55 protein-coding genes, 1 tRNA gene and 1 pseudogene (1 of these 57 running past the window's edge) are annotated in these 57,671 nt (G+C 44.7%); 24 read left to right on the top strand and 33 right to left on the bottom strand.

Translation table 11 applies throughout. The features are described 5' to 3' along the window. Nucleotides 1–381, top strand: partial view of a cysteine synthase CysM gene (gene cysM / locus KJ365_RS10355; RefSeq protein ID WP_214451582.1) — the final stretch only. It extends 513 nt beyond the left edge of the window; 381 of the gene's 894 nt are visible here — the last part of the coding sequence; its start codon lies off the left edge, out of view; the stop codon is at nt 379–381. A gap of 17 nt (nt 382–398) precedes the next feature. Here the strand turns inward: cysM and KJ365_RS10350 are convergent, their stop codons facing one another. Further along, the gene (locus tag KJ365_RS10350) at nt 399–1,235 is read right to left on the bottom strand and encodes a transporter substrate-binding domain-containing protein (RefSeq protein WP_214451581.1); all 837 of its coding nucleotides are present in this window, start codon (nt 1,233–1,235) and stop codon (nt 399–401) included. Nucleotides 1,236–1,412: 177 nt separating this feature from the next. Between KJ365_RS10350 and KJ365_RS10345 the strand changes: the two genes are divergently transcribed. The 3 genes from KJ365_RS10345 to KJ365_RS10335 all read left to right on the top strand — a co-directional run bounded on the left by KJ365_RS10345 (nt 1,413) and on the right by KJ365_RS10335 (nt 4,647). Continuing rightward, nucleotides 1,413–2,555 (top strand): DNA alkylation repair protein, encoded by a 1,143-nt coding sequence (locus KJ365_RS10345; protein ID WP_214451580.1) that lies wholly within the window; start codon nt 1,413–1,415, stop codon nt 2,553–2,555. 559 nt (nt 2,556–3,114) lie between these two features. Next, on the top strand, nt 3,115–3,900 hold the full coding sequence (locus KJ365_RS10340) for a hypothetical protein (RefSeq protein ID WP_214451579.1): 786 nt from the start codon (nt 3,115–3,117) through the stop codon (nt 3,898–3,900). Nucleotides 3,901–4,383: 483 nt separating this feature from the next. Continuing rightward, nucleotides 4,384–4,647: a phage tail protein gene (locus KJ365_RS10335; protein WP_214451578.1), complete on the top strand. Its 264-nt coding sequence runs from the start codon at nt 4,384–4,386 to the stop codon at nt 4,645–4,647. Between the two features lie 49 nt (nt 4,648–4,696). On the opposite strand, the gene ggt is transcribed toward KJ365_RS10335, so the two are convergent. From ggt to KJ365_RS10310, 5 genes are all read right to left on the bottom strand, one after another. Beyond that, nucleotides 4,697–6,412 (bottom strand): gamma-glutamyltransferase, encoded by a 1,716-nt coding sequence (gene ggt / locus KJ365_RS10330; protein ID WP_214451577.1) that lies wholly within the window; start codon nt 6,410–6,412, stop codon nt 4,697–4,699. A gap of 174 nt (nt 6,413–6,586) precedes the next feature. Next, entirely contained in the window at nt 6,587–9,691 is a 3,105-nt protein-coding gene (locus tag KJ365_RS10325; RefSeq protein WP_502793487.1) for an efflux RND transporter permease subunit, read from the bottom strand. A 50-nt stretch (nt 9,692–9,741) separates the two neighbouring features. After that, nucleotides 9,742–10,824 (bottom strand): efflux RND transporter periplasmic adaptor subunit, encoded by a 1,083-nt coding sequence (locus KJ365_RS10320; protein WP_214451575.1) that lies wholly within the window; start codon nt 10,822–10,824, stop codon nt 9,742–9,744. Between the two features lie 136 nt (nt 10,825–10,960). Beyond that, the gene (locus KJ365_RS10315) at nt 10,961–11,782 is read right to left on the bottom strand and encodes a glycine-rich domain-containing protein (RefSeq protein WP_214451574.1); all 822 of its coding nucleotides are present in this window, start codon (nt 11,780–11,782) and stop codon (nt 10,961–10,963) included. Further along, nucleotides 11,779–12,243: a CreA family protein gene (locus KJ365_RS10310; protein WP_214451573.1), complete on the bottom strand. Its 465-nt coding sequence runs from the start codon at nt 12,241–12,243 to the stop codon at nt 11,779–11,781. The genes KJ365_RS10315 and KJ365_RS10310 overlap by 4 nt, the downstream gene beginning before the upstream one ends. 178 nt (nt 12,244–12,421) lie before the next feature. On the opposite strand from KJ365_RS10310, the gene KJ365_RS10305 reads away from it, so the two are divergent. After that, nucleotides 12,422–13,081 (top strand): DsbA family oxidoreductase, encoded by a 660-nt coding sequence (locus tag KJ365_RS10305; protein ID WP_214451572.1) that lies wholly within the window; start codon nt 12,422–12,424, stop codon nt 13,079–13,081. Nucleotides 13,082–13,121: 40 nt separating this feature from the next. On the opposite strand, the gene KJ365_RS10300 is transcribed toward KJ365_RS10305, so the two are convergent. The 4 genes from KJ365_RS10300 to KJ365_RS10285 form a co-directional block, all read right to left on the bottom strand. Then, nucleotides 13,122–14,162: a metal-dependent hydrolase gene (locus KJ365_RS10300; protein WP_214451571.1), complete on the bottom strand. Its 1,041-nt coding sequence runs from the start codon at nt 14,160–14,162 to the stop codon at nt 13,122–13,124. Nucleotides 14,163–14,225: 63 nt separating this feature from the next. Further along, complete coding sequence (locus KJ365_RS10295; protein WP_214451570.1) at nt 14,226–15,497, bottom strand: NADH:flavin oxidoreductase/NADH oxidase family protein; 1,272 nt, start codon at nt 15,495–15,497, stop codon at nt 14,226–14,228. A 24-nt stretch (nt 15,498–15,521) separates the two neighbouring features. Continuing rightward, complete coding sequence (locus KJ365_RS10290) at nt 15,522–16,724, bottom strand: serine hydrolase domain-containing protein (RefSeq protein WP_214451569.1); 1,203 nt, start codon at nt 16,722–16,724, stop codon at nt 15,522–15,524. 130 nt (nt 16,725–16,854) lie between these two features. Further along, nucleotides 16,855–17,496 carry a DNA-J related domain-containing protein gene (locus tag KJ365_RS10285; RefSeq protein ID WP_250884157.1) on the bottom strand — a complete coding sequence of 214 codons (642 nt, stop codon included), beginning with the start codon at nt 17,494–17,496 and terminating at the stop codon, nt 16,855–16,857. Between the two features lie 241 nt (nt 17,497–17,737). Between KJ365_RS10285 and KJ365_RS10280 the strand changes: the two genes are divergently transcribed. Then, nucleotides 17,738–17,989: an HP1242/YdcH family protein gene (locus KJ365_RS10280; protein WP_214451568.1), complete on the top strand. Its 252-nt coding sequence runs from the start codon at nt 17,738–17,740 to the stop codon at nt 17,987–17,989. Nucleotides 17,990–18,059: 70 nt separating this feature from the next. Here KJ365_RS10280 and KJ365_RS10275 read toward each other — a convergent pair whose 3' ends face one another. From KJ365_RS10275 to hppD, 4 genes are all read right to left on the bottom strand, one after another. Further along, complete coding sequence (locus KJ365_RS10275) at nt 18,060–19,346, bottom strand: M24 family metallopeptidase (protein ID WP_214451567.1); 1,287 nt, start codon at nt 19,344–19,346, stop codon at nt 18,060–18,062. A gap of 123 nt (nt 19,347–19,469) precedes the next feature. Further along, nucleotides 19,470–20,480 carry a fumarylacetoacetate hydrolase family protein gene (locus KJ365_RS10270; protein ID WP_214451566.1) on the bottom strand — a complete coding sequence of 337 codons (1,011 nt, stop codon included), beginning with the start codon at nt 20,478–20,480 and terminating at the stop codon, nt 19,470–19,472. Further along, a complete protein-coding gene (locus KJ365_RS10265; RefSeq protein WP_214451565.1) occupies nt 20,477–21,028 on the bottom strand; it encodes a VOC family protein in 552 nt (183 codons plus the stop codon). Before KJ365_RS10265 ends, KJ365_RS10270 begins: the two co-directional genes overlap by 4 nt. Further along, nucleotides 21,028–22,122: a 4-hydroxyphenylpyruvate dioxygenase gene (hppD, locus tag KJ365_RS10260; RefSeq protein ID WP_214451564.1), complete on the bottom strand. Its 1,095-nt coding sequence runs from the start codon at nt 22,120–22,122 to the stop codon at nt 21,028–21,030. The genes KJ365_RS10265 and hppD overlap by 1 nt, the downstream gene beginning before the upstream one ends. A gap of 184 nt (nt 22,123–22,306) precedes the next feature. Here hppD and KJ365_RS10255 point away from each other — a divergent pair, with 184 nt between their 5' ends. Beyond that, the gene (locus tag KJ365_RS10255; protein WP_214451563.1) at nt 22,307–22,771 is read left to right on the top strand and encodes a MarR family winged helix-turn-helix transcriptional regulator; all 465 of its coding nucleotides are present in this window, start codon (nt 22,307–22,309) and stop codon (nt 22,769–22,771) included. A 25-nt stretch (nt 22,772–22,796) separates the two neighbouring features. On the opposite strand, the gene KJ365_RS10250 is transcribed toward KJ365_RS10255, so the two are convergent. Both KJ365_RS10250 and KJ365_RS10245 read right to left on the bottom strand, forming a co-directional pair. After that, nucleotides 22,797–23,660 carry an SDR family NAD(P)-dependent oxidoreductase gene (locus KJ365_RS10250; protein WP_214451562.1) on the bottom strand — a complete coding sequence of 288 codons (864 nt, stop codon included), beginning with the start codon at nt 23,658–23,660 and terminating at the stop codon, nt 22,797–22,799. 22 nt (nt 23,661–23,682) lie between these two features. After that, entirely contained in the window at nt 23,683–25,425 is a 1,743-nt protein-coding gene (locus KJ365_RS10245) for a hypothetical protein (protein WP_214451561.1), read from the bottom strand. A 158-nt stretch (nt 25,426–25,583) separates the two neighbouring features. Here KJ365_RS10245 and KJ365_RS10240 point away from each other — a divergent pair, with 158 nt between their 5' ends. Together KJ365_RS10240 and KJ365_RS10235 are read left to right on the top strand one after the other, a co-directional pair. Continuing rightward, a complete protein-coding gene (locus KJ365_RS10240; protein WP_214451560.1) occupies nt 25,584–26,213 on the top strand; it encodes a hypothetical protein in 630 nt (209 codons plus the stop codon). Then, nucleotides 26,206–28,206 (top strand): alpha/beta hydrolase family protein, encoded by a 2,001-nt coding sequence (locus tag KJ365_RS10235; protein ID WP_214451559.1) that lies wholly within the window; start codon nt 26,206–26,208, stop codon nt 28,204–28,206. The genes KJ365_RS10240 and KJ365_RS10235 overlap by 8 nt, the downstream gene beginning before the upstream one ends. Before the next feature lie 60 nt (nt 28,207–28,266). Here the strand turns inward: KJ365_RS10235 and yjgA are convergent, their stop codons facing one another. Beyond that, nucleotides 28,267–28,800 carry a ribosome biogenesis factor YjgA gene (yjgA, locus tag KJ365_RS10230; RefSeq protein ID WP_214451558.1) on the bottom strand — a complete coding sequence of 178 codons (534 nt, stop codon included), beginning with the start codon at nt 28,798–28,800 and terminating at the stop codon, nt 28,267–28,269. Between the two features lie 175 nt (nt 28,801–28,975). On the opposite strand from yjgA, the gene pmbA reads away from it, so the two are divergent. Beyond that, a complete protein-coding gene (gene pmbA, locus KJ365_RS10225; protein WP_214451557.1) occupies nt 28,976–30,307 on the top strand; it encodes a metalloprotease PmbA in 1,332 nt (443 codons plus the stop codon). Between the two features lie 43 nt (nt 30,308–30,350). On the opposite strand, the gene KJ365_RS10220 is transcribed toward pmbA, so the two are convergent. From KJ365_RS10220 to KJ365_RS10205, 4 genes are all read right to left on the bottom strand, one after another. Further along, complete coding sequence (locus tag KJ365_RS10220; protein ID WP_214451556.1) at nt 30,351–31,031, bottom strand: YceH family protein; 681 nt, start codon at nt 31,029–31,031, stop codon at nt 30,351–30,353. A 33-nt stretch (nt 31,032–31,064) separates the two neighbouring features. Then, a complete protein-coding gene (locus KJ365_RS10215) occupies nt 31,065–32,234 on the bottom strand; it encodes an ABC transporter permease (protein ID WP_214451555.1) in 1,170 nt (389 codons plus the stop codon). Continuing rightward, on the bottom strand, nt 32,227–33,150 hold the full coding sequence (locus KJ365_RS10210; protein WP_214451554.1) for an ABC transporter ATP-binding protein: 924 nt from the start codon (nt 33,148–33,150) through the stop codon (nt 32,227–32,229). The genes KJ365_RS10215 and KJ365_RS10210 overlap by 8 nt, the downstream gene beginning before the upstream one ends. 107 nt (nt 33,151–33,257) lie before the next feature. Then, complete coding sequence (locus KJ365_RS10205; protein ID WP_214451553.1) at nt 33,258–33,926, bottom strand: glutathione S-transferase family protein; 669 nt, start codon at nt 33,924–33,926, stop codon at nt 33,258–33,260. A 305-nt stretch (nt 33,927–34,231) separates the two neighbouring features. On the opposite strand from KJ365_RS10205, the gene KJ365_RS10200 reads away from it, so the two are divergent. Together KJ365_RS10200 and KJ365_RS10195 are read left to right on the top strand one after the other, a co-directional pair. Further along, nucleotides 34,232–34,432: a PLDc N-terminal domain-containing protein gene (locus KJ365_RS10200; RefSeq protein WP_214451552.1), complete on the top strand. Its 201-nt coding sequence runs from the start codon at nt 34,232–34,234 to the stop codon at nt 34,430–34,432. Between the two features lie 18 nt (nt 34,433–34,450). Beyond that, a complete protein-coding gene (locus KJ365_RS10195) occupies nt 34,451–34,681 on the top strand; it encodes a PGPGW domain-containing protein (RefSeq protein ID WP_214451551.1) in 231 nt (76 codons plus the stop codon). Nucleotides 34,682–34,686: 5 nt separating this feature from the next. Here KJ365_RS10195 and KJ365_RS10190 read toward each other — a convergent pair whose 3' ends face one another. The 5 genes from KJ365_RS10190 to trmB form a co-directional block, all read right to left on the bottom strand. Then, nucleotides 34,687–35,931 carry a sterol desaturase family protein gene (locus KJ365_RS10190; protein ID WP_214451550.1) on the bottom strand — a complete coding sequence of 415 codons (1,245 nt, stop codon included), beginning with the start codon at nt 35,929–35,931 and terminating at the stop codon, nt 34,687–34,689. A gap of 72 nt (nt 35,932–36,003) precedes the next feature. Next, on the bottom strand, nt 36,004–36,336 hold the full coding sequence (locus KJ365_RS10185) for a hypothetical protein (RefSeq protein WP_214451549.1): 333 nt from the start codon (nt 36,334–36,336) through the stop codon (nt 36,004–36,006). Between the two features lie 116 nt (nt 36,337–36,452). Next, nucleotides 36,453–37,157, bottom strand: a complete 705-nt coding sequence (gene arcA, locus KJ365_RS10180) for a two-component system response regulator ArcA (RefSeq protein WP_214451548.1) — start codon at nt 37,155–37,157, stop codon at nt 36,453–36,455. A gap of 395 nt (nt 37,158–37,552) precedes the next feature. Further along, the gene (locus KJ365_RS10175; RefSeq protein ID WP_214451547.1) at nt 37,553–38,584 is read right to left on the bottom strand and encodes a methyltransferase; all 1,032 of its coding nucleotides are present in this window, start codon (nt 38,582–38,584) and stop codon (nt 37,553–37,555) included. Beyond that, nucleotides 38,585–39,304 (bottom strand): tRNA (guanosine(46)-N7)-methyltransferase TrmB, encoded by a 720-nt coding sequence (gene trmB / locus KJ365_RS10170; protein ID WP_214451546.1) that lies wholly within the window; start codon nt 39,302–39,304, stop codon nt 38,585–38,587. A gap of 85 nt (nt 39,305–39,389) precedes the next feature. Here trmB and mutY point away from each other — a divergent pair, with 85 nt between their 5' ends. The 4 genes from mutY (at nt 39,390) to KJ365_RS10150 (ending at nt 43,521) form a co-directional block, all read left to right on the top strand. After that, nucleotides 39,390–40,451, top strand: a complete 1,062-nt coding sequence (gene mutY / locus KJ365_RS10165; protein ID WP_214451545.1) for an A/G-specific adenine glycosylase — start codon at nt 39,390–39,392, stop codon at nt 40,449–40,451. 10 nt (nt 40,452–40,461) lie between these two features. Beyond that, a complete protein-coding gene (locus KJ365_RS10160; RefSeq protein WP_214451544.1) occupies nt 40,462–40,734 on the top strand; it encodes an oxidative damage protection protein in 273 nt (90 codons plus the stop codon). A 136-nt stretch (nt 40,735–40,870) separates the two neighbouring features. Beyond that, nucleotides 40,871–40,946 (top strand) — tRNA-Phe (locus tag KJ365_RS10155). Between the two features lie 208 nt (nt 40,947–41,154). Beyond that, nucleotides 41,155–43,521 carry a serine/threonine protein kinase gene (locus KJ365_RS10150; protein WP_214451543.1) on the top strand — a complete coding sequence of 789 codons (2,367 nt, stop codon included), beginning with the start codon at nt 41,155–41,157 and terminating at the stop codon, nt 43,519–43,521. On the opposite strand, the gene KJ365_RS10145 is transcribed toward KJ365_RS10150, so the two are convergent. After that, the gene (locus KJ365_RS10145; RefSeq protein ID WP_214451542.1) at nt 43,518–44,084 is read right to left on the bottom strand and encodes an ECF-type sigma factor; all 567 of its coding nucleotides are present in this window, start codon (nt 44,082–44,084) and stop codon (nt 43,518–43,520) included. The genes KJ365_RS10150 and KJ365_RS10145 overlap by 4 nt on opposite strands. 79 nt (nt 44,085–44,163) lie before the next feature. Between KJ365_RS10145 and KJ365_RS10140 the strand changes: the two genes are divergently transcribed. Then, a complete protein-coding gene (locus KJ365_RS10140) occupies nt 44,164–44,331 on the top strand; it encodes a hypothetical protein (protein ID WP_214451541.1) in 168 nt (55 codons plus the stop codon). 178 nt (nt 44,332–44,509) lie between these two features. Then, nucleotides 44,510–44,788 carry a hypothetical protein gene (locus KJ365_RS10135; protein WP_214451540.1) on the top strand — a complete coding sequence of 93 codons (279 nt, stop codon included), beginning with the start codon at nt 44,510–44,512 and terminating at the stop codon, nt 44,786–44,788. A 35-nt stretch (nt 44,789–44,823) separates the two neighbouring features. Here the strand turns inward: KJ365_RS10135 and KJ365_RS10130 are convergent, their stop codons facing one another. Continuing rightward, a complete protein-coding gene (locus KJ365_RS10130; protein ID WP_214451539.1) occupies nt 44,824–45,963 on the bottom strand; it encodes a PQQ-dependent sugar dehydrogenase in 1,140 nt (379 codons plus the stop codon). A gap of 221 nt (nt 45,964–46,184) precedes the next feature. On the opposite strand from KJ365_RS10130, the gene KJ365_RS10125 reads away from it, so the two are divergent. Continuing rightward, on the top strand, nt 46,185–46,775 hold the full coding sequence (locus KJ365_RS10125; protein WP_250884156.1) for a paraquat-inducible protein A: 591 nt from the start codon (nt 46,185–46,187) through the stop codon (nt 46,773–46,775). 109 nt (nt 46,776–46,884) lie between these two features. Continuing rightward, nucleotides 46,885–47,496 (top strand): CIA30 family protein, encoded by a 612-nt coding sequence (locus tag KJ365_RS10120; RefSeq protein WP_250884155.1) that lies wholly within the window; start codon nt 46,885–46,887, stop codon nt 47,494–47,496. A 39-nt stretch (nt 47,497–47,535) separates the two neighbouring features. On the opposite strand, the gene KJ365_RS10115 is transcribed toward KJ365_RS10120, so the two are convergent. Further along, nucleotides 47,536–47,889, bottom strand: a complete 354-nt coding sequence (locus tag KJ365_RS10115; protein WP_214451538.1) for a DUF4870 family protein — start codon at nt 47,887–47,889, stop codon at nt 47,536–47,538. An 83-nt stretch (nt 47,890–47,972) separates the two neighbouring features. After that, on the bottom strand, nt 47,973–48,929 hold the full coding sequence (locus tag KJ365_RS10110) for a GGDEF domain-containing response regulator (protein WP_214451537.1): 957 nt from the start codon (nt 48,927–48,929) through the stop codon (nt 47,973–47,975). Between the two features lie 221 nt (nt 48,930–49,150). Between KJ365_RS10110 and KJ365_RS10105 the strand changes: the two genes are divergently transcribed. Beyond that, the gene (locus KJ365_RS10105) at nt 49,151–51,451 is read left to right on the top strand and encodes a carbohydrate binding family 9 domain-containing protein (protein ID WP_214451536.1); all 2,301 of its coding nucleotides are present in this window, start codon (nt 49,151–49,153) and stop codon (nt 51,449–51,451) included. A gap of 8 nt (nt 51,452–51,459) precedes the next feature. On the opposite strand, the gene KJ365_RS10100 is transcribed toward KJ365_RS10105, so the two are convergent. Further along, nucleotides 51,460–51,945: a cupin domain-containing protein gene (locus tag KJ365_RS10100; RefSeq protein WP_214451535.1), complete on the bottom strand. Its 486-nt coding sequence runs from the start codon at nt 51,943–51,945 to the stop codon at nt 51,460–51,462. 191 nt (nt 51,946–52,136) lie between these two features. Between KJ365_RS10100 and KJ365_RS10095 the strand changes: the two genes are divergently transcribed. Next, nucleotides 52,137–53,081 carry an SPFH domain-containing protein gene (locus KJ365_RS10095; RefSeq protein ID WP_214451534.1) on the top strand — a complete coding sequence of 315 codons (945 nt, stop codon included), beginning with the start codon at nt 52,137–52,139 and terminating at the stop codon, nt 53,079–53,081. Nucleotide 53,082: 1 nt separating this feature from the next. Continuing rightward, nucleotides 53,083–53,547 carry an NfeD family protein gene (locus tag KJ365_RS10090; RefSeq protein ID WP_214451533.1) on the top strand — a complete coding sequence of 155 codons (465 nt, stop codon included), beginning with the start codon at nt 53,083–53,085 and terminating at the stop codon, nt 53,545–53,547. A gap of 119 nt (nt 53,548–53,666) precedes the next feature. Here KJ365_RS10090 and KJ365_RS10085 read toward each other — a convergent pair whose 3' ends face one another. Next, nucleotides 53,667–55,745: a TonB-dependent receptor family protein gene (locus KJ365_RS10085; RefSeq protein WP_214451532.1), complete on the bottom strand. Its 2,079-nt coding sequence runs from the start codon at nt 55,743–55,745 to the stop codon at nt 53,667–53,669. A gap of 359 nt (nt 55,746–56,104) precedes the next feature. Then, a pseudogene (locus tag KJ365_RS10080) lies at nt 56,105–56,575 on the bottom strand (efflux RND transporter permease subunit); the annotation flags it as partial. Between KJ365_RS10080 and KJ365_RS10075 the strand changes: the two are divergent. Beyond that, on the top strand, nt 56,480–57,671 hold a 1,192-nt coding region (locus KJ365_RS10075), incomplete at its 3' end, for an RHS repeat domain-containing protein (RefSeq protein WP_214451531.1). The pseudogene KJ365_RS10080 and the gene KJ365_RS10075 sit on opposite strands and share 96 nt — an antisense overlap.

Below are 57,671 nucleotides of genomic sequence, written 5' to 3'. Positions count from 1 at the left end.
GTCAGCTCTATGGGTACGACAGGCACCATTATGGGGTGTTCAAAATACTTTAAAGAGCAAAACCCCGATATCCAAATTATCGGTCTTCAACCAAAAGATGGAGCCTCTATCCCCGGCATTCGTCGATGGCCACAAGCGTACTTGCCCACGATTTTTGAACCTAAGCGTGTCGACAGAGTGATAGATATCGGCCAGCAAGAGGCAGAAGATACCATGCGCGCACTCGCTAAAGAGGAGGGCATATTTTGCGGTGTATCCTCAGGTGGCTCCATCGCAGGTGCGCTAAAAATTAGCCAAGAAGTCGAAAATGCAGTGATTGTTGCCATTATTTGCGACAGGGGAGACCGGTATTTATCGTCTGGGGTGTTTAATAAAGGTTAATTACAACGTTTCGTAGGCTATTCAATACGGAAACCATACTTATTTATTGCATCAGCGGCAGTTTGCGTCATGTTATTATTTTCAAGGCGCACGATGGTTCGCTCTGAAATATTGTGACGTAGGATTTTGGGCATATGGTAGCGATTGAAAATTTCATCGAAGCTGCCATTTTCAATCGACCGCTGCATGCCTACAGAAATCCGCTCATGCAACGCGGTGTTTTCTTTACTCACAAAAACAAAATCGGCGAGTGGGTATACGATAAGAAGATGCTTTTCACTCCTTAAACCCTCGGCGTAGTCTTGCGCTAGTTCTGTATCTATCTCTAAAATGCTTCGTGGAAAACAATCAAAGCGCTGCTTTTTGAGCATGTTAAACAAACTACTGTAAATCGGACTTTCAACCACGTTAAATGCATACGCCTTAAAGACGAGTGAATCTGGCCAATGAATGCCAAGACCAAAGGTCAAATCTTGTTCGCGAATATCTTCGATGGTGTTGATATTGATAAAATCGGGGTTATCACTAGGTATCAAGCAAATTCTCACGCCTAACAGCGCCCTACTAATAGGAACATACACCGCGCGGGCAGCTTGCTCTCTTTGTATAGAGACTCCCCCCACAAAGATATCGATGTTTTTGTTATTTGCTAGCTCTGAAAACGCTCGACCTTGCTCTACGGGGCTCGACGGCACTAAGGTAAATGGTCCGTAGTCTTCTTCGGTTAACGCAAGTGCGTTTAGCATCACCTCGCGAAGATGAGGTGTGTCATAGTCCCCGCTCCACATGACAACCTCTTTGGCACCGGCTCCAAAAATCTGAAGGCATAATAATAATGTTACAAGCAATTTCATATTGATTAGTTTACCTCTTGGTTACGCCTAAATCATATTTCGTTACCAACCTGCACTCATGTAAGACGACTAATTTACTATACACCTAATCGACTTATCGCAAACAAATTTTTGTACATTTTTATGCTATGGTTCGAGCATACATGTTATTAACATTGCCTAGAAAAGCTGCTCAAGATGCCAGACGCATTTAAACATAGATTTTCGCATGCCATTATCCAACATATGGCTGATTGTTTTGCCCAAAACGTGCCGAATTTTGATACTCATGGATTTGTGTCAAAGGCAACTCACTCTCTAGAGCAGCTTGAATTAAAGCAGCGCAGCATGCAAATTGTTGCAGCCATGCGAGCGCACCTTCCACAAGACTTTGAGCTAGTGTCTGAGATATTGTTGTTGTGTTTGTGTCCGATGCGCAATAAAAACGAAGTAAGTGACTTAGATGAACATCAGCATTTATTAAAAGGTTGGGTGATCATGCCCCTTGCTGAATATGTTGGTATATACGGGCAAGCCGATTTTAATGTATCGATGTCACTTTTACGCGAAATGACTAAACGTTTTACATCGGAGTTTGCCATCCGTTACTTTATTGAGCGCGACCGGCGTTTGGCGCTCGAAATTATGCGTACCTGGGTCATGGATGAAAGCGAGCACGTTCGTCGTTTGGTTTCAGAAGGCTCGCGGCCTCGCTTGCCGTGGGGAATGCAGTTAAAAACCTTTATAGAAGCCCCTGATGATTTGTTTACTTTACTCGAATTACTAAAAGATGACCCATCAGAATATGTGCGCCGCTCGGTGGCAAATAACCTTAATGATATTGCCAAAGACCACCCAGATAAAGTGATAAAACTGTGCACAACTTGGATGAAAGGCGCTAATCCTAATCGGGTACGCCTAATCAAGCATGCATGCAGAACCTTAATAAAAGAGGGGTGTGCCGATGCCTTGACGTTATTTGGGTTTTTTTCGCCACAGTTGAGCCGTTGCGAACTCTCTTTAAATACTTATAAGGTAAAGCGTGGCGAGAGTATTGAGCTTACCGTAACACTGCAGTCTACAGACTCAGCAAGTTCGTTGAAGTCACAAAACATCATGCTCGACTATATAGTGCATCATCAAAAAGCTAATGGGCGCTTGGCGCCTAAGGTCTTCAAGTGGAAACAATGTTCGATAAGTAATGGTAAGACCATTACTTTAAAGAAAGTGCATAGTTTTAAACCTGTGACGACCCGCAAATATTATGCCGGCGAGCACCACGTTAGCCTGCTGATAAATGGTAAGACCTTTTCTGGTTGCGTGTTTGAACTCTTAGATTAAGTGCTGTTTAAACTTCAAGGAACGAAAGGATAGTTAAGCATAAAATTAATCTACAATAATAATCTGCAATGTTTTTATAATATCGTCCGGTGAATTTGTGCTGACATTTTTGAGTCTAAATCACTTGACGGGCAAACGTTATCAAACGACTGGTACGGTTCATTTTTGCACAATAAACGCTATTGTTATTTGTATGCTTCACCCGATGAACAAAACGCAAATAATTGCCCTACTTAACCTAACTTCAATAAACCAAACTAGCCAAAAAGGCAGCTGTTACAAGGGGTAGTAGTTAGCTGTAATTCTTCTTATATTCCAATGCGCCGTATGGTGACAACAGACTAATATAAGCCTTAAAGCAGGCCTTCGATAGTAAATTTGATTCACCAGTTAGCGCACTGTCAGGTCTTTTTACAACTTCTGCTAATTCTTTTAAAATGTATTATTAAAAATAAAAAAATAATCATAAATTCAGGTGGTTACTGGATTGGCATCTAATTTGCTTTTGGTCGGATTAACACGATTAAAACATGTTACAGTCTTTGAAAACGGAGTTTTTATGAAAAAATTTACCCAACTTATCGCCAGTGCCTTACTGTTAGGCTCAGTAAGTGCAAACGCGACAGTTATCATATTTGATGGAAACAATGGTGGTGTAAACGCTAATATACCCGGTGGTACAGTAGAGACCGGTATGGGAACGTCGGTCAATTCAACGGATGTTGTTGGAGACCCTCTTACATTCAATGACTTTGTTGTCACTGCAGGTTTGGGGAATACGCCGGCTCAAGGTTCGTCTATAAACTTTGCTAACTCAAATTTTTCCGTTTCAACGCATGTCAATATGGATGGTAGAGCTGTTTATCAAGATGTAACGCCGGCGCATGGTGGACTGGGTGCTTGGGATGGACAAAACAATAATTCAGATAATCTTACGCCTAACCAATGTTCGCCCTCACAGTGTGACGAAGTACTATTCTTCGACTTTGGTGTTGACACGGTGCTCAATACGGTTTGGTTTAATGGTAATCACACCGAGCTAACAAGCTTTACGGATAATTCTGGAAATGATGTTGGCGATACTCTGTTTAATATTTATTTCAGTGTCGACGGTGATTCTTTTACCCGTGTTTTTAACTCTCAGCAGTCGCCAACAATGAGAGATTATTTAGACACAAACGCAACAGATGCTTACCGCTATTGGGCAGTTTCTGCGACAGGCTGGAACTATAATTCTGGTGGGTATGTAGAAGCGATTTCGTTTTCAAAGGTGTCTACCCCATCTGCCATCGTATTGATGGGTCTTATGTTTGTAGGCCTAGCGTTTAAACGCTCAAGAAAATAAACACTGCCACAGTTATTTACAAAGCAGCCCATACGGGCTGCTTTTTTGTTTATACGGGATCAGAATTTTGCAGATAAGATCATCAAGTAGCCTCGCCTCCCTTGCTGACAGGCTCAAGAACGTCAACGCTAAATTTTATTTAAAGCATCGATCATAACGATAATGCATTGTTTGGAAAGCGAGGTTAAAGGGCGCCTTTAGTTTTTATATTTAAAAGATTAAAACTAGTACATACCATCAGCCAACCTATCACTCAATATTTAAAAAAGTCAGCTTATTTAATCATTTCAATGACAAATATTTTGGCGTTTTTTCAAGATCATAAATGACTAAATACAAAACTACGCTCAAATGCGGTAGGCACAGAAGCTAGTCTGTGGTGTTCATTTGTCCTATACTCACAATAATAGTACGGCGAGTGAAAACATTTTTTGTTTTAAATCCATTTGCTGCTCGCAAGAATACCAAAAAAGGAAATAAAAAATGCAAGGCACAATAGGTGAAATAAGACTATTCGTTAACGGATACGTGCCAAAAGGATGGGCCTTATGCCATGGTCAGATATTATCAATATCACAACATCAGTCTCTTTTCTCGATATTGGGCACCAAGTATGGCGGCGATGGGAGAGTAAACTTTGCGCTTCCTGCTTTGCATCAGACGGCGTTTGGTGACCATTTTATTACTGTGGATCCCGGCGTCGATTATATCATCTGTATTGAAGGTGATTATCCAGAACGCCATTAAGCTTAACGTAGTCAGTATCAAAGGCCTGCCATCCCTCCGCTACAATACTCTATTCGGCATCTATTACCAGCGCTTGTCCGCGTCCGTTGGTTTCTGATGCTGCTTGTAACTTTCCATCTCGATTAACAATCACATGTAAGTCACCGAATCGGCTGGTGCGGGTGCTATAGCCCATTGCTTCAAGCTCGGCGATAACTTCGGGCGTGAGTCCTTCATGATATCGTATTTCGTCTTTTGGCAGCAGCTGGTGATGAAAACGCGGTGTGTCTACCACCTCTTGTATCGGCAGGTTAAACTCAATGGCGTTTAATATGCTTAAATATACTGACGATAAGATGGTGGTGCCGCCGGGTGAGCCGGTCACCATTTTAAGCTTGTTATCCTTTAGTACAATGGTGGGTGTCATCGAACTTAGCATGCGTTTATTGGGCTGAATTTCGTTGGCCACGCCGCCAATTGCGCCAAAGTAGTTTGGTACACCCGCTTTTGCACTGAAGTCGTCCATTTCATCATTTAATAAAAAGCCTGCGCCTTCTACCACCATACCGCTGCCAAACCCAAGGTTGATGGTAGTGGTGTTTGACACGGCGTTGCCAAATTTATCGACGATAGAAAAGTGAGTGGTTTGTTCACTTTCGGCTAAACCGCCTTTTATGCTCTCGGTGTCTGAAATGCTAGCAAGCTGAATATCGCTGATGCGGGTTATTAGGTAATCTTGGTCGAGCAATTCGGTTTTTGGGACGTCAAAAAAATCAGGATCGCCTAAGTATTCCGCTCTATCAGCAAATACTCGCTTACCCACTTCGGCTAATACGTGGATGTATTGGGCGCTATTGTGGGTAAATTCCACACCCTCTGTGTCCTTTACTAGGTCGTACATACGCAGCCATTGCGACACTGCAATGCCGCCTGAGCTTGGTGGCGCTGAGCTTACCAACTGATACTCTCGCCAGCTTGAAATAATCGGTTCGCGCCATTTAGCTTCATAACCTTTAAGATCGTCTTGCGTAATTAAGCCGCCGTGCTTTTGCATAAAATCTGCAACTAGCTGCGCCGTTTCGCCCTCATAAAATCCTGCAATACCTTGCTGTTGAATACGTATTAAGGTGTCGGCTAGCTCTGGTTGAACGAACAGCTCGCCGGCCTTCACTTCGCCAAAATAGTCAGCAAAATTGACGTCGATGTTCCTTGATTCAAGGCGCTCAATATATCGGGTGACATTGCGAGCCAATTTGTCTGGCACGATAAACCCGTCTTTTGCTAACGCTACCGCCGGTGCAACCAACCTTTCCCAAGGCAAACTTCCATATTTTTGATGCGCTTTGTGCATACCAGATACGGTGCCAGGCACACCCGATGCTAAGGCCCCAAAAATCGAAGCTAAAGGCTTAACGTCGCCATTTTCGTCTAAATACATATCTCTGTACGCTGCTTGCGGTGCAGTTTCGCGATAGTCGATGAAGGTATTTTCATCTCCATAATGAATCACCATAAAGCCGCCGCCGCCAATATTGCCCGCCTCAGGTAGCGTCACCGCCAGGCTGAACTGCGCTGCAATTGCAGCATCAACTGCGTTACCACCGTCATTTAGCACATCCATAGCAACCTTTGCTGCAAAGGTGTCGGGCATGGCAACGGCTTGTTGGGTGGGTACTTCAACGTTTGCACTAACTGGCGCATTTAGCTCATCTGTAGGTGGTTGGGAGCAAGCTGATAGAAAAAGAAGTAGCAGATAACTGCTTGCAAAGATATGGCGTTTTGGCATAGTGAATCCAACATTCATTGAGCGATAATATACCTAGTTTGCATCAAAGAAAGATGACAAGCTAGTGCTTAATCTCAAGTTGATTAAGCACTAGACTCGACAAAGGGTATTAATGTTTTAAACGCGCCCTTTTAGCCAGTACTTAGAAGTTGTTGGTCACGCATTGTTTATACCTCAGGTGGCAGAAGCTTCGCTCGTGTTAATAGAGCCAGTGGTGTCTTGCTTTAATAGGCCCATCAACAATGCTGGCAAAAAAGTTAAGCTCAATAGCGTTGAAGCAAAAATGCCACACAGCACTATAATTCCCACGCCGCGATATAACTCGGTCCCTTCCCCTGGCAATAAAACTAATGGTGCTAGCCCAAACACAGTGGTTGCAGTAGACATTAGGATCGGTTTCAAACGTTTTTCAACCGCATTGCGAACGGCATCTTTTACATTGTCGCCGCGTTCAATAAATTTACGAGTTTGGTCCACAATCAAGATGGGGTTATTGACCACGGTGCCAAGCAATATCAAAAACCCAAGCATGGTAATCATGTCAAAAGGTTGATATGCGCCGCCTATGCCAACAGCAGATAGCGCTGAGTTAAGTCCGTTGAGCATAATTAGGCCCAGCAAACCACCCGCCATGCCAAGGGGCACTGTTGCGAGAATAAACAGTGGATAACGCCAGTGGGTAAAAATGGCCACCAACAATAAATAGCACAACACGATGGCGACCACGAAGTTGCTCGACAGTGACGCTTTGGTCGCTTCAAGTTGGTCGGCAGCGCCACTAATACTCACATTGATGCCTTGCGCAATGCTACCTTGCTGCCAAAGCGCTGGAAGTAACTCATTGCGCACAACGGCTTCGGCAGTCTCTAGCGCTACATCTCGCGGCGGAATAATGTAAACCGTGACAGTACGATTGCCATCGACCCTGCGCACACTGTCGCTATTTTTGCTCTCCACTAAATCTGCAATGGCGTTTAGCGGTAAGATGTCACCTTGGGGTGTCACGATAGGCGCAGATGACAAGTTGCCAATGGTTTGACGGTTTCCTGCATCGGAGAACATAAAGATATCGACTTTGTCGTCGTTTAAAATAAATTCATCTACGTAGGCGCCATCGCTAATGGCGGCCACAGAGTAGGCAAAATCTCGGTTGTTAATTCCAAGCTCTGCCAGACGTTGCCAGCGCGGACGAATTTCGATGAGGGGTTGCTCAAGGGTCAGTGAGCCAGGATCGGAGTTCAGTTGCGGGTTGTCAAAGCGTTGTTCCGCCTCGTCGTATACTGCTTGTGCTGCTTGATATAATTCCGTGAGATTGTTACCGGCTAAATCTACTGCCACTGCACGCGTGCCGCCATCGTTGCTTGAAATAATCGACCCGCGTGATGAAAAGGCGCGCATATTGTCATAGCTTCTAAATTTTTCGGTAATCGCATCCATCATTTCGCCAATATATTTTGGCTCCACCGGTGCACTTAAAAACCAGATGCTGCCAATAGATACCGACATGTTGTAATAGGCAAGTGGCGGCATATTAGTTTGCCCACTTTCAAAGGCGGTGGGGTCGGCATTTAAGTAATCTGCAAAATATACTCTAAGCTCGGCGCCTATTTTTTCCATTTCAGATAAGTTATAGCTTGGCGGCGCAATCATCAGTGAAAAGGCTTTTGGCTCTTCACCTTCCGGTAAGTATTCAGCTGCAGGCATCAGTGCATATGCACTGCCCATGATCACAACAATAAAGGACGCCGCTAAAACCCGAGCGCGGGCTCTGCTCTTACAAAATACGTCTACCAAGCTCAGCCATTTTTTTGAAAGCTCTAAAGACTTGGTATCTCCGGCATCTTGTTTAGACACATTGGCCATTGCCGTAGGCACAACAAAAATAGCCACTAGCATCGAGGCGATAATGGCACCGGAAATAGCAATGGCAATATCGGAGTATAGCTGCCCGGCTTCTTGCTCAATAAACAAAATAGGCGCAAACACTAATACCGTGGTTGCAGTAGATGCTAAGACCGCAGGCCAGACTTCTTTCACCCCCTCAACAGCTGCTGTAAAGCGGTCTTTTCCTTGTTTTTTCGCCTGCATGATGGATTCGAGCACAACAATGGTGTTGTCTACCGTCATACCAATGGCAAAGGCAACACCGGCAAGTGAGATAACATTAATGGTGCGCCCAAAAGCGATGAGTGCTAAAAAGGCCGCGATGGTACAAATAGGAATGCCCATTACCCCAATCAAGGTTGAGCGCCCCGAGCGCAGGAAATAGAACATCACTAAGGTTGCTAGTAAGGCCCCAAGACCTAGATTTAGCCAAACATTTTTCAGAGAGCTTGAGACGTATTGCACATCGTCACTGACCAAGTTTAAGCGAAGCCCGTTTTGAGACAATAAGCTTTGATTGAGCTCTTCTACCACCGGCACTAACTGCTCTTTGATACTAATGACATTTGACCCACTTTCACGGCGTACCGACATAGTGAGGGTTCGCTTACCATCTGAAAACGACATGCCGCGGGTTTCAAAATGGTCCAAGCTAATATCGGCAACGTCTTTTAGGTAGAGGTTGGCATTGCCCGTGCGGCTAATAATCAAGTTCTCTAATTCATTTAATTGTTCAAAACGCCCGACGACTCGCAGCAAAAATCGACTTTCGCCGCTTTCTAAATCGCCTGCCGATGCATCGTTATTCCTTGAACGCACTGCATCTCTTACTTGCGTTAAGCTAATGCCGCGCTGTGCAAGTCTTGCTGCGTCTACCTTAATTTGAATTTGGCGAGATGAACCTCCACGCACATCAACCTGTGAAACCCCTTCAACGCTTTCCATACGAGGGCGAATATAGTCATCAGCAAAGTCTCTGAGCATATCCATGTCCAGTCCCATTGGATTGCCATCAAGGGGGGATAGCCTAAAGAACATAAAGGCATTGCTCGAAAATGAGCTTGAAAACAGGCGCGGCTGATCAACATTTTCAGGATAGGCGGGTACTTGGCTTAGCGCATTGCTTACGCGGATTAAGGCGTCATTTACATCCACACCAAATGGAAATTCTAGCTCAATATTGGCTGAGCCCATTTCAGCAGAAGAGATCATGCGCTGCAGGTTAGGAAGCGAGCGCAAGTAGCGCTCTTGTTCGATGAGAATTTCTTTTTCGATATCTTGAGGCGTTGCCCCAGGCCAGCCGGTTTGCACACTAATGGTCCGCACTTCTAAATCGGGTATCATTTGCACTGGAATGTTGGTTGCAGAAACAATCCCCAAAATACAGGCAATCATCACCACAACAGTGACGATAGTGCCCCTTTTCACCGTTGATTCAATCATGATCAGCGACTCCCTTGGGTATTTGCCACCACGGGCATACCGTCTCTTAGTAGCTCAACGGCAGATATAATAAAGGCTTGGTCGGTGTCCTGATTATTGATTTGTACCATATTACCCGGCAGGTTTGTGTAGGTAGTAATAATGCGCTTTGCTTTGCCGTTCTCAACTACAAATACGCTGCTGCCGCCGTCAGGGTGTTGCTTAATGGCGGAGCGAGGTAAGGTGATTGCGCTTCGACTAGTGTTTGGAATGGTGATTTGTGCACGAGCCGACATGCCCACCACCATATCGCTTTGTGCCGGTAAATCCACTTGAGCTAAAAACGCGCGGGTAGCGCTATTCGACACGGGCACAAAACGGCTCAACTGAGCAGAAAAGCCCATGCCACCGCCAGTATCAGGCTGAACTTCTACATTGATAGCGCCTTGTTGTGACAATGTCGCATAGTATTCTTGCGGTATTGCTAGGCTTAAACGTAAATTGTCTTGGGCAACCAAGTCGAATACCGGGCTTTGCTGGGTCACCCACTCACCGATATCCACGTTGCGCTGAGCAATAATGCCCGCGAAGGGGGCACGCAGCGTATGCCTGACAAGCAACTCTTCTTGCAGGCTTAGTTGCGCTTGTGCATTTGCTAACTGCGCTTGCGCACTGGCGAGCAAAGCCGCGCGCTCGGCGATAAGGGTTTGGGCGACCACTTGTTGTTTTGAAAGCGCCAATACCTCTTGATACAGACGCTGTGCTTCTGCTTGATTTACCTGTGCGGCGTTTAGATTTGCTTTGGCGCCTTCGACCTCTAGTTCAGCAAGCTTGCTATCTAGGCTCAGCAATATTTGCCCCCGCTCAACCACATCACCAATTTCCACTTGCAAAGAGTCTACTCGGCCTGCTTCTAAAGAGGCTAAACGTGCGTATTGCTTCGCTTCGACTGTGCCAGTTAGCACTAAGGTTTGGTTGGTTTGTGTTTGATTCGGATAGACAACGTCTACGTTGATAACGTCTTGCGCAAGGCCGTTAGCAACCATAAGCGTGGAAAATACGCTCGTGCACGTGAGCCATTTGATTAAGCGATATCCTTTTAACATGTCTTCCTCTATACCGAGCCGAATTGGCGACGGAGTAAGCGCACCTTGTTTGGATGCGCTATTAACTCATCATTGATAGATTCAATACGCTAAAATAGAAAAATTGATTCAAATCGATACAAAAACCGACCGTTTTCTAGGCTCCTCCGCAGCCAGATCCGCAACCAGATCCGCAACCAGACGCATCACTGCTATCGGCGTCGGGACTTTTGCTTTTTGTGCTGCTGCTAGAAGTCGCAGGCGCAGCGACAACGGCCCCGTCATTACTTGCTTTTTTGGAGCTTGTAGAAGTGCTAGCAGTCTTTTTAGAGGCCGATAATGACACGACAACGGCGGCAACAACCACCACGGCAACGATGGCGCCTAATAAAGCCAGTGCCCCCATCATACCTGGGTTTTCAGCACTTTGCTCAGAGCATGCAGCGGTCGTCAATGCCGCGGTTAATGCAATCGGCAGCGTCAGTTGTTTTAAAGAAGGCTTGGGGATAACCCAATGTTGTGACGTATCTATGCGTTTGAACTCTGCTGCATTAGCAAAACGCTGCTCAACTGACGGCCAAACATCTTCGGGCGCCGCTTGCCCAAAAAGCGCGTGGTATGCATCCAAAGTGCGTTGATACTGATCGTGATATTTAATGCGCTCTTTTAAGCCCCCTTTTGTTGGGCCATGATGGATGGGCTTACCTAATATTTCACCGCATAGCTCCTGCCAATAAGACTGTGTATAGGTCATATGTAAATGCCACACTTGGTCTACTTGATCAGACGGAGTATGAGAGTAGCCGGTGGTAGCTATGAGGCAAACAAAGCGTTTATATTCTGTAATCGCCTTTTGCGCATAGTCGTCACTCCATGCGTTTTCGCGCGCTAAGCGTTTTGCAAAGGTTAACTGGGCGCTGTCATCGCCAATTTCGAAACGCATGATTTTATCGATAAGAGTATGGGTATTGTTGGTCATGGCGCGGTCACCGTATTATAAGCGGCTGTTCCCCATAAAGGGACGGTTGAAAGACTATGTTTATAGCTACCGCTGGTTTCTTTGGTCGAATAAGACACGTACATAATGGTTTGCGAGTCTTTGTCTAAAATGCGGCGTACTTTCATATTTTTGAAAAAAATAGACTTGGATTTTTTAAACACCACCTCCCCAGAGGCTGAGGTGTCGATTTGCGCAATCATCTGTGCGGTTATCTCCCCAGTTTGCCTGCAAGCAATAGAGCTATCAGATGGGTCAGATAAATCGAGGTTAGCTTCGATACTAGAAATATGACACGTAACGCCGGTGATAATCGGGTCTTGTAAGGCGTCTATTTTGATATCTTTTGTGGTAAATACACCCAGTGAGACATCACCAACTTCACTGTCAGAGCAACCAGACAATATAGCCACTGACGCGGCAAGTAGTATAATGCGCTTCATTTAACGCTCTCCTATCAATTTTTTAACAACAGTGTAATCTTTCCCTACGTCACTGCATAGTGAGATTTTAATGACCATTGCATCGAGATTTTCTTAACAATACAACCAGACGATTAGATGAAATAAACTATTCCCTTATCAGGTCTGTATTTCTCATACTATTTGAAAAAGGATAAACATGAGCTCAGATACACAAAAGTTGCGCATAGACATCGTGTCAGACGTGTCTTGCCCGTGGTGCATCATTGGCTATAAAGCCCTCGAACAAGCGCTAAGTCAACTAACTGATTCTGTTAAAGCGGATATTCATTGGCAACCCTTTGAACTTAATCCGAATATGTTGACCGAGGGCGAAGATGTGGATGAACATTTGATGAATAAATACCGCATCGATGAAAAGCAGATTATGGCGAATCGCGAAAATATACATCAACGAGGCCTGAGTGTCGGTTACGAGTTTGGTCATCGTGGGGGCGGCCGGATTTATAATACCTTTGATGCACACCGTTTATTGCATTGGGCGGCTGAAGAAGGCAAGCAAACTGAGCTAAAGCTGGCTTTATTTGACTTGTACTTTAAAGACGGTGGTAATCCAAGTGACCACGAGCAACTGGTGGTTGCGGCCGGCAGCGTAGGCCTTGATGTTCAGCGTGCTAAAAGTATTCTGGCATCAGATGAATACTCACAAGAAGTGCGAAAGCAACAGACGTTTTACCAACAGCACGGCATTAGCTCTGTGCCAGCGGTAATAGTGAACAACAAGCACTTAATAAGCGGTGGGCAGCCTACTTCGGTTTTTGTGCAGGCACTTACTCAAATAAGCCAAGAAGCTTCTTAAATTAAGTAGGCCCTTATCAAAAAGGGCCTACTACAAGCATTTATGCTGAGCATGCCTCTTTGCGAGTCCCTTGGGGCGCGAGTGATACAGATGGGTCGGTAATACGTGCAAAAATATTATTGATTTCTGATAGGTCGGGGCGTTGAGTCACTTCCTTTACCTTACTAGCCTCGATGCCATTTTCGGTTTGCGTGGCTACCGCAAAACTAAACACATACGCACATTCGATACCCATGCGTAAATCAGACATGATTACGTCATCGCCCTTTAAATTGACCGAATAAACGCCTTTAGTAAACCACTTTAGTCGGTCAATTGCCCACTCGTTTTTTAAATCGTTAACAAGCGCAGGTGTTGTACTGTAAGGTTCAAGAGAAACTTCTTCAGGAGTATCAAATACAGAGGCATAGCCTTCGTAATAGGTATCACCGTTTACCGCAACTATCCGCCATAACAAGGTATTAAAAGGGGCTGGTGTGCTAACGTAAGCGTTTGCCTCTATGCCTCTTTGTGCCATTGCGCTGTGTACCTTGTGGTCAATGTACACTTTTGCTACCAGTGTCCAGCTCATATAAACACAGCTTAGGATAAGCCCGATATTGTTATATTTTACCGAGCTTTGAGTATTTTTGTGCGCGAATAGGGCTGCGATAATGCCAATCAACAGCGGCAAGGTCACTAGCGGGTCGATAATAAATAGATTGGATACGCCAAAGGGATAGTCTGTCAGTGGCCAGAGCATTTGAGTGCCATATACTGTAAAGCTATCTAAGACTGCGTGGGTCGACAGGCACAAAAAAACCATCCAAAACCAGGGTGTTTTGAGTGCGGCGGTGCCGGCATGAATTTTGGCCAGTAGCCAGGCAATCAGCGGGCTGATGAGCAAATGCACAAACAGAGAGTGGCTAAAACTTCGATGATAGGTAAAGGATTCGACCGGATCCTCAAAGGGAATAAACACATCGAGGTCTGGAAGAGTGCCCAGCATCGCACCATATAAAATCGCTTTTTTACCGACTTTTCTGCCCATTACGGCATAGCCAACCGCTCCGCCCAACGCGATTTGAGTTAACGAATCCATAACTGCCTAGGTTATTTACTATGAGCTAATTACGTGCGCCATAAGATATGGGTTCATGCCGATTTACTTCATTGCGCGTTTTCGGCGCATCGCAAGTCGAAAATCGTTAGTGATGTGTTTAAAGAACGATTTCAATACCCCGAGACTCGGATCGGGCTTAAGTCCTTTAGATAACAAAATAATTTGCCAATAATAAAAGCCTACTTGGCCAAAGCCATTTATTGCTTTGACGATATCCAATGAACTATTGTTACCCCAAATGCCTTTGCCAAGCACAAGCTTTTGCTCATAGTCATCGAGCTGTTCTAGCGTGCCGTTCATCAATTGGGCAGAGCAGTCGGTTTGGGTACATAAGGGGCGGGCAAGGCCAATAACATCGACTTCCCCTTTTTCTATGGCGCTTTGCATTACCTCACGACTTCTAAAGCCGCCGGTGATCATCACCGGTACTTGCGCAGATGCTTTTATCTGCTCAGCGTATTCAATGAAGTATGCTTCACGGCGGCGGGTGCTTTCTCTGACCTCGGTGGCTTCCACGCCGAGTAAACTCATTTGCTCGTATGTACCACCTGAGATTTCAAGCAAATCGATGCCATCCTCTGTGAGCCAGCTTGCTACTTGAATGCATTCTTCAAGGGTAAACCCGCCTTTTTGAAAATCCGCAGAATTGAGCTTAACGGCAATGGGATATTCACTACCCACGGCTTTCCTGACCTGACGAATCACCTCGCGAATAATGCGCGCTCTATTCTCAAGTGAGCCGCCCCATTTATCTTGACGTTTGTTAGTATTAGGTGACAAAAACTGACTCAACAAATAGCCGTGAGCGCAGTGAATTTGTACACCTTTGAACCCCGCTTGCTTGACCAGAGAAGCGGAGGTCACAAAACGCTGAATCACGTCTAAAATATCCGCTTCGTCCATTGGACGCGGTTTGCCAAAGTTGCTTAAAATATCGAGCTGAACATCGGAAGGGGACAGTGGATGAGCATTCACCAAGCGAGGACATTGACGGCCAGGATGGCTTAACTGCACCCAGCAATGGTTGTCGTTACTTTGCGCCGCCTTTGCCCAAGCCTCAAACAAGGGAAGGTCGTCGGCGTTCTCTAATACAACATTGCCTGCTCGCTCTAGATATCGACCGTCAATCATGATGTTGCCTGTCAATAACAAGCCGGTACCGCCTTCTGCCCAAGTTTTATATAGCTGGTTATGGGCAGGTGTTGGGCGGCCTTTGGCATCAGCTAATCCCTCGGTCATGGCACTTTTACCGAGCCTGTTTGGCAGTGTGGCACCGCATTTAAGCGGGAGTGCTTGGGCGAGTGAGTCGGTCATATTTTATCCTGCTTGTTATTGGCGTTAGTTGCTTACGTTTTCTTGGTCGATAATGTTTTGAATTTCGTTGATTAACTCAAAGCGCTTGGCGTTCAGTTCAGGCTCGCTAGCATTTGGCCAATTGCCGTTCATCGCCACCACAAGCTGACGCGTTGGGTCGATAAAAATGGTCTGACCAAATATACCTCTGGCAGTAAAGGTGCCATCATCAAAGGTCCACCACTGGTAGCCATAACCTTTGCCTTCACTGCCGATATCGGCTTGCTTTGTGGTTGCCGCCGCTAAAAAGCCCTCAGGTAGTATAGACTGACCATCGATCTTACCTTCGTCTAGAACGAATAATCCATAGCGAGCATAGTCACGCAAACTTGCTTGTATACAGCAGCCCGAGATTTCGTTTCCGTCAGCTCCTAATAGCCAGCTTGCTTGGTCGGCCATGCCATAAGGCTGCCATATTTTTTCGGTAAGATATTGCGCAATCGGGACGCCCGTGGCTTGCTCGACTAATATGCCAATTAAGTTCGTTTCGCCCGTTGAGTAAAGCCATTTTTCTTCGGCAGGATGTGCGCGCTCCGCGTTTTGCATATAGCTAACAATAGTAGGTAGGCCATCAGCGGCTTTGTGCTGATTAAATAGGGCTACGTCTGACTGTGGATCGGTATAGCTCTCGTTCCACTTTACGCCAGAGGTCATGGTAAGAAGTTGAGAAACACTTACGCCGTCATATACCGAACCTTTCAGGTCCTCAATGTACTGAGATACGCTGTCGTCTAAACTGCTGATGTGACCTTCTTTAAGTGCAATACCCACTAAGCTTGCAGTAAAAGATTTGGCTACTGAAAAGCTTGTCCATCGTTTCTCTGGTGAATGACCAAGGCCATAACGTTCAAAGCGAATATCTCCTTTATGCAGTACTAACATTCCTGCTAAGCTTTGCTCATCAAAGAACTGTTCTATATTTGTATTGAAATTAATGGCCTCGCCTTCACCGAGCTTTTTGGGATTGTCACTTGCGGCGATGACGCTAGATTGCGCTAACGCAGGCAATTGATCCATCATTTTGAACGCGTATTCGCGTTGGTTTTGACTCCAAAAAAGCACATTGGCGTCGGTAGGCAAATCTGACAGCAAACCGCGCCAGTCTGAGCCGATGTACCACCAAGCAGCGCCGAAAAGTATTGCAAGACTGATAACGGTTACGCTAACCCATTTTAATACTGCGTTCATGTATTATTCCTATATCACTTCTAACCAACATCAACCCTTTGATATGCAGGTCAATTAAACATTTCGTTAAGCATACAATAAAGCGCGCAATAGCGGCGCGCAAAAAACAGTCTCTGTGACTTTTAAATGCTTATGATGCACTATTATCATTGTTTAACATGTACTTTCGTAATTGAGAATAGGCGTGGGTGAGGGCCTTCGATTGTTCTGTGCACCCGCCTTTGTCGGGGTGGTTTAGGTGCTGTAACCGTCGGTATTGCTGCTTCAGCTTCAAAAGCGTTAAGCCCTCAAGGCTTTCAAATGCTAAGCAATTTAATGCGTCTTGTATGTCTTGCTGACTAAAGCTATTTAAAGAATGCGTCGCCCCCATTTTTTGCCAAAAACTGTCTAATAGATTTTCAACATCTTCTGGTGTGGTGTCATGCAGATTCGCCCAGTCCAAGTAGTATCGAGCTAACGGGTCATCTAACTCAATTCCCCGGGCAGCAATGGCTATATCAGATAAATAAATATTGGTCGGACCAATAATGAGTTCGCCTATGCCTTCAGTGCGCCATTGAACGCGTAATTGATACAAAGCGTTGAACAAAACAAAGTGTGTTTCAAAAAGCGTGATTGAATCGCGCAGGGCATCTTCGTCAAATAAAGCGTAAGGCGGTTTTTGTAATACCGATATTAAGTCATATTCACTTATGCCATCTGCAAATTGAGTTTGCATGGTATCTAGAATATCGATTAATACGTCTTGAAGTGCGTGCGGTGATGACGGCAAATTTACATGCTTATCCAACAAATATACTTATAAACGTAACAGGTCTTAAGGCTGTGTCAAATGCGATGATTGATTGTCATTCTTTTTGAGTCCACGCAGTTTAAATGATGCAGATCAAAACAAAGCCTTTCGGTATTTGTCATAGTATTCGTTAACAAGATAGCAACAAATTACCACGAACGAACGGCCGATTAACAGCTCGTTCGTTGATTGAAATCTAACCGACAAAGAGGATGAAAACATGTCATTAGAAAAGCATAGCCTATTAAAAGAATTTCCTGATCATCATCATACAATTCGTCATTTAAAGATGAACGATAAGCATTTTGAAAAACTCTTTGATCGCTACCATGAAATCGATCATGAGGTCTTCCAAATTGAACGCGGCACAAAAGCGACTGAAGATAGTTATTTAGAAGGCTTAAAGTTAGAGCGCGTGCAGCTAAAAGATACGCTGTTTGCCTTGTTGCAAAAAGAAGAAGCCACTCAGTAAGCTGACCGTCCCCACATTGCTATTGATGCCTGCCTAATGTTAGGTGCATCAATAGCATCATTTATATAATCTACTCACTCGATATCAGTACTAAATCTATCTGCGGCGGCACTAAATATTCAGCGCCTGTTTCGGTAATTACCACCATTTCTTCCACTGAAATGGTTTTAGGTTCTCCAGTTTCTAACAACCAGCTATGAAAGCCATCGAAAGCGAAGGTCATTCCGGGCTTAAGCGGCAACAAAGCAGTTTCTCTAGGTGCGTCGCTTAAACCATCACTAAATGCTGGACCAGAATCATGGGCAACATAACCTACCGGATGACCTGTGCTCCACATTACGGGGCGCGAGTTCGTCGCTTGCATCACTTTGCGCTGGGCGGCGTCGACAGACTGCCCTGTGGCGCCCGGCTTCATGGCATCAAAAGCGGCGTCTCGACCTTGTTTAGCGCTTTCCCAGTAATAGGCTATGTCGGCAGGTGGCTTAGTTTCACCGGGTTTAAGCACGTAGGCAAAGCGTTGAATATCGGTGACCCATTTGTCGTATACGCGAATGCCAAAGTCGGTTTGGATCACATCTCCCGGTTGAATGACGCGGTTCGTCGCATGGCTATGCCCACGGTCTGTGCCTGATACCACATTGGGGTTTTGATCAGGTGCCCAAGCGTCGGTCACGCCTGCCTCTTTCATTTTTTGCTTTAAAAACGCAGCTACGTCGGCATCGGTGGTTTTCCCAGGCACCACTTGCGCATATGCTTCGAGCTGCCATTTTGCGGTTAGCGCTGCCGCTTCACGCATAATTTCAATCTCAGCGGGGAGCTTTCGGGCTAACCACTCATAAACTAAGCGCTCGCTGCTCACTAGCTTTTCGCTAAGCTCTGGCCCTAAGCTCTTTGTGAGTGATAGATATTGGCTATGGCTTAAACCGTCCGCCTGCGGGTTGTCTGAAAAACTATTGATGGCAAGAGTATTAAGTGTTTTATCTTTAAGATAAGCGCCAGCCATTTGCATTGCCGATGCATCTCTGGCGACGGGGATAACCGTTTGCACAACATTATTGTCAGCTAGCGCCGTCGCCTCGCCAATGGGTGAAAAGGCTAAGGTTTTAAACGTGTCGTTGTCAAAATAAAACAGAAAGACAGCTGTCTTCCCTGCATTTTCACACCCTATATGTTTGGCCAAAGGGTCGTTGGCATTTTCGCGGCATATTACTAGCCATGCATCTACCCCTGCGGTTTTAATGGCATCAGGTAACAGGGTATTGATGCGTTCTTTTCTTATTTCAATCCATGGGTTGGCGAGGGCTTGGTTACTGAGCATTAAAGTCGCCAGTAAGCAGATAGATAACAAAATACGCATGATAAGTCCTTGAAACTCGGTTTTATTCTAGAGTAAGGCATATGAGTGAAATTATGAAGTAAAAGCTATTGGGCAAAAAAATCTCGCCGAAGCGAGATTTTAACTAATCAATATAGCGAAGGTTTATCCCTGCTTGACTACCGTTTGCGCAATTTGTCCGAAAATCGATTGATTGTCGGCATCGAACATTTCAATGCTCACACTGTCACCAAATTTCATAAACGGAGTGGCCGCTGCGCCCGTTTGTATGGTCTCAATCATGCGAATTTCAGCAATACAGCTATAACCCACGCCGCCATCACTAACAGGCTTGCCTGGGCCGCCGTCGAGTTTATTCGACACTGTGCCAGAGCCGATAATTGTGCCGGTCTCTAGCGGGCGAGTGCGCGCTGCATGAGCAATCAACTGGCCAAAGTGGAAAGTCATGTCGATGCCTGCATGAGGCTCACCAAACTTAACGCCGTTTAGGTGAGAGACTAACGGTAAATGTAACTTACCGTCTTGCCATGCATCTCCAAGCTCTTCTGGCGTAACTGCAATTGGGCTAAATGCACTTGAGGGTTTTGACTGAAAAAAACCGAAGCCTTTACCAAGCTCGTTAGGAATAAGTCCGCGTAAAGATACGTCGTTTACAATCATGACTAAGCGCACGTAATTTAATGCATCTTGGGCACTCACGCCCATTGGTACGTCGCCCGTAATAACCGCTACTTCAGCCTCAAAATCGATGCCAAAACCTTCGTCTTGAGGCATCACGATATCTTCGCGAGGACCTAGAAAGCTATCCGAGCCGCCTTGGTACATAAGTGGATCTGTCCAAAATGATTCTGGCATTTCTGCACCGCGGGCCTTTCTTACAAGCTCAACGTGATTGACGTAAGCACTGCCGTCTGCCCATTGATAGGCGCGTGGCAGTGGTGATGCACATTTTGCTTGGTCAAACGCTTGGCCTTCGAGCTTGCCGCTTTCTAGATCGTCAAAACGCGTTTGCAAATGGCCTTTTACGCTCTCCCAGTTGTCTAATGCATACTGCAAAGTTGGGGCGATGTCGTGTGCTGATACCATGTGCGTTAAGGCTTTATTGACGATAACTAATTGTCCGTCTCGGCCATGCTGTACACTTGCTAATTTCATGCTTTTGCACTCCCTTTAAATCCTTCACCATTGTGTAACCAATCTGCGTGCTTAGGCGCTTTTTTGGTTTGCGACCATTCTTCTAGCATTTCAGGTGCAACGCGCTTAAGTTCAGTCATCATTTCTGGTGTATGAGTATTTGCGGCTAATTCAATGCGATGGCCATTTGGGTCAAAAAAGTAAATTGACTTAAATATGCCGTGATCGGTTGGTCCAAGCACATCAATGCCGTTGCTCTCTAGCTTTTCTTTAGACGCCAGCAACTCTTCCATAGACGGCACTTCAAAAGCAATGTGTTGCACCCATTCAGGCGTATTGGTATCGCGTCCCATACGAGGCGAGTTAGGTAACTCAAAAAACGCCAACACGTTGCCATTGCCTGCATCTAAAAATACATGCATATATGGGTCGGGCGCTTTAGTTGAAGGCACTTGGTCTTCAGCAATCGCTAATTGAAAATCCATCCCGAGATTTTCTTGATAAAAGGCAACCGTTTCTTTTGCATCATTACAACGGTATGCCACATGATGAATACGTGACAGTGCCATTATAGAGACTCCTTCTCGCCACCTTTGATAACGCCACGCTCAACTTGGTCGCGCTCAATTGACTCAAACAATGCTTTAAAGTTACCTTCGCCGAAACCTTGATCTTCTTTGCGCTGGATAAACTCAAAAAACACAGGGCCAAGCAGGGTTGCAGAGAATATTTGTAATAACAAACGTGGCTCGCCGCCTTCGGTCGTGCCGTCTAACAAAATACCGCGTGCTTTAAGTTCATCTACTGGCTCACCGTGACCCGGTAAACGCTCTTCGAGCATACTGTAGTAAGTTTCAGGAGGCGCTGTCATAAACTGCATTCCGAGCTTTTTAAGACGATCCCAGCATGCTGGTAAGTCGTCACATGCAAAGGCGATATGTTGAATACCCTCGCCATTATATGCCATCAAAAACTCTTCGATTTGACCACCGCCGCCACCGCCGGCTTCTTCGTTTAGTGGAATACGGATTTTGCCGTCTGGCGCTGTCATCGCTTTTGAAAGCAGACCTGTGTATTCGCCTTTGATATCGAAATAGCGAATTTCGCGGAAGTTAAATAGGTCTTCGTAGAATTTAGCCCAATGGTCCATGCGGCCGCGATAGACATTGTGGGTAAGATGATCAAGGGTGTGGAAGCCACAACCTTCAGGGTGTTTATCCACGCCTTCAAGCCACTCAAAATCAATATCGTAAATGGTTTCATTTTCTTTGTAGCGGTCAATCAGATAAAGCGCCGCGCCGCCGATGCCTTTAATCGCAGGCAGTCTTAATTCCATTGCGCCGGTTTGCATATCGATAGGTTGTGCACCTTTTTCAAGGGCTAGCTTGTAGGCTTTTTGAGCATTTTTAACGCGAAAAGCCATGCCGCACGCTGATGGACCATGCTCTAGGGCGTAATAATAGGCTGGACTGTTTTTGGTGTAGTTAGTGATAAAGTTGATGTCGCCTTGACGCCATAGCGCCACATCTTTTGACTTGTGACGTGCCACTTCTGTGAAGCCCATCATCGTAAAAACAGGCTCTAACACGCCTTTTTCTAACGCCGTGAACTCAACAAATTCAAAGCCATCAAGGCCCATTGGATTTTCAAATAAATCAGCCATTATCTACTCCTTTCAAATATAGCGATTGACTCGCTAAGGGTATTTGGATACAAATAGTTGTAAGTGCAACTAAATTAGTTGTAATTGCAACTATTGTCAAGTTTAATGTATATTACTATTACGTAACATGCTCAGATTTGACTTAAAAAATCTATTTGTATGGCGCAACATGATTGAGAGATAAATGACGAACCAACCGGAAACTTTGCTTGCGCTTGAGCGCTACATGCCTTATCGATTATCCATTGTGTCAAACAAGGTCAGTAGCATCGTGGCGCAAATTTATAAAGATAAGTTTGCCCTATCCATTACTGAATGGCGCATTATGGCGGTGTTAGGTGAGTATCCTGGTGTGTCTGCTGATGAGATTTCAGTAAAAACGCAAATTGAAAAATCGCTAATAAGCCGTGCAATCAGCAACTTATTGAAACGTAAATTAGTGCAACGAAGCATTGCAAGAGACGATAAACGGCGTTCTGAAATTACCTTGTCTGAAACCGGTTACGAGGTATATGCAGAAATCGCTCCGCTGTCATTGCAATATGAAAAGGCACTGCTCGATTGTTTATCCGAGCAAGAGCAGACTCAGCTTAGCGAAATGATAGACCGTTTATACTTGCATGCGCAGACGATTAAGGCAGACACATAAGCAAGTGTTGTTGCGTGTTTAATCCCTAGCGCTTACGTTTATCGAGCGGAAGAGGGATGTCCTTGCTGACCAAGGCGCGTTTTTTCATTTGTGCCAATATCAGTTTTGAATAACTTACCGGCATCAATCGGGCAATGAAGTCCAAAAGTTTAGCGTCAGGCCCAATCACTATGCGCGCTCGTTTGTGCTTTATACCATCAACGATGACCTGTGCAGCTTTACTCGCTGGCGTGATAAAACTCTTTTTGAAGTTACGGCTGTCGGCTTCTCGCTCCTCTAGTGTGCGGGTACCTGAGCTAATGACATTATCAGCAATAGGTGTGTCGATGCCGCCGGGATGCACTACTGATACCGTTAGGTTCGGGTAGTAACTTAACGCCTCCATGCGCAAACTTTCGGTATAGCCTTTAACGGCAAACTTCGACGCGCAATAGGCGCTTTGCAATCCAATTCCAGTAATGCCAAAAATGCTGGATATATTAACGATGCTGCCTTCAGGAGACTTTTGTATTTCAGGTAAAAAGGTTTGCGTGCCGTTGACCACGCCATGGAAATTGATATCCATGATGGTGTTTAGGTCGGCTTCTCGTAAATATTCAGCGCCTACAGCTTCATGAGAAATACCGGCGTTATTTATGATGCCATCAACGCGCTCATAGGTTTGTATGACTGTGTCTTTAAATACTTGCCACGCGGCTTTGTCTGCGACTGAAAATGTCATCGTCAGGGGAGGTTGAGACAGCCCGTTTGCCGTTTGTAGCAGTGCTTTTTCATTGATATCACTTAATGCTAATTTGGCACCTTTAGCATCTAGCGCTTTTGCAAGCGCCAGACCTATACCGGAGCCCGCACCGGTGATCACGAAGACTTTATCTACAAATGATTTCATTATTTATTGGTAGAACTTTTCATTAAAAGTCTTGTTGTTGGCGAATATGCTGCCATGTTACCGCCTTATCGGTTGATTCATAGAAATCACTTGTTGCACCATTACACGTTAACAATATCCGGTCTTTTACGTCCCCTACAATTCCACTGCAGTATGCTTCTGGCAAGGTGAGTTCGCTATATTCCCACGTTAATCCAGCATCGCTTGTGAGGATAATCTTTTTCTCTGAGCTTGTTTGTGATGTCCAAAAGTCATAGCTTGAAAAGTTAACAATCGCCAGACCATTTGTTTCATCCCAAAACCATGGTCTAGAGATAAAAGAAAAGGAATCGCGCTTGGCTTTGACATTTTTCTCGCCATCAGAGCACATGTTGTTTGCCCGCTTTACTTGACCTTCACCGCAAGCATAAATAGATGTAGAGACTTCCTGCCAATCAGCCGTGCGAGCAGGCCTAATAAAGTAACTTGGGTTGCCTGTCCATGACCAAAATCCAGCTTCTTTAATTCCTAGCTGAACCGCCCCTGCATTTAACACCGAGGTCATTTCTTGGTCGTTGCTCGCACTGCTCATTTCCCACGAGTCTTCATTAAAGCGGAAGGTTTTTTCGTCGGTGCTATCAAAATAGTTCCATTGTCCTTTTGTATAGCCACTGATATTCAGCCGTTTTTGTCCTTCTGCGTCTGTTATCCATACTGATTTTATGTTTCTTGCTTTAGGTGGTTTTGCCTTTGGGTTTACTTCGTCGGTGGAATATTCCCATCCGTCGAGGTAGCGAAACGTATTTAACACTGTCGACATAGACGCATCCTCAACATCGTAACGCGCCACAAAAACATGCTCCTCGGTGTTATACACAACGTCAAACTGGTTTTCTTGATAAAACGAAATGTGTTGTACCGTGGCATTTTTTGGCAACGTCAAAGGCTGCCAGTCTGCATCATCAGTTTGCAGAAACAACGCGCTTTCATACCCGCCCACGACACGAACACCGTTGTCGTTTTGTGCGAATGCATTTAGTTGCAGGTCGGTATCTACGGCTAAGGTTTCAAAGCCATCGTCAGGTGAATAACGAAGTAAAACGCCCAATTTACCTAAAAAATATAAGCTACCGTCTGGTGCCATAATTTCACTTGAATAACTAATGGGGTTTTGGGCAGCGCTGGCGTATTGTGCGAAACGTTGTTCGTCTCGCTCATCTGCCTGCCATGTCAAAATGTTATTTTGGGTGGTCGCATATTTTGGGAAATACTCTGTTAGCACTTCTCCTTTTGCTGAATCTGGCAAGCGTATTGCGATATCTTTGTACATGCCATCACTTGGCTTTGCGTAATAAATAATGGTGCCTAAGTCAGTTACCGCACCTGCTTTAACGTCAAATACGCCAAACTCTGGGGCAACTGGCATACCGCGTGTGTAATAACCCTCACCTCGGAAAATAATAGAGCGAATGGTACTTAGCGAATATTCACCTGGTGGTAAAGACACCGCAAACAAGGTGCTATCCCCAATCGGTTTGTTTTCCGAGTACGCCAATATGGTTTTGATTTCTTTTGACGCATTGACATCTTTTGGGTCAAAAAAGAGTTGGTTAAACGGTAGGCGATAGCCGGTTGTATTTATCACTCTGGCAACTAAGATGCCTTCCTCGGGTGAGACGCTTGCTTGTTCGCTTAGGTTTTTAGCTAAGTTAACATTGCTGGCGCAGCCGTTTAGGAGCAAGGTTAACGCGACAAGAGTGAAAGTGATGAGTTGACGTGATGACATGAGAATCCTTGTTTTTATGGCTCTGCAATGCGGGCCTTACTATCCATTAGTATTGCTAGTTAAGTAATTAATTTACAAATAGAAAGCAACATGCGTATGATGAATATGCACTTTGTAGGACAACAATATATACAACATTAGGAGATTACGGAAGTCTTATGTATGGCAGGTTAAATGTTTTTAGTACCCTAATAATAAGTGTATGTATTGTCGTTAGCAGCGTAAGTCACGCACAAGAAAAATGGCTAGTGAGGGATGAGCTCACTTTGCCAGACGCTAAGTTTAAAGGCGCAGGTATCGCAGTGTTATATGTGGATATCGAACAACCTAACGTGACGTTAAGCATTCGCAGAATCAACCAAAGCAGCCTCGCCGACAGTCGAGATGACCTAGAAGAATTAGCTTTTATTGGTGCAAAGCGCGACACCATCCTCGTTGATTTATCTGGAAGAGACGGCTTCGTTTCATTAAATCTAGCACGGGGTCTATACCAGATTGTGCAAATAGATGTTCCTCATTTTGACTTACCATACAAACTCAGTACCGATAACGAAGATACTTGGCGCTTTAGAGTTCGCGAAGATCACATTAGCTACATTGGTACTGTGCATGTCAGTAAATTGAGGAGCAAAAATACAATCAATGCGGTTTGGCTCAACCAGTTTGCTACGCATTATGCCGAATTAACAGAGCTTGTGGCGCTTAGCGATATTCAATGGCCGATTGCACATGGGGCCGGTTACAGAGACTCGTTTTTCTCTAAATTAGAGGAAGTGACGAATGACTAAACAGTTTTGCTTGGTAATGCTGCTTTTGTTTTGTGGGGTAACCAACGCAAGTACACTTGTTGACGCTTTATTTGGGCAAAAGCCGAACATTGATATTCGTTTATCACCCGATGGTAATGCTTATCTTATTTCGAGCGTGTCAGTGGCACAGAGCCGAGTTGATGTGTATGACTCAGCAAGCCAGTCGGTGAAATATACGGTAGATTTAGCCAGCGTTTTTGATGAAAACACGCTATTACGTGACATCAAATGGCTAGATAATCAGTACATAGCGACGGTGCTAATCGATAAAGAAGAGGTTGAAAGCACTTTACTCGAGCGTAACTCGCAAACTCGCCTAGTAATCATTGATGTGAATGCTAGTGCTGACTCACCTATTATTTATGAAGTTTCAACGCCTGGGCGTTTGATTGAAGCGGCACCGCAGCAAGCGGGGATTTTTTACTTTTCGAGGACTTCACGAAAATCGAAGGTGTATAAAATTGAAGTGGAAAAGTTGCTGAAAGTGGGTCAAAAGCGCAGTAAGTTAACCCGTGTTGATGGCGGGCAATTTGTAGCGAAAAATGTAGTCGTTGAAATTGATGGGTTTGCGATCAGGTGGTTTTTTGAATCCTCTGGACGGCCCGAAGCCGTGGTCTATTTTGCCGGGGATGGCGATATGCAATTAGCCCTTTTGCAGCAAGAAGAGCAAAGCGCCACCTATGCTATTGAAGTATTAAAAACCTGGGACGAAAGCGCTGTAAATTTTGAGCAAAATGCCCAAGAAGATACGCAGGAAGCTGACAAGCAGCTATTGCTTTTGCCCATCGCAAAGGTTGCCGATGAGCGTACGTTTTATGCTATTGATTTTCATGCTGACGATGCGCTAAACCTTTTCAAGGTTGATTATGAAACTGACCAATATGAAACCGTCTATAGCTCTGATGGGGTGCCGATAAAGGATCTTATTTTTTCAGCGGATAAAGAAGCTATCGGCGTGGTGGTGGTTGAAGAAGGCATGTACAAAGAGCGTTATTTTGATCGTCAACCACTGAGAAATGTGTCACAGCGATTAGAGTTTGTGCGTGATCAAAGTGTCAACGCACAAACGTCGCTGGTCTATCGAGAAGCGCACAACGAGCCAGGATCCTTTTGGCTAGAGCAGCAGCAAGCCCAGCCAGTAGAAGTACTTAGGCACTATTCTAAGGTGCCGGAACCATTTTCGTCTCGTCAAATAGTAGACAAGCTGTTAGTCAATGGTGCACAAATCCCATACATACTGACGCTGCCGGAGGGTGCAACCGATAATTCTCCAGCGCCGCTTATTTTGATGCCTCATGGCGGTCCGTTTGACGTATTTGATACGCCTTATTTTGACCCTATCACCCAATTTTTTGCGGCAAATGGATATGCGGTTTTGCGCGTCAACTTTCAAGGCTCAGGAGGATATGGACTTGCCCATAGAGACGCGGGTAAAAAGCAATGGGGCAAAAACATGTTGCTCGAAATCTTCGCTGCAACTCAAAAAGTGCAGGCACTGGCGTATATTAACGCGAAGAACACCTGCGTGGTTGGTATGAGTTATGGTGGTTATGCTTCACTTATGCTCGCTCTCAAGCACCCAGACTTGTTTGCATGTGCGGTGAGTATCGCTGGCGTTACCGACGTTAACTTATTTTTAAAAGGTGCATATATCAACACGTCGCAGCAAAGGTGGCTCAAAGAATATGTAGGTGACCCATATGATGACTACGATGAGCTTTATGCAATTTCACCTTTGTATCAAATTGAGCAATTGAGAGTGCCGTTGTTGTTAATCCATGGTGCAAAAGATGAGCGAGTGAGTGTGGAGCATGCGTTTCGGTTAAAGCTAATTATGGAGCAAACTGACGTTGCGTTTGAATGGGAGCTATTTGAAGAAGCTGATCATCACTTTGCAGAAGATGACCAGCGTGTTCGCCTGTTTCAACGAGTGTTAAGTTATGTAAATGAGCAATTAGCCGGCTCTCAATAGTAGGTAAGTTCCCTTTTAGCTGAGCACTCGTTTATTAAGTGAGTCGCGCTTGGTTTGCTCTTATGAGGTAATGTGCTCTCTCAAATATTTAAACAATGCTCTAGAGGCAGCGGGTGGCTTATTCTCTTTTTGTTCTTTGTTGATGGTGCGCAATAATTGTCTAAGCTTTTGTCTATCGAGTTGAGGGTGGTCTTCTAACAATGATTGCACACCGTCATCGCCTTGCTTGATCAATAGATCTCTCTTTAATTCAATGACATGAAAAAGTTGTACGTCATGAGTATGCGCATTTTTCAGTTTGTCTAAATGCAGTTTAATCGGCGCGACATCGCGCTGGCGCAATAGCTTTCCAACGAGCTGCACTTGGCGCCTAAAGCCCTCTTTCTTTCGGTTTATCTTTGCCGCTAATTCAAGGGCTTGCTCAAGTTCGTCGTCAAGCGCTAGTTTCTGACGTTCGCCTTTGGTTAGGCTCATCAATTCTAAACCCAGCTTTTTGAGTTCCTCGGATGCCTGCTTTAACTGCGTTTTACTACTAAATTCGTTGGGGTCATACTCTGAGCTAAATTCGTCAGAGTCAAAAGCGTCATTATTCATGGGCGTTTTTTCATATCATTAATGCTAAACTGGCGAGATTGTAACAGGGCTACATTTGAAAGCATAACGACTTGTTGAGCGCGCAGGATAACTTGCGGGCTTTGCGCACTTCGTTAGCGCTCAAATAGAGGCTACACCCTTTTTATTTAACGTTTGAAAAAGTGATACGAATACTATGCAGGTAGAGCAGCAGCTTAGCGAAATTCAAAATGTGGTAGACGAAACCCTAGCGTTGGCCAAAAAACTAGGTGCGACAGCTGCCGAAGCAAGCATGTCAAAAGTGCAGGGGATTTCAGTGACCTCGCGGATGCAGGAAGTCGAAACGGTTGAATTTACTAACGACGGTGGGTTGGGTGTATGCGTGTTCGTTGGCAAGAAAAAAGGCAATGCGTCTACCGCAGATTTAAGTCCGGATGCACTGCGACTGACGGTCGAAAAAGCCATTGAAATAGCCAAATACACCAGTGAGGACGACTGTTCAGGGCTCGCCGATAAAGACATGATCGCTCAAGATATTCCGGATTTAGATTTGTATCATCCGCAAGATCTTGATGCTGAATTTGCGCTAGAACAAGCGCTTGCTGCCGAAAAGGCCGGACTAGAGTCTGACAAACGTATTGTGAATTCTGACGGCGGAAGCTATAACGCGAATTTAGGCGTGCGCGTATATGGCAATACTCAGGGCATCAATGCGGGTTATCCGAGCAGCCGCTTTAGCTTAAGTTGTGTACTCATCGCCCAGCAAGGCGATGATATGCAGCGCGACTATGCATATACCGTATCAAGAGAGGCAAACAAACTAGACCATGCGGAGCACGTTGGTAAGTTGGCCGCCGAGCATACTGTTTCACGTTTAGGTGCTCGAAAGATTAACACCGCCAAAGTGCCCGTGTTATTTCACCGTGATATTGCTTCAGGGCTCTTTGGTCACTTTGTCAGTGCGGTTAGCGGTGGCAGTTTGTATCGCAAGTCATCATTTTTGCTAGATTCAATCAATACACAAGTGTTTCCAGACTGGCTAACCATTGAAGAGCGCCCGCATTTAGCACGCGGCTTGGCAAGTAGCCCGTTTGATAACGAAGGGGTGCGTACTACCGACATGGACATTATTAAAAACGGTATGCTAGAGCACTATTTGTTGACCAGCTATTCAGCGCGCAAACTTGGCTTAACCACCAACGGACACGCTGGCGGCATACATAACTGTATTGTGAGCGATACCGGACACTCTGACGAAGCACTGCTTAGAGAAATGGGCACAGGTTTAATTGTAACCGAACTCATGGGCCAGGGTGTGAACATTGTTAATGGTGATTATAGCCGAGGGGCTGCAGGCTTTTGGGTTGAAAATGGTGTTATTCAATATCCGGTGCACGAGATTACTATTGCCGGCAACCTCAAAGAGATGTTTATGAACATTGTCGCCATTGGCAAAACTCGCGAAGTAAGAGGGGCCTTGCAAACGGGTTCTGTATTGGTCAGCGAAATGCAGGTCGCGGGCAGTTAAGCGTAATGGCGGGTGATGATTGATTTCACCCGCGAGTAACGTTTTACAGCATTTGTTCTAAGTCGTTTAGTCGCTGCGTTAGCGTGGTAACTTGTTCTTCTAGTGTTTCGATTCGCACAAGGGCTTGCGCAAGCTCATTATCTTGTGCGCCGTAATTGCTGTGCGAGCTGCTTTGTTCGTGTGCGTTTGATTCAGTGCTTTTTTCAAACGCCACGTCGCCACTAAATAAGTGCGCAAATCTCGATTCGCGTTTCCCCGGCTCTCTTGCCAGTTTTACCACCAATGTTTCGCTATTAAAATCGGTAAGTGAATCAAGCGCCGCTTCTACCTCTGTGACATTGGCAAATTGTGCCAAGCGATTAGTTCTTGTGCGAAGTTCGCCAGGCGTTTGCGGGCCTCTTAACAGCAAAACGCATACAATGGCTAATTGCTGCGGCGTAAATTTCAAATCGCTAAACTCGGTATTACAGAAGCGATGTTTATATTTCACCACCCGTGAGCCGCTGCTTTGATGCTCAAACAAGAGGTTTTTGGCTCTAAGCTCATCAAGAATCTCTTGTACATCGCTTTCTGAGAGCTGCATGACAGGGTCGCGACTGCTTTTTTGATTGCACCCAAGGGTAAGCGCATTCAATGACAAAGGGTATTGGTCAGGCGTGGTGATTTCCTTTTCAATCAACACGCCAATCACGCGTGCTTGGTGTTCGGTGAGCTGCACTAGCATATTGATACTTCCTCTTTGTAATAGCTGTAATAATTAGTCCGATTTTAGCATCGAGCGCCAGATCTCTGTCCAACTAGGCTCTTTGCCAAACAGGGTTATGTTGGCACGAAAGACGCGCGACGCGAATAAGCGCGCGTAATACAGTGTGGCGATCAATAAGGCTAGTGACGTGGCAATTTGCCATAGCGGAACGTCCATTGAGGCAATGCGCATGGGCATAAAGCTTATGGATGTAAGTGGGAACATCGACAACACTGTTGCAACCTGCCCATTGGGCTCATCGGTGACAGAAAAAGCCAACATAATCGGCACCATTGGCAACAGCATTACGCTTGTCTTTCCGCTGTGATTTACATCATCTATGGTCGCTGAAAAGCCAACAAATACGTAGTTCCAGAACAAGATCCCTATGGTACAAAAGAGCAGTATTTTCACGCCCATAATAACCGTGACATCGGCAAGCAGATTCGACTGCTGGGTAAATGCTGCAATCCCTAGCATGATCACAAACGCAAATACCGTTGTGGTAAATAAGCTTTTCAAGCTCGAAAAACAGAGTCCTAGGGTTTTACCGTCGACCCATTGCTGGTGTGAAATACAGGTTAAAAGCTGCTCGGTGATACGCTGTTGTTTCTCTTGTGTGACAGAGGTCATTGATAGTCCAAAGCTAGTAAAAACTGCAATGGCGCTCAAGATGGCAGCGAATATTCCCAAGGCTTGCGTACTGGCCCCTTCACTTTCTTCCACCTTATTGACAAAGCGAAAGGATATGGGGTTAAGCAATTCATCAAATTGTTCTTTTGTTAATGCAAGTGATGACAACTGTTGGCTTTGAAACTGTGCACTGAGTTGTGCTTCAAGCTCGTCTTGCCATTTGCTTTGCTGAGGTGCATACAGGGTGAATGCATCTACGTCGGTCTTTTGCAAAACGGCGTCTAGGTTTAAATTGTCAATCTCCTTAAATATTTGGGCTCTAGTTAGGTCATCGGGCAGTTCACTTAATGTGAAAGATTCGTCTAATTCGACTTCCACCGACCCCATAATCCCAAGGGTCACTAGCTTTTGCTGACTAGAAGATTCCCATACCTGTACCGCAAAGATTGCCAGATAAATCACTAGCATCATCAAATAGCCGATAATCTCTTGCTTCCATTTAAAATTACGCATGAACTCCCAGCGAGCAACCAACATTGTCTTATTCATGTGCTCCTCCTTGCAGGCTGTTAAGGTAAATATCATGCAATGACGGCTGCGCCGATTGAAGGCTTTGTACTTGATGGTGCTGTAAAATATGTTTCAACAAATCTGGAATAGAAGCGCTTGGGGTAAGACTGATATGAATGTTGGCATCATCCACTTTAGACACGTCTATTACTCCGTCTAGCGCTTCAAACTCGGCGCAATCTACTGGGGTGTCAAACTGCAATTGTAAGCTTGCTCCCAAATTTGACTGCGTGCGAATTGATTTGAGGTCACCATATAAAGATGCACCGCCTTTATCCATAAGTAAAAAGCGGTCAGCAAGCTTTTCGACTAAAGACATTTGATGGGCGCTTAAAATAATAGTGGTGCCTTGCGCTTTTAAGGCAATTAAAAACTCTATGACTTTTTCTTGATTGATTGGGTCGAGTCCTGAGAATGGCTCATCTAAAAATGCAATACTTGGTTTGTGAATGATGGCGCTGATCAGTTGCACCTTTTGCTGATTGCCTTTTGAAAGGGTCTTTAGCGCATCGTTTTTTCGAGATGATAAATCAAAGCGGTCAAGCCAATCCTCACTAGCGGTTATCGCCTCTTGTTTGCTCATGCCCTTGAGTTGGCCAATATAGACTAGGGTGTTTATAAGTGAGCTTTCTTGAAACAAGCCTCGCTCTTCAGGCAAATAACCAAAGTCTTCACTTATTAAACGCTTATGTTTTTGACCATTGCGGCTTGTAAACTCAATGGTTCCGCTATCGGCTTGAGTCAAGCCAATTAACATGCGGATGGTAGATGATTTACCCGCCCCGTTAGGGCCTAAAATCGCAAATATCTCACCGGTATGGACAGAAAACGATAGCTCATTTACTGCTAGTACGGAGGCATATTGTTTACTGATATTCTCAACTGAGAGTTGCATTTCACATCCTTGATGGGCCTAGGCGATTCTTGTTCAAACCAAAGCGCTAGAATATAGCAGCTATGAGCCCAATACCAGTGTGATTGCGCGCCATAGCCATTAATGCTCTATTTCTTTTGAAACGCTTTCTCTAAATACGCGGCGAACGCCGGTCCTGCAGCTTTTCTGTCTTGGGCAATTTTTTGTACTTCAGGCATGGCGTTGAGTTTGTCCATTAATGCTTGTGCGCCTGGCGCATGTTCGAGCAAATCGATATCGTAAAGCTTTTTAGCGACGCTTGAGGCTAGGTCAGCAGAATATAAGAAGAAGATGTCTGCGGCACTCAACTTGTCGCCAGCAATGTATGGAGAAAATGATGCGGCTCTAGCAACTGCTTGCATGCCATTAAGCAAAGCTCTTTTGACCTCTTTTTTGGTAACTTCATGCACCGGAACGCCCCAAAATGCCTCGGTATGACATCTACGAGCAGGTAATTCGACATAAAGCTCTATCATTTTCATCAGTTCACGAATGCGCGCACGCTCAAATGCATTGCCAAAAATTAATGGGGTGTGAGGGGCAATCTCATCTAAATATTCCAATACAACATTTGTCTCAATTAAGACGCCATCGCTTGTTTGTAATGCGGGCACTTTTCCAGTGGGTGAAATATCCAAGTACTCTGGTGATTGATGCGGGTAGGTCATCACCGCTTCATAATCAAGCCCTTTAAGCGCAAGCGCTAACTTGATCATGTTGTAGTAGTTGCTTACGTCAAATCCGTAGAGTTTTAACATATTGGGCTCCGTTGAAAAATGGGTTCAAATAGGTAATTAATGCCAACCTATATCTTGCTACAAAACGCACTAAACACCACATTCTCTTGGTGATAGTTATGTATTCATCGATTACTAGTAAAAATAAACAAAAGCACCACAATTTGGCGTATTAGACCACCTCAGGCTTTGTGACACTATTCTCAATAATGTAATGCATTGTTTTTATTAACTTAAATGTTTGGCATCCACCTTGCTATGTTAGTTTTACAGTGAGCTTTTTCGAAACGAGCTAACACTGAATATGCTAAAAGAGGAAAATAATAATGGAAGCGATATTTGGGATCTTTGTATTTTTGATTGGCGCGGTGATTTGGTTGATTCCGCTGTTGGTAATAATAACATCGAACCGCACGTCTGGCGGTGAAAAGGCCGCATGGATTCTTGCCGTGATTTTTGTATCTTGGTTTGCCTGGGTATTCTACTGGCTACTTGCGCCTTTAAAGGGTGAGAGAACTCACTACTAATTTATCTAGGGAAGGCTAATGCGCTTAATGAAAAAATCACTGATCAGTCTAATTGGAGGCTTCTTAGTCCTCCTTGGACTGATTTTTGTCATCATACCGGGTCCGTCGTTGCTGTTGATTATTCCGGGCTTGTATATATTGAGTCACGAGTACCCAGTAGCAAAAACATATCTTAAAAAATGTATGCGCATGATGCGCACAAGCGCTCAATGGCTTGACAGCAAATTGCGCAACAGACGCTATCGTTAAGGGTGCTAGGCGTTTGGCTTGGCTTGCTCAAGCGGTGCATAATCCACGTTAATGTGTTTATGCTCTGCATGCACCCAAGTCAGCAAGCTTAAAGATACTGCTAGAGGCAATAACAGCACAACAGGGTGACTTAAGCCAATAAAAAATACTAAGCCAGCGAGCAGCACGGCACTTTTTACCCATTCTAACCAAATCGCATAGGTTCGGTTTTCCATAATCCATGCGATGTTAACACTTGCACATACCACAAAAATCGCAATGGCGACTTGATGCGGTATGCTCAAAGTAGTGGTATTCATCATCAAATACACGCCAATTATTGCAGTAAATACATATTGCAAAACGCAATACAGTTTTTTGGATAGTGTAATGCTAGTGTCGTAGGGCGTAAATTGCTGCAAATCGACCTTTTGCAATGGATATGCGGCTGCAACATCATCAGGACGCCACCCCGTCCTACCAAACCATACTCTAAGTTTGTCGGCCCATCGTTTAGTATGATAGCTGTCGTGGATAAGCTGCTTGTATACTTGGATGTTGACGAAAAATGGATTCCAGCTATGCACGGCTTTGCGCACTCCATAAATAGGCGTTTCGGTATCTAATTCTTCTTGGAAGCTACCAAATATTCTGTCCCATATAATAAATACACCGCCGTAGTTCCTATCCAAATATATTTCATTTTGCGCATGATGCACTCTGTGATTAGAAGGCGTTACCATGATCCACTCAAGCACGCCTAGCTTGCCAACATGGCGAGTGTGTACCCAAAATTGGTATACCAAGTTAACCGAAGCGACGGACACTAATACCACTGGGTCGACGCCTATCAACGCCATGGGTAAAAAGAAAACAAAGTTGAAAAAGCTACCCGAGGTTTGTCTAAGTGCGGTAGTTAAGTTGTATTCTTCAGAGGAGTGATGCACCACATGAGCGGCCCAAAATAAACTCATTTCATGCCCGAAACGATGATTCCAATAATATAGAAAATCGTAAAGTACGAATACTGCTATCCACATCCACACCGTTTGTGGAAGTTCAAATAATGCAAGATGTTGAAAAATTAATACATAGACTGTTAGCGGTACGAGGGCTTTTAATACCCCAATCATTCTGCTTAACACGCCAATGCTTAAGCTGGTAATCGCATCATTAAGCCGATAATACTGCGTTTTTCTCACCTTCTCAGCTATCAGCTCAGCAGCGATCAGAATAAAAAAACCAGGAATGGCGTATAAGATAATGCTCATAAAATTCTCAAAAACAACGACCCCTGCATCATAGAGGTTTAAGCGTCTTTAAGTCAATGTTACGAAGATAGACTAACCCATGCACTGAGATTCAATGCTAGCAATTTTCATGTATAGCATTTGGTCGAACTCACCGGTTGCAATGGCTTTGCGACTGCTGAACTCACCCGTAAATAAACTAACGATAGCAGCGCTAGGTAATATCGTAGCAACGCCATTTGCAATTTTCTCTACGGTGCTTGCTCGTTCTTTTTTTAACATATCGATATGTGATTGCGCCATAGAGCAGTCGATACTTTTATCGATTTGATATGCTGCTTGTGCATGACGATGCACTGCCGAGGAGCATCCACTTATTAGCACTAATAACATAGAAAGGAGCAGCATTTGTTGATGAAACTGCATCGTAACGAGGCCTTTTATGATTGCGATACTCTATACAGACCGGTTGCGGGCAATAAAACTTCTGAAACTAAAAAAGGCGCTTTATAAAAGCGCCTTTTTGTTACATCAATATGGACTTAGTCGACCTTTCCGCAAAAGCGGTAGCCTTCACCATGGATAGTGACAATCAACTCTTCATCACTTGGTTCAGATTCAAAATGCTTACGAATGCGGCGAATAGTCACGTCAACCGTTCTATCGTTAGGGCGTAATTCGCGACCCGTCATCTCCATAATAAGTTGCTCGCGGGTCAATATTTTGCCCGGGTTGCTTAAGAATAAATGCAAGGCTCTAAACTCACTGCGCGGCAATCTAAACTCAGCGTTGGTTGGAGAGATAAGTGAGCGGCTATCGCCGTCTAGTGTCCAACCGTTAAACTTAACTTTGCTTGGCAAATCATCATCTTCTGCAGCATTGCTGGTGCGAGAGAGCAAGTTACGCGCTCTGATGGTGAGCTCTCTTGGATTAAACGGCTTAGTGAGATAGTCGTCTGCGCCGATTTCTAGACCTAATATACGGTCTACGTCGTTGTCGCGACCGGTTAAGAAAATTAAGCCAACGTTTTTACGATCGCGCACTTCACGGGCAAGAATAAGACCGTTTTTACCAGGTAAATTGATGTCCATAATCACGACATCGATGGTGTTGTTTGCAAAAAAGCCATGCATTTCTTCGCCGTTTTCTGCTTCAAACACGTTGTATCCTTCAGCTTCAAACAAACTCTTAAGCGTGGTACGAGTGACTACTTCATCTTCTACTATTAATATATTGGGCGTTTGCATCTTCTTACATTGCTCTAGTTGGCTTGTTTAATTGCGATTGGGTATCGCTCATATACATGTTTAAATATGGTGGCGTCTCGTGTTTACCTAGTTAGTGGTTTCCTTGCGATGTTTAATTACACGCAAATTTCCATAACTAGCTTCACAGTATTTCAAAAAAGTCAGCACTTGAAAAGTAACTTTTTTGTTAACACCAAAGAATTTCTTATAAAAAACAAGACTATTTGTGCATGACCGCGACAATCATTCTATCGCGCTGCAAAGCTACACATCCTAGAGTAAATCTTCTGCTCATTGTTCAGCTTTGCATATTAGCCATTAGTCTTGGTTGTTATTTGTACAACGCTTAGACGCTTTTGATTGGGCCAGACGTCATTGTCTAAGCGCTTAAATCTTTATTTTATTCCCTGATACACACAAAACTTATTGGTTTTACACAGCGTGTTGAATCTAAAGAATGTTTTTTCTATATGCTCAGGGTATGGCAAAAACCGGTTAGCGACAATAGTTAATCGCGTACCGCGGGTCGCTTTGCTGTGGGCGTCTTTAATAAAGCGCTGAGTAATGCCATATTCGTTCTTCAAACCATCGTGAAACGGCGGGTTGCTCACGATGTGCTCAAAATGCTGATGTATCTCTTGCATACCGTCACTTGCCATTACTTGTGCCTCTAACTCATTAAGTTTGAGGGTCTGTTCACTACAATAAATCGCTAGGGCAGAAATGTCGCTCATGGTGACTTTTAGTTTCTTGTTAACCATGGCGAAATAGCTACCAATGATGCCCGTGCCACAGGCAAAGTCATAAAGCTTGCCGCGCATAGCTCGTAATTCTTCAGGCTCACGAAATTGTTGAAGGAGTAATTGTGTGCCTGGGTCAAACTGTTTATGGCCAAAAACGCCCGGTAATGAAAACACTTTTAGCTCATGGTCGTTAACGCGATAGCTGCGCACGACCGAATATTTATTGATTTCAAACGTGTCAGCAGGCGTTTGTATTTCACAACTTACCAAGCCGCAGTGTTTAGCCCCATCTATTTTATTGATGTTTACACCAAATTTCTCAAGCTGCTTGGGCACACTTTTTATGCCGCCCTTGTTTTCACCCACCACCATTAACAAGCCATTGGGTTTAATAAGATGAGCCATATTCGCCAACAACATATCAAGGTGCTGCTTTGCTTTTGGCATGTATATCACAATGCCATCAAATGGTTCGGCGCTGTTGCTAAAGCTGGCGGCGAAATGATGTTTATCAGCTTGCTGTTTTAGGCCTGCTTGGTACTTATCAAAGTATTGATGAAAGCCGGTAATGTCCCCTGAAAGCTCCGAAAAAATCAAGGTGTCTTCAGGGTTAACAAGCGCCCATTTACCTGTCGTAAATAATTCAGCGTTTCGCAGCAGCAACTGACTAGGTAAAGATAGCATTTACGATACTCTCTTAAATATGATGTCCCATACGCCATGACCGAGCTTTTGACCGCGCACTTCAAATTTGGTGATGGGTCTGTATTCTGGTCGCTCTACGTATGTATTGGTTTGTGAGGTATTTTCAAAGCCTTCGGCTGCTAGCATGGTTTCTAGCATATGTTCTGCGTATGGCTCCCAATCAGTTGCCATATGAAACTCGCCACCCATTTTCAATTTGCTGCGTACCTTCTGCACAAAGTCGCTTTGCACTATGCGGCGTTTGTGATGGCGGGTTTTATGCCAAGGATCGGGGAAAAACAACTGCAGGCGATCTAATGACTCGTCATTAATGGATTGCGCTAGTACTTCGACGGCGTCGTGTTCGAAGACTTTGAGATTGGTAATATTTGCTTCAGCTGCATCTGCTAAACAAGCGCCAACGCCAGGGCGATGCACTTCAATGCCAATAAAGTCGGTATCGGGGGCAGCTTGAGCCATTTCCACTAGCGATTTGCCCATACCAAAGCCAATCTCTAGCACGCGCGGTGCGCTACGTCCAAACACTTCGTCGAGGTTGAGCAGGCCTTGCTCAATATTAAGACCCATATTGGGCCATTGTTCTTCCAAGGCTTTGCCTTGTGCTTTGGTTAAACGGCCTTCGCGCTTAACAAAACTTTTCACTTTAGCGACATACACGCCTGCGGCGCGAGCTTCTTCTTCTGATGTAAAACGACTCATAAACTTTTTTGGTCTTTGCAATCTTTCAAACGTATAGTGACGCTAAGTATAAAGCATTGCCCTTAGGATGTATTTTTAAAACGTCATGATTCAGGATTTTTCTTTTAGTGAGCGCACGCTCGCTTGGTTTGATAGTCATGGGCGCAAAGATCTCCCTTGGCAACAAAATAAAACGCGCTATTCGGTGTGGATATCGGAGATCATGCTTCAGCAGACGCAAGTGAAAACGGTTATCCCTTACTTTACACGCTTTATGCAAAGCTTTCCCACCGTGACCGACTTAGCGAATGCGCCAGTAGATGAAGTGCTACATTTATGGACCGGGCTTGGATATTACGCGCGTGCGCGAAACTTACACAAGGCCGCTATACACGTGCGAGATGAGCACAACGGTGAATTTCCATCTGATTTCGATAGCGTAGTTGCTCTGCCTGGCATAGGACGCTCAACCGCTGCCGCGATTTTGTCGTTGGCCGATGACCAAGCCTATGTCATTCTCGATGGCAATGTTAAGCGTGTATTGGCTCGATACTTTGCTGTAGAAGGGTGGCCGGGCAATAAAAAAGTAGAGGATGAGATGTGGCAACAGGCGCAAAGTCTTGCCCCGACTTCACGCCACGGTGACTATACCCAAGCAATGATGGATTTAGGCGCAACGCTGTGCACTCGCAGCAAGCCAGCGTGTGAAAAATGTCCAGTAATGACACACTGCCTAGCTTTTGCGCAAGGCCGGCAAGCTGAGCTGCCCCACAAAAAGCCTAAAAAGGCGATCCCGACCAAACACACCCATATGCTCATTCCATTTTATCAAGGCAGCGTGCTGATGCATAAACGCCCTGCTAGCGGCATTTGGGGTGGGTTATGGGGATTTACTGAGGTAAGTGAGGATGATATTGAAGTAGCGATTAACGATATTGCTTTGCATCTAAATGCTCCCACCTTTGATAAGCATGAGTTGGTAGGTTTTAGACATACTTTCAGTCATTTTCATTTAGAGATATCGCCGATACTGCTACACTTGCATGATGCGCCTCAGTTGTCGGTGAATGAAGAGAGCTCGATGTGGTTTAACATGCAAGAAGCGTCGAAAGTAGGTTTAGCAGCGCCGACCGTGAAGATTATTAAAACCTTACAAACAGACTTTTAAGGGTGAGAAGATGGCAAGAACAGTATATTGCGAACATTTAAAAAAAGAGGCTGATGGTCTGGATTTTCAATTGTATCCGGGTGAGGTTGGTAAACGTATCTTTGATAACATTTCAAAAGAAGCGTTTGCAGGCTGGCAAAAGAAACAAACCATGCTGATCAACGAAAAAAAACTTAATATGATGAATGAAGCGGATCGTAAATTTTTGGAGGAAAAAATGACTGCGTTTTTATTCGAAGGAATTGAGCCAAGCATTGAAGGATACGTGCCGCCTACAAAATAAACAAAATGGGGGCAGACTGCTTATTAGGAGAGCAAAACCACAAAAAATCCCTGCGTTTTAGCAAAAAGCTATTGACTTAAGGGGTGTAAATCCGTTTAATACGCGTCCACAGCGATTTAGTGAAACGCGTGTGCATGCCTCGATAGCTCAGTTGGTAGAGCAGCGGATTGAAAATCCGCGTGTCCCTGGTTCGATCCCGGGTCGAGGCACCATTATTCTAGAAGCCCTGAACAGAAATGTTCGGGGCTTTTTTGTTTTGGAAGTTATCTGTGATAAACCACTTAAATTAATCCATCAGCAACAACAAGTTTGTCATGTCCTAACTGCGCTCTATTTGATATCTAGCCTCCCCCCTGTTGATAAATTCTGCTTGAATAACTTCCCTCTTTGTATAAATTATAGGCATAAGGAGTGTTTTTTATGCTTGATTGGGCAAAAATTGCGGCTAAAGTGGAGTACGCGCTTACGTTAGAAGGAGAGGCTTTAACCTCTTTCCTGAGTTCATTTGAAGGCACACAAGAGCAAATTCATATCCAAAGACTGCTTGAACGCGCCCAACATGCAACAGGGTTTTTAGCTACCTCAGCAAGTGAACAAGCATGTAATGAAGAATTGCTTGAGCCGGGGACACTAATTGGTTCATGGAAAATTATGCAGCATCTCGGTCGCGGAGGGATGGGTGAGGTATATAAAGCCTGCCGCGCAGATGGATTATATGAGCAGACCGTTGCCTTAAAGCTTATTCAGGGTATGTCAGAATCGCGCGCGGCTCTTTTTGAAGTAGAGCGCAGACGTTTAGCGTTAATGAATCACCCAGGCATTGCGCGAATCATTGATGGTGGCACCAGTGACGATGGTCGTCCTTACATGGCAATGGAGTTTGTTGACGGAGTTGCCATCGACGATTATGTTGCAAAGCATCAACTTGACCTAGATGCCAAACTACAGTTGTTCATATCAGTATGTAAATCAGTCGCACATGCCCACGGTCAGTTAGTCTTACACCGTGATATAAAACCTCAAAATGTATTGGTTGATGAACAATCAAACACGCGATTAATTGATTTTGGAATTGCATCTACACTTGATGATGATATTGCTGGCACTGGCGCTTTCAGTTTGGCAACGGCGGCTCCAGAGCAATTAAAAGGTGAGGTGGCCAGTGTTCAAACAGACGTATTTTCTCTCGGCTTGCTTTTACATGAGATGCTTATTGGCAAACGACCAACAAGATTGGAAAGTGGCGGTATGCAGGCTGACAGCTCAGCTAATATGTCACCCGACCTTCTTGCGATTGTTAATAAGGCAATAGCTCTAGAGCCTGAAAATCGATATGGCTCGGTTTCTTCGATGTGCGATGACATATCTGCTTTCTTATCCTGTCATCCGGTCTCTGCGCGCGAGGGTGGACGGTTCTATCGCACCGTAAAATTTATCAAGCGTTATCCCATTGCCAATGCATTTGCATTGATTGCTTTGTTGTCTTTAACAGGTGGGTTGGCAAGTAGTATCAATTTTGCTCAGCATGCACAGAGCGAGGCTGAGCGCGCTAATGTTGCGCTCAGTGAATCTCAAGTTAATTTGGAACGTGCCAGGTTCTTTTTGAGTAGAGCGGATTTGTTTCATGCAACGCAGTCTGCATATGCCGATACTCTGCAGTCTATGTTTGGCGGTGAAGCAGATGTAGACCGGCAAACTAAAATACTCAAAGAGCGCTGGCAACAGGCATACGATTTGCGAAATGATGATCCCAATACGGCGGCCTTTTTGAGCTATGCCATAGGCCGGCATTTCTTGTTTCGTAATGACTACTTAACCGCGATGGAAATTTTACAAGCTTGGGTGACAGACGAGTATGGGCCAACTGAACTGTTAGGGTATGCTCGACAGCTGCTTGCCGTGACATATTCGGCGGTAGGTCGAGAAGCTGATGCCTTACCCTTATTGCGTCAAACTGAAAAGTGGTTAGCGTCTAGCTTTGAAGCGGCATCACCTGATCATATTGCAGCGGCAACACAAATAGCCAATATCAGTCGCGCAGAGGAAGATGTATTAGCCGCAGAAGCGCTTTTGTTAAAAGGACTTGAAGTTGAACAGAATGACCAAATCAGAATGTACTTCTGGAACCAGACTTCAAAAATGCGTCAAATTAGAGGAGATTTTGCTGCGGCATATCAAGCCATGAAAGAGGTGGTTAATATCATTGATGCAAAACCACTGTTAGAAATCTCTGGGACCGATACGGGGTTATTAAATTTAGCAAATTTTGAGCTCTGGCATACACAAGATTTGAATGCTGCGCAAACTCTCGCCGATAGGGTGATTCAAACAGCCTTTGACAATAAAGGGGAAAGTCGCGAATTAGGTATCGCGTATTCCGTTAAAGCGAAGATTCATATGATATCAGGAGAAGCTGAACAAGCGCTTTTACTTTCTGGCAAAGCGCGCGAGCTTGCCGAGAAATACAGTAGTGTAGACTCTAACACCACAATACTAATTAATATCAATCATGCGGAAATCCTTGCGTCGTTGGGTAGACCAAATGCCAAGGGGTTGATTGGAGAGTTGAGTGAGCAGATCAACGGACTGAAAAAATCGGCGAATATGCACCAGCGAGTGTTATTGGCAGAAGCGTTGGTCACTTTACATTTAGACGGTGTCGATGCCGCGAAACAGCGTTATCTTTCACTTCCTATCGACTCTAAACTCATCAGCAAGGACTTGGAACTCAGTTATATCCATCAAAAATTAGCAGCGGTGGATGTAGCACCTAAAAACAAAGCTTAGATACTAGCTTCTAACTTTTCTGCTAGCCACGCCTTGGCTAAGCGCCAATCCCGTCTTATGGTGCGATCGGAAACGCCTAGGGCCAGCGCAGTTTCAGCTTCGGTCAAGCCAGCGAAATACCTCGCATCTACCACTTTCGCTAGTCGAGGCTGTTTTTGTTTGAGTTGCTCTAATAGGTCATTAATCAGCAATATTTGCTCAGCCGTCTCGTTGTATTCGGGCAGGATGGTTTGATTATCTTGATATGTGAGATTTTGTTTGCCGCTTCCGCGTTTTATTGTGAGTTTTTTACGAGCATGGTCGACTATTACCTGACGGATTGCTATGCTCGCAGTGCGCATAAATTGTTCTTCAGATTCCCAAATGGTTTTTCCACTGAGCTTGAGAAAACAGTTATGCAAAATATCTTGTGTCATCATTGTTGCGCTGAGACCTACTCTGCGACGTTGGTTTCGGGCAAGGGTTAACAATGCGTCATATGCATCTTTAAATAGCCCATTAGCAATTATATTGTCTTCATTGCTTTGTCCACTTAACCTGCCCGCCTGAGGCACATTCTTCATCTGTCTTTCTCACTTGAACCTTTACTGCCGTATTAGAATTGCATAAATATTAGTCTATAAACAAGTAAATATTTTTCTCATGATGATGATGCACGATGATGGCCTGCGTGATAGCGCTAATGGTTATGATTTTGAGGTGGATTTATTCGTCACCGAGCGACAATTAAATGCAGTTTCCGCACCCGCAGGACTTCCGCTGTTTTTATTTGCTTTAGGCATATTGGCGAGCAGAAAAGTCGCAAGTTAATGCGTTCTTGGTGGCATAGTCGCCAAGTTCGCCTATAATGTGCAAGTTGAAACGGTTAGGGGTTTTCTTCTTAGTTTTAACAAACTAACGCTAGCGCTTTCATGCATCGCACAGGAGCTTAGCGTTTTTGATACTCCTACTTCTCTTGTCACATCATAGCAAAGGTTACTTCGACTCAATGCCCAAATCACCCGTCAAATCATTACTTGAACGTCATGACAAACTCATTCATAGCGAACAAATGACCGTTGCTTCCCACGTGCAGCGAGAAGATGAAGACTGGTGGTTGAATACTTTGATGATCAAAGGCTTTGACGTACCCTTTAAATATAAGCGTAAAAAACGATATCAATCTTTAAAGGGCGCGCAGGTCAACCTTACCTACTATCCGTGTGACGAAGAAATCGCAGGGTTGTCGTTTGATTACATGAAAGTGGTACGAGTAAAGCGCAGTTGAATGCTTAGAAAACGTCGCTTTACTCTGAGGTGGTTTTAGCCTGCATCCCTTGGAACAATCTTAAAAATACCCGTCCCGTCTGTTCCAACATAAATGTACCCGTCTGGTCCTTGGCTAATGCTGCGTAGGCGCCCCACGTCCTCTAGGGCGATAGATTGCGATACAACTTGTTCCCCATCCATTTCCATTAACAGTAAATAGCCAAACTTCAGTGAGCCAACTAACATTTTACCCTGCCATTGTGGGTAGCGGTCACTAGTCACAAACAGCATGCCTGATGGCGCAATAGAAGGCGTCCATTGCCATTGCGGTTGCATCATGCCTTCCATTTCGGTTTTGTCGGTGATTTCGGTACCAATGTAGTTGCGTCCGAAGGTGATGATGGGCCATCCATAATTTGCCCCTGCTTGGAGTAGGTTGATTTCGTCGCCACCTCGAGGTCCATGCTCATGCGTCCATATCTTCCCAGTAACAGGATGAACGGCCATGCCTTGTGGGTTGCGATGCCCGTATGAATAAATGGAGTTGTTCGCATCAGCATTATCAACAAAAGGGTTGGTGCTTGGAATGCTTCCATCAGGATAAATTCTGTGCACTTTGCCCGCATCTCGGTCTAATCGCTGCGGATGAATATCGCGCTCGCCTCGATCCCCGATCGTAATATACAGATACCCTTCGTTATCAAAGCTTAGGCGGCTACCAAAGTGCTGGCGCTTATCTGAGTTAGGCTCTCCATCGAAAATGACTTGCTGATTGACCAGTGCCATGTTTTCTAATTGGGCGCGCATCACAGAGGTGTTAAACCCTTCAGATTCCCCTTCAAAACCTGAATATGCGAAGTAAATCCAACCATTTTGCGCATAGTTAGGGTCTACTTCGACATCAAGTAAGCCGCCTTGACCATTAATGCTGATTGCTGGAAGTCCGCTAATGGGTTCTTCGAGCAATTTCCCATTGCGGACAATACGCAAACTGCCCAGTTTATCGCTTACCAGTAAGTCTGTTTCGTTGAGCCAAGTCATACCCCAAGGGATAGCGATGCCGTTGGTTACAAGCGAAGTTGTATACGCATTTGTGCTTTGTGAAACTTCAATATCTGGTGTTTGAGCGCAGCCTAACGTTGTTAATACAGCGATGCTGACGAAAAGATTGCGAGATTGTTGAATGAACGTCATGTTGGTCCCTGAGGTATAAAGTGATGAATTACATCATAGGTACGAAGGTAACATGGTGTAACGCTCATATTTACTCGATTTTCACGAAAGGTTAATCAGGAAAATAGGTTTGAAATCTTTTGATACAGTAAATATCAAGGAATTTGAAGGTGCTACTTTACCTCACGAGCGTCAGACCTTATGCTCAAAATCGCAAAGATAGCATATTTGGAGTAGTCATTTTGTTTCAAAAATACGTGGGTTTTGGTCTCACCGTTATTGCGATTGCTTGTTTTATCCCAGGAGTCTATCTTCCTATGTTTCAATTAAGCATGGATATGAACTTAGGTGTTGCAGGCAATGGGTTTAACCAGGGATTGATCAATCAAGAACTGTCTATTATTACCACAGTGACAGAGCTATGGGAGCAAAATAGATACTTGGTATCTGCCCTCATTTTTATCTTTTCTATCGTCATTCCGATCTTTAAAACAAGTGCGATTGTTTTCGTGCTGTTCGCTAAAACAAAGCGAATGCAGCGCAAGATAAGCGCGTTTGTTGCCGCTATTGGCAAATGGTCTATGGCAGATGTGTTTGTGGTGGCGGTGTTTTTAGCGGTGCTTTCAACAAACCACACAGATAATCAAGAGCAACATCAGTTATCGTTTTTCGGGTTCACCATAGACTTTGAAATTAGTACGCAAATGCTCTCTATGGTTGGGCAAGGTTTTTACTTTTTTGTCGCGTATTGCTTAATCTCTTTGCTTGGCTCGCAGTTAGTGCTAAGCAGTGTGAATCAGCCGATGAACTCTTTAGCAAACACCGCAAGTTAAAGGTCATGCTGGCTTAAAACGTAAACAAAAGTCTACTCTCTAAAAAAGCGCAGAGTGAACAAATAGCAAGGCAATCGATTATAAGTATCATCACTTTGCGGAGAAACCGATGCCTTATATCAAACGGATGCTGTTATGCAGCGCCTTTTTGCTTGTAACATCACCAAGCCAAGCACAACAGGTCCAAATACAAGACACACAAACTATGCAGGAAATCGCGTTTACAGAAAAGTCAGAGCTCGACAACTGGGTTATTGTTAACGACACCGTCATGGGCGGTCGCTCGCGTGCTCGAATCGATATCGAAAAAGACCATCTGGTGTTTGAAGGTTATTTGTCTCTTGAGAATAACGGTGGCTTTGCTTCTGTGCGTCGCGTTTACAATAACAAGACATGGCTACCAAGTAACCCTCTGCAAATTAAAGTGATGGGAGATGGCCGTCAATATCAGTTTAGGTTGCGTACAAACCGCAGAATGGACGGCGTTGCCTATGTCACATCGTTTCAAACAACCAAAGGTGAGGAGCAAAGCTTTACTTTTGAGCTAAGTGATTTCACACCACAGTTTAGAGGCAGGCTAGTGCGTGGCATGCCCGCACTATCCTTTAGCGATATTAGTCAGATGGGCTTTATGCTTGCTGAAAAAGCACCTGGTAACTTTGAATTACAAGTATTCAGTATTGCGCAGTCGCAAATGCAACTGGCATCCAACGCTCAATAAAAGGCCTAAATGCAAGGTCTTTTGTGGATATGTATCTTGTTAAAACAACCAAGTCGTTGGGTTAGGATGTGCTTGCTGCTTATCGAGAGTTTGCAGGCCTTTGACACATCGAATGATCATCCAAATCACGACAAAAAACAGGATTAAAAAGCCGATTAAGATAAATGTAGTTAAGATGCCAATGAAGGTAAACAATACGCCAATCCAAAACGTCCTTATTTGAAACTGATAGTGCGACTGTAGCCAAGGTGCACTTTCATTCTTGTTTACGTAGGCAACGATTACGCCAATAAGACCTGTTAAGCCGACTACGATGCTTGCTAGATAAAGAATATAGACTAGCTTTACCATCGACGATGAGTCGGTTCCTTGTTCATTGATTGGTTCGTTCATGTGTTTCCCTTATTATTATTCAACTAATATGAGCATAAGAGAATTGGCGTGCTTTGCCAATAAGCAATCGAGTTTTGGTGAAATTATAATGAGCACCATTTATTTTTGCCCAGCTGTTTAGCTTCATACAAGGCTTTGTCAGCTCGATAAAACAGTGTTTTGGGAAACTGGTCGCGCCCTGGGATCATAGCTGAAATACCAAGGCTTACGCTAAAGGGTACGTGTACGTTATTGCCGAGCTTTTTGCGCGATACATCATGTACTTCTTTTAGCAACACATTCGCTAATTCTTCCGCTTTATCGCTGTTGCTGTTTGGAAGCAAAAACACAAACTCATCACCACCATAGCGTGCAACAATATCAGTGGCACGTTTGCATTTATTTTGCATAATGTCGGCTACAAGCTTTATTAACTCATCGCCTTTGTCATGACCATAAGCGTCATTAAAATGCTTGAAGTTGTCAATGTCGACAATCATCAAGCTAATGGGCTTTTGTGCACGGCGGCAGCGAGCCCATTCGTTTTCCAACGCTAAATTATATGCACGGCGATTCATTAAACCGGTTAACTCATCCAAATAAGCAAGGCGCATATGCTTATGAAGCGTATGGCTAGCGTTTAAGTGAGCAACAATACGCGCATGGATTTCGATTGCAGCTAGCTCGCTGGTCAAATAATCGATACAGCCCATTTGAAATGCCATTAGGCGCTCTTTTGTATCTTCGGTTTCGCTAACGACAATTACCGGAATATGCGCAGTCTTTGGGTTTTTCTTAACGTCGCGAAGTAATTGTAATCCATTAATGTGCGTGCAATCTAAACTGATAATCATCAAATCGGGTAAGGTCGCTTCTTGCAAGACGTTTTTGATCACCATTAGACTACAAGACAGCGTGGTACTCTCAACACAGTTATAAGAGGCAAGAATGGAATAGGTTCGCGACCCATCGCAATCTGCTATCAGGATATTCTCACCAGTTTGGCTGGTGTGTTGTGATTCGTGTGATGTGGTTGTGCTATGACTGAGTTCGTTTTTCATGAATATTTTTGCGTGCAGAAGCTCAGCGCCACCTTAGTACAAAAAATAAACAATAGCATGTAAAATTATTGTTTATGTACCCTTTTTCGGCATAAGACTTTAGTCGATTTGACGCGCGAGCAACGGTTATTAACTTGTTACAAATTTGTTACTCAGAGCTCGCGTTTTGTTTAAGAACATTGATATACTTCGCCGCAATTTCCGACTCAAAAAGAGGTTTCATGCAATATCAGTTAGCCTGGTTCGCGGTGCTTTGCTTTTCATTCTCAATTCAAGCAAGCGAACAAAACACATCTCAGTTAAGTATCCCAAACCTTGATAATCACGTATCAATTGACGGTGTTTATAGTGAAGATGAATGGACCAATGCCGCTGAAACGAACCTAAATTTTGTCACTCGTCCGTTTGAAAATACCGCGCCGCCGGTGAGAACGCAGGTAAAGTTCTTTGAAAATGGTACTGAGTTACTTGTGGTATTTATTGCTAAAGATCCGAACCCGCAAGCCATTAGGGCCTTTCTAAGAGATCGTGACACTAACGCTGGCGGTGAGTTTGTTGGCGTAAAGCTTGATACCTACAATGACGGTAGACTAGCGTACCAGTTTTTTGTCAATCCTTTGGGCGTTCAAACAGATTCCATCGAAAATGAAATGACAGGCAGTGAGTCCAGTAGCTGGAACGGCATTTGGGATTCAGCAGGCCAATTGACGTCTGACGGTTATGTGGTGGAGATGCGTATCCCGCTGCGTTTGATGAACTTTCAAGAAAGTAATGAGATAAAGACGTGGGGCGTCGAGTTTGTGCGTTTTTACCCGCGCGTCGACAATTACCGAATATCTCAGGTGCCATTTGACCGAGACAATAGCTGCAACTTGTGTCAAATGGGCAGCGTTAGTGGCTTTAAAGATGCCAAACAGGGCGCTAATTTGGTATTAGCACCCACCGTTGTTGCGGGCGTTAATCGCAATCGTGATGTGTTCGGTGATAGAGAGTGGGACTATCAGAGAAACCAAGAAGTAGGCTTAGATATTAACTGGGGGATTACTCCAGAACTAACATTCTCAGGCACACTAAACCCAGATTTTTCGCAAGTTGAAGCAGACCAAGCACAGCTCAACATCAATAATAATTTTGCTTTATTTAATGACGAACAGCGCCCATTTTTTGTGGAGAATGAAGAGTATTTTTCCTCTCTCCAAAACCTTGTGTACACCCGTAATATTAACGCTCCTGATTACGGAGCAAAGCTTACCGGTAGGGTAGAAAATCATTCGATTGGTGTTTTTGTCGCTAATGACGTTTCAACCAGTTTTTTGGTGCCAGGCAACTTAGGATCATCGGTTGCAACGCTTAAGCAAGACTCAGTGAATTTCGCTGGGCGTTACCGCTATGATTATTCAGATGATGTTTCGCTTGGCCTAGTCACGACCGTTCGTGATTCAGATGACTATAGAAACATTGTCAACGGTGTGGATACGCGTCTACGAATTAGCGAGCAAGATACTGTTAGAGCGCAAATTGTGCATTCGGCCACCGACTACGCTCCTGATTTGTTCGAGCGTTTTTGTAACAGAGATTGTAGTCAAGAAAGTGATTTCACCGAGGCGGCACTGCGCACACAAACCCAAGATACTATTAAAGGTTTGTCGTATCGCCTGCAGTATGAACGTGATACGCGTAATTATTTTCTCAACGCGCGCCGAGAAGTGACCGAGGCGGATTTTAGGGGCGATTTAGGATTTATCAGTAATGTGGACCGTCAGCTTTACGTATTTGGTGGTGGTTATCGCTGGTGGAATGAAGATAGTTGGTGGAATCGTATTCAAATCAATGGCGATTGGGACATTACCCATAACGACCAAGGCGAACTAATCGAGAAAGAACTAGAGGCGGAGTTTAATATCACCGGTGACTTGCAAAGCTATTTCGAAATCGGCTACGACCAGCGCACTCGAGTTGGCTTAAGAGAAAACCGCGCGTCTTTGGCGATAGATGGCAATACCACACAATTTGAAGAGCGCTCTGCGAGTGCTTATTTTGAAATGCAACCCAACGGGTTAATCGAGTTTTATGGCTTTTTGCGCGTAGGTGATCGTGTCGATTTGGTGAATAATCGCTTGGGCGATCAGGTGTATGCTGAGCAGGGTGTAGATTTGAATATTGGCACGCATTTGAGAGTCAGCCTTGATCATACTTACAGCGAGTTAGACTCAGCAGAACAGCCCTTATTTATTGCGAACCTGCTTGATACGAGGATTACTTATCAATTCGATCCTCGGCAATTTTTACGACTGATATTGGCCTATTCAGATATTCAAAGAAATGCTGATAATTACGCCATAGATGTACAAAGTAAAAGTCGTGATCTAGGCTTTCAATTGCTTTATTCGTATAAGCTTAACCCATTGACGAAGTTCTTTGTGGGATACTCTCAATCTGCATTTGATAATGATAATTTAGAAGAATTGGTTGCCGATAATCAGTCGGTATTTATGAAGTTCAGCTACGGCTGGTTGCCATAGCAACGCACTTACAAGAACTTTGCGTAATCACCACCTAAATTCAGAATTTCATCGCGAGTGGCTTGGTCTTCAACGTAAGAAAAGTCCTTAAAGTCAAAACCTGGTGCGACCGTGCAGCCCATAAAAGAGTATTGACCGGTCGTTTCTGCTGCCTGGTATTCGCCTCCTTTAATAAGCTTGAAAAACTCGCTGCGCATGACGTTATTTAGCTCCCCTAATACTTGGTCTTTCACCTGCCCATCTGCCAATGAAATAATCCGTAGCGGGTCGCCCTCATATAAGTTCCATATCTCGTCATGCATCACTCGATGCCAGCGGCTCACTTGACTGTGTTCAAGCAAAAAGTAGATGTGCGTTATGCTTGGGCGAGGTTGATTGACAACGGGCGACAGCACATTCATTTCGGAGCGGTATTCTTCAGAAAAAAAACCGCCCTCAGGGTGAGCGATAAGATTGAATTGTTTTTTTAATTGCGCGATCCGCTGTTGACTCATTGTTAATTCCTAAAATTCTATTAAAGAGTAAAAACACCTAGATAACATCGTAAAAAGTTTTTAGTGATGTGGTGCTGCTAGAAGTAGTATGATTAGCATTAGCTTATATCGCTAAATTTAGTCGTCTCTTGTGGTAAATACAACATCAAGAGACGATGTATGGACTAACGTTGTATGCAAAAGGAAACCACATGGAAGCTTTATTAGACCTTATTTTCAGAGCCGAAGTTGCGCTCATTATACTTATCGTTATTTTGTTACGCACTTCAATTAAGTTTGTGCCACAAAACCGCGCGTTTATTATCGAGCGCTTCGGCAAGTTTCAGTCAACGAAAGAAGCGGGTTTGAATTTTATCTTACCCTTTGTTGACCGAGTAGCCGCAGACCGCTCGCTAAAAGAACAAGCAGTAGATGTACCTGAGCAAAGCGCAATTACCCGAGATAACATTTCGTTGGCAGTGGACGGTGTGTTGTACTTTAGGGTGCTAGACCCTTACAAGGCAACTTATGGGGTTGAAGATTATATTTTTGCCGTGACTCAGCTTGCTCAAACTACCATGCGTTCTGAGCTCGGTAAAATGGAGCTCGATAAAACCTTTGAAGAGCGCGACATCTTAAACACCAATATTGTGAGCGCAATCAATACCGCGGCAGGCCCTTGGGGTATACAGGTAATGCGCTATGAAATTAAAGACATCGTACCCCCAAGTTCTGTTATGGAAGCGATGGAAGCGCAAATGAAAGCCGAACGTGTAAAACGTGCGCAAATTCTTGAATCAGAGGGTGATCGTCAAGCCGCAATCAACCGTGCTGAGGGTGAAAAGGCATCTGTCGTACTTGCAGCAGAGGCTGAAAAAGATGAGCAAATCCTCAGAGCACAAGGTGAAGCATCAGCGATTGTGGCAGTTGCTGAAGCCCAAGCCGAAGCGCTGCATAAAGTGGGTAAAGCCGCTAATACAGAAGAAGGGCAAAAGGCAATAGAGCTTGACCTAGCGACTAAAGCGATTGAGGCCAAACAAGCCATCGCTAAAGAGTCATCAGTGGTATTACTACCAGACTCGAGCACCGAGGCGGGCTCTGTAGTGGCTCAGGCAATGACCATTATAAAGTCTTTGCAAGGTTCTAAGGGGGCATAATATGGGGTGGTTCTCTGAACACTATGCTGAGACCCTGTTAGTCATAGGCATTATATTGTTGGCTATTGAAGTGCTTGTGCTTGGTTTTAGTACCTTCTTTATCTTTTTTGTGGGGCTGGCAACCATCGTAACCTCTGCACTGATTTACTTTGGCCTTATCCCAGATACATGGCTTTCGTCATTAATGAGTATTGCCGTATTTACGGCAGTGTTTGCAGCTTTGTTATGGAATAAACTGCGCGCGTTGCAGTCAAAGGTCGATTTAAAGCGCGCCGAGAATGACATGATTGGCCATAGTTTTATTTGCCCGGCAGATATCGACCCAACCACTCCAGTCGACCAGCTTCCGACGCATCAATACTCCGGTGTGAATTGGCATTTAAGTGCAGATGTGCCGATTAAAGCAGGTAGTAAAGTAAAAGTGGTACAAATGGATGTTGGTGTGTTGCGCGTTAAAATGGTTTAACGCGCTACCGCAATTAAGGCTGTGAAGGACCATCTTATAGCTTAGATTGGCGTTTTCACTTGAGGAGCGCGGCTATTCGCCTCGCTCCTAACTCAGTTTACAGCTTTAAGATGTGTTGCTTAAAAGTCGTAAGTAATGCCCAGCTCAAACGAACGCTCTGGCCCTACATAAATACCTTGACGAAGTCCGGTAATATATCGTTTATCGGCAAGGTTTTTAATCGCACCAAACACGCGAACATTATCCGCCAGCTCATACTGAGCCGTAAAATCAAGTACTGTATAAGAAGGCATTAACCCCCCCCAGATCCCACCTGCAGCATCGCTTGGAATTTCCGCGGTGTTCTGTGCATCTCCAAACTGCTCGCCTCGATGATGGGCACTCAACACCGTGCTCAATTTATCACGCTGATAACTTAACGCTGCATTAGCCACTACCTTTGGCGCGTAAGGAAGGCGGTTACCTTCGTTGCTGCCAGTTTTAAAGTCAGAGTTAGGCACCCATGTGGCATTGGTATCAAGGCTGAAACCGCCACCAAACGAGTAAGCGAACATAAACTCCATACCATAATGTTCGGTTTCACCCGCGTTAGATTGAGACAAGTTAGGATTGCTGTTGCCGGTGACCACTTGGTTACTGAAGTCCATGAAAAATGCGGCAACTTCATATGAGAAGTCACGCTTTTTGCCGCGCAAACCGAGCTCAAAGTTAGTAGAGCGTTCAGCATCTAATTGTTGATCGGCTAGGCCGTCTAATGCCACACCATTAGTCGCTGGTGAAAACGCTCTATACACTCCACCGTAAAGTTGATCTGAGCCGCTAAGGTCATAGGTCATGCCAATACCTGGAAGGAACTCAGTATTGCTTGTTTCAGCGGTTGCGTTGTCATCCGTTAAAATCTCGCGTTTTTGTTCATACGATTCAATGCGCAGGCCAGGTGTAAGGGCAAAGTTATCGCTTAGCTCAATACGGCTTTGCGCATAGCCGGCCAAACTGTTCGCAGAATCTTGTCGATGCCGGTCGTTTATGCCTGTGCGATCCGCGCTGCGAGTTGCTCGTATGCGCGTATCGTCGGACTCTTCGTGCATAAAACGCAAACCAAACTCACTGCTAGCGCTCAGTCCAAATAGGGTATGCTCCACGCTCAACCGGGTTTCAATGCCTTGGCGCTCAAACGCTCGGTTGTTACCGGTTAGTGCATCGGTGTAAATCCAACGACCGGCTTCGTTTGAGGCGTTGGTGTCTACACTATAGCGCCAGTAATCACGCGTCATCTCGCTCCAATATACGACCGTTTTGAGTATGACATCGTCACTAATGCCCCATTCATGATTGATATCAAAGGCAGTTCGGTCGGTGAGAAAGTAATCGTCGGGTGCAGGATTGTAGGTTTCATTGTTATTGTAATCGCCGAGCAATAAGCCGCGGTATGAGATGTTCGCATCATTTTCGTAGCGAGAAACCTTGATCCCCAATTTTTGATCATTTGAAAAAATGACACCGGCTTTTGCCATCACATCGGTCATTTCGTAATCTTTATCCATGAAGCCGTCGCTACTGGCGTAAGTTGCCACTACACCTGCAAAAGCATCGCCTGAGCTGTTTTTGCCACCGGCTTCAAGACTAAGCTCTTGCATATTAAATGAGCCCGCGCGAGCCGTTAAGGTCACCCCGTCATCGGGTGTTTTGGTTTGATAGTTGACCACACCACCTATGGTCGAGGGGCCATATCGCAAAGATGCAGAGCCCTTTAATACTTCGACTTGCGCGATACGTTGAATACGCGGATTGAAATAACGATCGTTGCCAATGAAGAGCCCCGGCGCGACGGGCACACCGTCTTCCAACACTAAAGATTTTGATTCACTGGCTGACAATCCTCTGATACCAAAATTTGCAACTATTGCTGTTTCTTCTTCGCTTTTTACATTAATACCCGCAACTCTGCGCAAGATATCATCAGTAGAGAGGGGCTGAATCCTTTCTATTTGCTCTAGGCCTATTACGACGACCGAGCCTGTTTGCTCGAGTAAAACAGGTGTTGTATCGCCTACAACTTGAATCACCTCAAGGGTGGGCATAATAGATGGTTTTTTTAACTCGTTGGCAGCAACATTTGATTGCTCTTGTGCCGTTGCGCTCATCGAAAAGCAAACAAGTGAAACGGCAAGGTATACCGGGGAAAGTGCGTGGCGCATATAAACTCCATTTTTAGGAAAGTGTGTTGCGAGAAGGCGCGCATTAAAACACTAACAGTAATGAGAATCAATCTCATTTACATATTTTTATTTGATTTGCATCAATACTTCGGTGATTGAGTTTTCATTTGCCCTGTTTTTATAAGACCAAATTGTGGACGTTTTCTCGGTTGGATTTGTCGAAAAAGCAAGATATCAATGACTGAGATGGTTAGTCGTTAGCTTTAAAACTGAGGGGTGCTGTTTATATATCTACAAGAAATACAATTTTGGCGATATAAAATAAGAAACGACAGCCTAGCCATTAGGTGAGGAGCACAAATTGACTAAGCCGTCGCTGTTTAACGCTTTTACATTGTTTAATTACGCTGCTTTTTTGCGACTATCTTGTAAAATAAAGGTGTTAACAACAAACCAAATAAAGTGACACCAATCATTCCGGCGAAAACCGCTACGCCCATAGCTTGACGCATTTCAGCCCCGGCGCCGGTGGATAACACTAACGGCAACACACCCATAATAAAGGCAATCGACGTCATCAAGATAGGACGTAGTCTTATTTTGGCTGCATTTACGAGCGCTTCGATAATACTCATGCCCTGAGTCTCTTGCTCTTTTGCAAACTCAACAATGAGAATAGCATTTTTAGTGGCTAAGCCTGCCAATACAATCAGGCCAATCTGGGTGAAGATATTGTTGTCACCACACAAATGACCTATGCCATATGGGGCAACATGCTGACCCTTCGTCAGCATGGCACACAGCATAACCGCACGGTAGACCAGACCCAATATTATTTTTATGACAATGCTATGCGCCTTTGCCGCCATCGTACACCCGAGACCGGTGATACCGCGTATAGCTATTATCCCACGGGCCATACTAAAACCGTTGCCAGAGGACTGCCCGCGTTAAATGGTTGCGGCTCACCTACTGGTAACACAGCAGTGACGTCGTATTATGATAATCTCAACCGCTTAACCCTGCTCGATTATGCTGATCCTAGCACCCCCGATACTACTTACACTTACCGTCCGGTGGGTAACCTTGCGACCTTAAACAGAGCAGGGATAAATTGGACGTACGTTTATGACAATATGTACAACCTCACACAAGAAACGCTAAGACTAGACGGATACACGTGGCAAACTGACTATACGTATAATAACAGCATGCACATGACCTCAGTCACATTGCCCTCAAGACGTAAAATAGATTATGGCCTCAATGGCTTAGGCCAAGTGCTCAGTGCAACGTCAAATGGCCAAGTATATGCCAATAATATGGCTTATCATGCCAATGGCGCATGGTCGCAAATGCGATATGGCAATGGTCATACATTGCATCAAAGTCTGGATGCCCGTTTACTTCCAAGGCAGTTATGGACCAGCCATGCCTCCAAACCGAGCGCTGTCAATTACACGCATAGTTATGATAAGCGCAGTAACCTTACGAGTATCATTGACGGTCTAAGCAGCGCCAACAACCGCAGTTTTGGGTACGATGGCCTTAGCCGTTTAACCTCAGCAACCGGGCCGTTTGGCAATGCCTCGTTTGAGTATGATGCCTTGGGCAACATTCGCCAAAAACGCTTAGGCTCTCGTACGGTCAATATTCATTACAACAGCTTAAACAGAGTGTCATCTGCCAGCAGCACCGGCGTTGGTGTGCCTACCGCTACGTCTGCCCCATTTACCGCCAGCTATCAATACGATACGCGTGGAAACACGCTCAATTCAGGTAAGGTTGCGTTTGTTTACGATACCTCCGACCAACCTACCCAAATGACGCATAGCTCAGGTGTATCTAACTACCTCTACGACGGCCACAAACGCCGCGTTAAGCAAGTTGTGAGTAGCAATGGCAGTACAAAAATCACGTATTCTGTTTACAGTCAGGGTGGTACACTGCTACATCGCCACAACG

The sequence above is a fragment of the Glaciecola sp. XM2 genome, assembly GCF_018595715.1.
Classification (GTDB): Bacteria; Pseudomonadota; Gammaproteobacteria; order Enterobacterales; family Alteromonadaceae; genus Glaciecola.
The sequence above is the reverse complement of the archived record's forward strand: the minus strand, read 5'-3'. Positions and strand labels throughout refer to the sequence as shown.

Bases quoted from the DNA above. Each gene is read 5' to 3' on its own strand.
- KJ365_RS10350 (WP_214451581.1), bottom strand. From the start codon at position 1,235: ATGAAATTGCTTGTAACATTATTATTATGCCTTCAGATTTTTGGAGCC.
- KJ365_RS10345 (WP_214451580.1), top strand. From the start codon at position 1,413: ATGCCAGACGCATTTAAACATAGATTTTCGCATGCCATTATCCAACAT.
- KJ365_RS10340 (WP_214451579.1), top strand. From the start codon at position 3,115: ATGAAAAAATTTACCCAACTTATCGCCAGTGCCTTACTGTTAGGCTCA.
- KJ365_RS10335 (WP_214451578.1), top strand. From the start codon at position 4,384: ATGCAAGGCACAATAGGTGAAATAAGACTATTCGTTAACGGATACGTG.
- ggt (WP_214451577.1), bottom strand. From the start codon at position 6,412: ATGCCAAAACGCCATATCTTTGCAAGCAGTTATCTGCTACTTCTTTTT.
- KJ365_RS10325 (WP_502793487.1), bottom strand. From the start codon at position 9,691: ATGATTGCCTGTATTTTGGGGATTGTTTCTGCAACCAACATTCCAGTG.
- KJ365_RS10320 (WP_214451575.1), bottom strand. From the start codon at position 10,824: ATGTTAAAAGGATATCGCTTAATCAAATGGCTCACGTGCACGAGCGTA.
- KJ365_RS10315 (WP_214451574.1), bottom strand. From the start codon at position 11,782: ATGACCAACAATACCCATACTCTTATCGATAAAATCATGCGTTTCGAA.
- KJ365_RS10310 (WP_214451573.1), bottom strand. From the start codon at position 12,243: ATGAAGCGCATTATACTACTTGCCGCGTCAGTGGCTATATTGTCTGGT.
- KJ365_RS10305 (WP_214451572.1), top strand. From the start codon at position 12,422: ATGAGCTCAGATACACAAAAGTTGCGCATAGACATCGTGTCAGACGTG.
- KJ365_RS10300 (WP_214451571.1), bottom strand. From the start codon at position 14,162: ATGGATTCGTTAACTCAAATCGCGTTGGGCGGAGCGGTTGGCTATGCC.
- KJ365_RS10295 (WP_214451570.1), bottom strand. From the start codon at position 15,497: ATGACCGACTCACTCGCCCAAGCACTCCCGCTTAAATGCGGTGCCACA.
- KJ365_RS10290 (WP_214451569.1), bottom strand. From the start codon at position 16,724: ATGAACGCAGTATTAAAATGGGTTAGCGTAACCGTTATCAGTCTTGCA.
- KJ365_RS10280 (WP_214451568.1), top strand. From the start codon at position 17,738: ATGTCATTAGAAAAGCATAGCCTATTAAAAGAATTTCCTGATCATCAT.
- KJ365_RS10275 (WP_214451567.1), bottom strand. From the start codon at position 19,346: ATGCGTATTTTGTTATCTATCTGCTTACTGGCGACTTTAATGCTCAGT.
- KJ365_RS10270 (WP_214451566.1), bottom strand. From the start codon at position 20,480: ATGAAATTAGCAAGTGTACAGCATGGCCGAGACGGACAATTAGTTATC.
- KJ365_RS10265 (WP_214451565.1), bottom strand. From the start codon at position 21,028: ATGGCACTGTCACGTATTCATCATGTGGCATACCGTTGTAATGATGCA.
- hppD (WP_214451564.1), bottom strand. From the start codon at position 22,122: ATGGCTGATTTATTTGAAAATCCAATGGGCCTTGATGGCTTTGAATTT.
- KJ365_RS10255 (WP_214451563.1), top strand. From the start codon at position 22,307: ATGACGAACCAACCGGAAACTTTGCTTGCGCTTGAGCGCTACATGCCT.
- KJ365_RS10250 (WP_214451562.1), bottom strand. From the start codon at position 23,660: ATGAAATCATTTGTAGATAAAGTCTTCGTGATCACCGGTGCGGGCTCC.
- KJ365_RS10245 (WP_214451561.1), bottom strand. From the start codon at position 25,425: ATGTCATCACGTCAACTCATCACTTTCACTCTTGTCGCGTTAACCTTG.
- KJ365_RS10240 (WP_214451560.1), top strand. From the start codon at position 25,584: ATGTATGGCAGGTTAAATGTTTTTAGTACCCTAATAATAAGTGTATGT.
- KJ365_RS10235 (WP_214451559.1), top strand. From the start codon at position 26,206: ATGACTAAACAGTTTTGCTTGGTAATGCTGCTTTTGTTTTGTGGGGTA.
- yjgA (WP_214451558.1), bottom strand. From the start codon at position 28,800: ATGAATAATGACGCTTTTGACTCTGACGAATTTAGCTCAGAGTATGAC.
- pmbA (WP_214451557.1), top strand. From the start codon at position 28,976: ATGCAGGTAGAGCAGCAGCTTAGCGAAATTCAAAATGTGGTAGACGAA.
- KJ365_RS10220 (WP_214451556.1), bottom strand. From the start codon at position 31,031: ATGCTAGTGCAGCTCACCGAACACCAAGCACGCGTGATTGGCGTGTTG.
- KJ365_RS10215 (WP_214451555.1), bottom strand. From the start codon at position 32,234: ATGAATAAGACAATGTTGGTTGCTCGCTGGGAGTTCATGCGTAATTTT.
- KJ365_RS10210 (WP_214451554.1), bottom strand. From the start codon at position 33,150: ATGCAACTCTCAGTTGAGAATATCAGTAAACAATATGCCTCCGTACTA.
- KJ365_RS10205 (WP_214451553.1), bottom strand. From the start codon at position 33,926: ATGTTAAAACTCTACGGATTTGACGTAAGCAACTACTACAACATGATC.
- KJ365_RS10200 (WP_214451552.1), top strand. From the start codon at position 34,232: ATGGAAGCGATATTTGGGATCTTTGTATTTTTGATTGGCGCGGTGATT.
- KJ365_RS10195 (WP_214451551.1), top strand. From the start codon at position 34,451: ATGCGCTTAATGAAAAAATCACTGATCAGTCTAATTGGAGGCTTCTTA.
- KJ365_RS10190 (WP_214451550.1), bottom strand. From the start codon at position 35,931: ATGAGCATTATCTTATACGCCATTCCTGGTTTTTTTATTCTGATCGCT.
- KJ365_RS10185 (WP_214451549.1), bottom strand. From the start codon at position 36,336: ATGCAGTTTCATCAACAAATGCTGCTCCTTTCTATGTTATTAGTGCTA.
- arcA (WP_214451548.1), bottom strand. From the start codon at position 37,157: ATGCAAACGCCCAATATATTAATAGTAGAAGATGAAGTAGTCACTCGT.
- KJ365_RS10175 (WP_214451547.1), bottom strand. From the start codon at position 38,584: ATGCTATCTTTACCTAGTCAGTTGCTGCTGCGAAACGCTGAATTATTT.
- trmB (WP_214451546.1), bottom strand. From the start codon at position 39,304: ATGAGTCGTTTTACATCAGAAGAAGAAGCTCGCGCCGCAGGCGTGTAT.
- mutY (WP_214451545.1), top strand. From the start codon at position 39,390: ATGATTCAGGATTTTTCTTTTAGTGAGCGCACGCTCGCTTGGTTTGAT.
- KJ365_RS10160 (WP_214451544.1), top strand. From the start codon at position 40,462: ATGGCAAGAACAGTATATTGCGAACATTTAAAAAAAGAGGCTGATGGT.
- KJ365_RS10150 (WP_214451543.1), top strand. From the start codon at position 41,155: ATGCTTGATTGGGCAAAAATTGCGGCTAAAGTGGAGTACGCGCTTACG.
- KJ365_RS10145 (WP_214451542.1), bottom strand. From the start codon at position 44,084: ATGAAGAATGTGCCTCAGGCGGGCAGGTTAAGTGGACAAAGCAATGAA.
- KJ365_RS10140 (WP_214451541.1), top strand. From the start codon at position 44,164: ATGATGATGATGCACGATGATGGCCTGCGTGATAGCGCTAATGGTTAT.
- KJ365_RS10135 (WP_214451540.1), top strand. From the start codon at position 44,510: ATGCCCAAATCACCCGTCAAATCATTACTTGAACGTCATGACAAACTC.
- KJ365_RS10130 (WP_214451539.1), bottom strand. From the start codon at position 45,963: ATGACGTTCATTCAACAATCTCGCAATCTTTTCGTCAGCATCGCTGTA.
- KJ365_RS10120 (WP_250884155.1), top strand. From the start codon at position 46,885: ATGCCTTATATCAAACGGATGCTGTTATGCAGCGCCTTTTTGCTTGTA.
- KJ365_RS10115 (WP_214451538.1), bottom strand. From the start codon at position 47,889: ATGAACGAACCAATCAATGAACAAGGAACCGACTCATCGTCGATGGTA.
- KJ365_RS10110 (WP_214451537.1), bottom strand. From the start codon at position 48,929: ATGAAAAACGAACTCAGTCATAGCACAACCACATCACACGAATCACAA.
- KJ365_RS10105 (WP_214451536.1), top strand. From the start codon at position 49,151: ATGCAATATCAGTTAGCCTGGTTCGCGGTGCTTTGCTTTTCATTCTCA.
- KJ365_RS10100 (WP_214451535.1), bottom strand. From the start codon at position 51,945: ATGAGTCAACAGCGGATCGCGCAATTAAAAAAACAATTCAATCTTATC.
- KJ365_RS10095 (WP_214451534.1), top strand. From the start codon at position 52,137: ATGGAAGCTTTATTAGACCTTATTTTCAGAGCCGAAGTTGCGCTCATT.
- KJ365_RS10090 (WP_214451533.1), top strand. From the start codon at position 53,083: ATGGGGTGGTTCTCTGAACACTATGCTGAGACCCTGTTAGTCATAGGC.
- KJ365_RS10085 (WP_214451532.1), bottom strand. From the start codon at position 55,745: ATGCGCCACGCACTTTCCCCGGTATACCTTGCCGTTTCACTTGTTTGC.